Below are 57671 nucleotides of genomic sequence, written 5' to 3'. Positions count from 1 at the left end.
AATCGTTCTTTTACATGTTCTTCATGAAAGCCATTTTTTTCATTTTCAATAACCTCGTATGTTTTTCCCTGTACTTCGATCATGACATCACCCCATTACACCATAAGTTTATCATAGTTCGACAGGATCCAACCAATATTTTTGACAAAATTGCTGTATGAATTTGGTGGCGTGCAGCAAACTAAGGCGGGAAGAAATCTTGATGTATGAGGAGGACAGTCATGAACAGGAAATTACTTTTTTTAAGCTCATTGCTGATAGTCATCATACTTGCAGGATGCGGCGGTGCAGACAATGCAGCAGATGACGAGCGCCAGCAGCCTGAGGAGCGCAATCAAATCGTTGATGAACTGAATCCCGAACAGGAAATCACACCATCCAACCCTTCCGGAGATGATAAACTGGGTTTTGTGCATTATACAAGAGAACAAATTAATAGTGAAAATGAAGAAGAGCATACCGTGAATATTGACAGAACCAGCCTGGCTAATATGATCACACGCATTATTTTACGCAATGACGGCTTTGATGAAGCAGCAACACTTGTTACAGATGACAAAGCACTCATCGCTTACGGTAAAACAGATGATTTGGAAGCGGATAAAGGTGCGGACATTGCCAAAAAGACTGCCGTTTCCATTTTGCCGGGATACTTTGACGTATATGTATCGGAAAATGAAGCACTGATACAGGACATCCAAAGTTTACACAACTCCAGCATACAGGATGATAACTACGATAATACGATCAACCAGATCATTGACAGAATGCAGCAGTCACCACAGGGAACGGAAGATAGCCAAATGCAGGATTAATAACTGTATTTTGTTAGTCCCATTCGTCAGGAGGTGTGACCCAATTGTTGAAAAAAATGACCGTCCTGTTGTCAGTATTCTTGATGCTCGGTATATACACATACCCTGTACATGCAGAAGACGATGAACAAGATTTACACGAAAAACGAATGGCCTTATACCAAAAAACGGAAACTTTAACCCAAATTCCGTGGTACTACATTGCAGCAATTGACCAGTATGAGCGAAATAGTTCTGAAGAAAACAAGGATGATCAACTTGTATCCATATCCATTCCTGATGAAATATGGTATGGTCTTGGAAATAGTTCAATGATCAAAGATGAAAGCATGATCCAGTTTTTTCAGGGAAAAGGAAAAGATGGTAACGGCGATCATAAAGCGGATCATGAAAATCCGGAAGATGTGCTTTACACAATGGCCAATATTTTGCTGGAATACGGCTCTTCCCGGGATGAAGTAAAAATTGCACTTTGGAATTTTTATAACCGTGATTTGACCGTCCAGACGATCATGAATACAGCAAAGGTTTTCAAAAAATTTAACCGGATAAAATTGACGGACCGGGATTTCCCCGTCGACACTAATTATAATTACAGCTACAACAACAATTGGGGAGACCGCCGTGGATTTGGAGGGTTGAGGATACATGAGGGATCAGACATCTTTGCGGATTACGGCACACCAGTAAAATCTACAACATATGGCGTCATTGAAATGAAGGGGTGGAACTTATACGGCGGCTGGCGGCTCGGCATACGTGATATCAACAATATTTATCATTATTACGCACATATGAGCGGCTATAATGATGATATTAAAATCGGCCAAGTCGTCAAGCCCGGTGATATCATCGGCAATGTTGGGTCAACTGGCTACGGCCCGCCAGGTACATCAGGTAAATTCCCGCCACATTTGCACTATGGCATGTATCAGGATAACGGATACAGTGAATGGTCATTCGATCCATACCCCTATCTACGCAGATGGGAACAGATGAAAAAAGACTAAGCTACTACTCAGATTTCAGGGAGTTTTTCCCTTCGATCGCTGCCCATTTATCTGCGAACCGATGATGACTTTTGGCTGATTAAAGAGCCTCTACCACAAAGGTAAAGGCTCTTTCAATTTAACGTCAGCCAAATCTTGCTGTGTATCCCTCACATTATGGATGGCATGTATGAAGTTAATCTCTGTTTGCACTTTTTTTCACAGCGTTCGTAATGCTTGCTGTTAATCCTCCCCAAATAATCAGCATGGAGATGATCATGAACGTAATAGCTCCTGCAGTCATTTATTTCGCCTCCCAGGAATTTTGTGATTCATTCTCATTGGCGTTCTTAGACGCTTTCCATTTTATGAGAGCCATGATAATACCAACTAATAATGCACCACCGGCAACGAACCATCCACCATACAGGATAAACGAATCCGGATATCCCTCATAGTTACCGGTTTCTGTATCAAATTGCTGAAACAGATTTTGTCTGAGTAAAATGATCATGTTATAGCCAAGTACAATCGGTGTGATCACCATCAGACTGACATTCCACCAGGGTCCGATTTTTATGTCCGAAATCTCATTGGCATGTGTTTTAAGGTCATTCAGTTTACGCAGGAACCAGGCGATCACCACGACCTCAACTAATCCGAGGGCTGCTACACCAAACTGATTGATGAAATAGTCCGCTGCATCAAGGAAATTCAATCCGCCCCTTGTTGCAAAAATTAATGAAACGATTGCCGCAAATCCACCACCGAATATAACAGCTTTTTGACGGGAAATATTAAATTTATCAGACAATCCCGCTACATACGTTTCGATGATAGAAATGAGCGATGACAACCCGGCTAAAACGAGTGATGCAAAAAACAGAAATCCAAACAATTCATTGAGTGCCGGGAATTGATTGATGATCTGCGGGAATACCACAAATGCAAGCCCTACACCACCGGCAACTACATCGTCAACTGCAACACCCTGATTCACTGCCATGAAACCAAGTACCGAGAAAACTCCGATACCACATAATAATTCAAAACTGGAATTACCAAAACCGACGATAAATGCGTTATTGGTAATGTCCGATTTCTTCGGCAGGTAGCTCGAATAGGTAATCATGATGGCAAATGCGATAGACAGACTGAAGAATATTTGTCCATAAGCGGCAACCCAGACATCAGGATTGGCGAGCGCTCCAAAATCAGGCGTAAAAAATGTATTCAGTCCTTCGAACGCTCCAGGAAGCGTAATTGCCCGGATAACAATAATAAGAAAGACAACAACCAGTGTCGGGATAAAAATCCGGTTTGCAACTTCGATTCCTTTTTTAACCCCTTTGAACAGAATACCTAAAACAACGAGCCAAACAATTATTAATGGTATAAGTACGCCAGGCACGAAGCCGTTAAACTGACCCGGATCAGCTACTTCAAGATAGTTCCCAAACAGAAAGCCTTCCGTATCTGATCCCCAGTTCAGATTGAATGAGAAAATCGAATAGGATATTGCCCAGGCAATAATGACAGAGTAATAGGTCGAAATGACGAAAGCAACCAGTACGCCCCACCAGCCTACCCATTCTGATTTCTTGTTCATCCGGCTGAATGATAATGGCGATGACCCGCGATATTTATGCCCCATGGTGAATTCCATGATCAAAATCGGGATCCCTGCTGTCAGCAGCGCAATCAGGTACGGTACCATAAATGCTCCACCGCCATTTTCAAACGCTGTCGCAGGGAAACGCCAAATATTACCCAGCCCGATTGCAGAACCTACTGCAGCTAAAATAAAACCTGCTCTTGTCCCCCATTGAGACCGTGTTTCCAATACCAAAACCTCCCCATAGTCTTTCGAATTGTTTGTTTTTTTCTGATATTTACGTATGTTATTATACCGGTACTTTATTCCTATGTCAAAGATATATTAAAATTTTTCTGTATTTAATTTAATCCCGCATATAACTAGCAGTAAGACCCCTAGTTGTATTCAGCAGCGAAATGCATGCAGCTATAGAGAGCTACTGCCAGGCAAACTGGCTTCTCGTCGACTTCGTAAACGTAATACACTTTCTCTTCGTGTGGTGGATATGACGCCTTGTCCTGTCGCAACGACTGTATTGGTATGTCCTTGCGCCATATATGTTCGAATAGGTACATCTGACAATCAGTAGGCAAGAATGCCCCGCACTGATTGAAAATTCACGTTACATTTACTACAACTTCCACCTTGATGACTGGTGGACGCATTTTATTCATCCTCCTCATCCGTAATATCATCTTTCGGCACCGCGATTGATGGTCCTTCACCACCTCCTTCACCGTAAAAGTCAGGAACATCTCCCATCAGTGCACCGCCGTCTATATAAATTTCTGTCGCGACAGTTGTCACATCCGTCATAAATGGGATGACAATCTGAACATCAGCTTCAACATGTACATATAAAGACACCCATGAACCGTTTAAACCGAGCGGCTCATTTTCTCGCACAATATTGGTCCGTACATTGCCGACAATTTCAAAATTAACCGGAATTCTCGGGCCGAGGTTGGCCAGAATTGAATTGCCGGTTGCCTGGCCTATCGGGATCTCGATAACAGTCGGATCTTTCTGGGGAAGGTTTTCGGTCGTATCTTCAAACTCTTCCGGTTCAAACAATGAATTTTCATAATCAGGCGGCTCACCTGTATTCATATACCGGAAATACTCCTCCACCCGGTCAGTTGCCACACGATTAATTTCACTGACAACAGCAGAGTTCCAATTATATGTTGCAACATTCCCTTCATCATCATATGTAATATTCAATAAATCATCATAATTGTAATTTTCCGCAAACCTCACAGCCGTATTGATACCGCGTGTAGCAAATTCATCTGTTCTTCTTTCGGCTATATCCATTAATGTTGGTGTAATGCCTTTGTCAATAATCTGGATACTGACAAAAACCATCAACACAAAAATAATCAATGTGATGGCAACAATACTTTGTAATGGAGGCGGTGTTTTGGATATTTTTCTTTTGTTAAATACCATGCGTTTCCTCAACGTAAAAACCCCCTTAAAACAACCTATGCTTGTTCTAAGGGGGTTAGAATGGAATATTTGATTCTGCTCCTTCTCTGTTGATATGAAGTCGCGGTTATGATGCTTCTGTCCCGATTAAAATCGTCTGGCATCTACTCAGGCGATTCGAAGCAAGGCATCCTTCCCGATCATGCCCGGTTCCCAGCCGTATTCTCTTGAAGCATCAGTGATCTTTTCGAGTGGCGCGTGCAGCAGCTGATCAATTGTCTTGACACCTGTGGCACGGCCGGCAATCACCTTTCTGTCTGCCAGAACATCATTTAACACATCGACATCCAGTGCACCACACATGATATAGCCGACTTCATTGGAAATCATCAGTAAATTTGTTTTAGGCAATTCCACCGTTACAGCAGTAAAATGCATTCCTTCCACTTCCAATGGATTCACCGTAATCATTATTCAATGCCTCCCTCACCAAGTACACGATATGTTATGCACCCAGAGAGAGAAATGTCACAAGTTCAATAATCCTCCCATTTATGCCGTAATGTATACGCCAGCAAATCGCGCAAGAATTCTGGAACAAAATAGTGCTTGACTTCAGATTTGGCGATTTCCGGAAGCAAGCGACCAAATGTAAATGTATCAGCGGTGGCCACTTTATATGTCCGATTCGGATCAAGCGGCTCGCCATGATATTGAATGGCCCTGACATATTCACTTCCATCTTCCCGGAAACATGTCTCAACTTCCATACCGGCGCAAATCATCTTGCCGAGTACTTCTCCACGGAACCCAAAGCCCTTCAATTTTAATTCCGTCAGTTCCTTGGAGACAGAAGCCCGAACCACTTCTGTCAGCTCGTTGCCATCAAGCCTCACCACACAAGGGTTAATAGGATGTGGACAAATACGATGAATTTCCCGGTAAGTAACCTGTCCTGCCGGAATTTGATCCAATAATATACCGGCGTTCAGCATGGCAACATCTGCTTCCGTCCATTCCCGCAATGTATCCGTAAGTTTTTGCATGATGTCGGTATGCTGGAACCATTTAACATGAATCGGTTTCTTCAGCTGAATAACAGACTGCCCAAGCAAGGCTTCTGCTTTTTTCGTCAAATCATGCAATGTCTGCTCCGTGTTTAAGTCCTTTGCCAATTCTGTCATATCGTAAACGGCAGCCTTCTTGTCAACGAGCTTCCTGCGCATATGATCCCACGTTAACACCACTTCACCGGCATACGCACAATGCTTGCCGGCAGCTGTGATGATCGTATTATTGACATTTTCGCCTGTCCGCAGCAAATGGTGTGTATGTCCGCCGATAATGACATCGATATCATCAAAGCGGCGGGCAATTTCCTGATCTTCACTGAGACCCAAATGTGACATTAAAATAATGATATCGGCCGCTTCCTTTAAATGGCTGATATGTTTTTCCAACGTATGAATCGGAGCGGATATATGCCAATTCAACAATTCGTAAAATGCATTAAACGGAGCGGTCAATCCGATCACACCAACCTTCACACCGTTATTCGACTGGATATGAACAGTTGTTTGAAGCCAAGCCGGTTCTGCATCCGTCAGACTATGCAGGTTGGCACAAACGACTTGGAAATCGGCTTCATCATAGAGGTGGTGAAGATCATCGTGGTCCATGGTAATTCCTTCATTATTGCCGATTGTGACCAGATCATAGCCGACATCGTTCATTAACTGGACATTGGCCTTGCCCATAAAGCCTTCAGCAATCGGATGGACCCGGTCAACATGGTCGCCAATGTCAATCAGCCAGCAAGCTTGATTCTCAGCCAGCCGTTTCTCTTTCGCTCCCTTTAAAAATCCAGCAACCTGTGGCCAGTTGTCAAAATTGCTATGTAAATCATTTGTATAGTAAAAGTAAAGCTTTTCCTGCATTGATATGCTCCTTACATCATTCCCTCTATAATCAGTCTGATTCCGATAATGATCAATAGCAGCCGCAGTATCCACTCAAGTGTATTACTTTTAACCACTTGATTGACTTTAGCTCCCAGTGTTCCACCAATCCATGCACCAATGATGAAAAGTAATATATACTCCCAGGTGATATGGCCTAAAACAATATGTGTCCCGGCACTGATAATACTGATAAATAAAATAACAAACATGGAGGTGGCTGCGGCCGTGTGAATCGATAAGCCAAAAAGAAAAATCATGGCTGGTACGATAATCGCGCCACCGCCAATACCAAACAAACCGGATATACCTCCGACAATCAATGAAACGATAAATACCGACACCACCGGATTGCTTTGCCTGGTAAATTTATGATCAGCCGGGCCCTTTCGATTAATCAGAAAAAGAAATGCCAGCACAATCATTAAAAAGCCAAAATACAGTGAAAAATGATCGGCATTCACAAATTGATTCAGCCATGCTCCCAATATGCTTCCGGGAATGCTGCCCGTTAAAAAAAGTAATCCGATTTTCACGTGAATCCGACCGGTTTTATAATAGGAAATAGTAGATGAGAAAGCCGTGAATACCATCGTAATCAATGATATCCCGACAATCACTTGTGGGGTGGCCCAGGCAAACGCATCTGTATAATGATGCAAAAATAGCATGCTCGGAATTAAAACAACACCACCGCCCAAACCGACAAGACTGCCGGTAAATGCAGCAACAAATGCTACAATGATACAAACCAGATAAATCAATATAATCCCTTCCATCATTGAATGTCCAATTTTATACTAGCACGAGTTGGATTAACATTGTATATTTTAATCTCCTTTCACTATTACTATCGTACCCAGATTTACAAAAGTGGCACGAAAAAACTTAATTTTTTTAATGCCACTTTTATTCAACAACAAACAATTGTAATAGTGAAGGTATACATGAAAAGAGCCCGCCAAGAAGCGAGCTCTTTGACTTTCAGTTTTTTCACTCAGCCGATGGAACCTTCCATTTCCATTTTAATCAGACGGTTCATTTCGACTGCGTATTCCATTGGCAGTTCTTTTGTAAATGGCTCGATGAAGCCCATGACGATCATTTCCGTTGCCTCTTCTTCACCAAGACCTCTGCTCATCAGATAGAAGAGCTGCTCTTCAGACACTTTGGAAACCTTGGCTTCATGCTCCAATGAAATGTTGTCATTGTTTATTTCATTGTACGGAATCGTATCGGATGTCGATTCACTATCCATGATTAACGTGTCACACTCTATGTTCGAACGGGCGTTGGTTGCTTTGCGTCCGAAGTGAACGATTCCACGGTAGGTCACTTTTCCGCCCTGTTTGGAAATCGATTTGGAAACGATACTGGAGGACGTGTTTGGTGCCAGATGGTGCATTTTGGCACCTGCATCCTGATGCTGTCCACGGCCCGCAATTGCGATCGATAATGTGTTGCCGCGAGCACCTTCACCTCTTAGCAGGACAGAAGGATATTTCATCGTCAGTTTGGAACCGATGTTGCCGTCAATCCATTCCATCGTAGCATTTGCGCCTGCTGTTGCACGTTTCGTAACCAGATTATAAACGTTATTGGCCCAGTTTTGGATCGTTGTATAACGGCAATAGGCATCTTTGTGGACAAAGATTTCAACGACCGCACTGTGCAATGAATTCGTTGTGTACACTGGTGCAGTACAGCCTTCCACATAATGTACGGAAGAACCTTCATCCGCAATGATCAGGGTACGTTCAAACTGTCCCATGTTTTCCGAGTTAATCCGGAAGTAGGCTTGAAGCGGTGTTTTGGCTTCGACACCTTTTGGAACATAGATGAATGAACCACCGGACCAAACTGCTGAGTTCAGAGCAGCAAATTTATTATCAGATGGCGGAATGACTTTACCGAAGTATTTTTTGAACAGTTCTTCGTTTTCTTTAAGGGCTGTGTCTGTATCTTTGAAAATGATACCCAGTTCTTCCAAGTCTTCTTTTAAGTTGTGGTAAACAACTTCAGATTCATATTGTGCCGAAACACCTGCCAAGTATTTCTGCTCAGCTTCCGGAATACCCAATTTATCAAACGTCTGTTTGATTTCATCAGGTACTTCATCCCATGTTCTGCCCTGATGCTCTGACGGTTTGACATAGTAGACAATTTCGTCAAAGTCAAGTTCGGACAGGTCTCCGCCCCATTGCGGCATTGGCTTTTTATAAAATTGTTCCAATGCTTTCAGGCGATAATCGAGCATCCATTGGGGTTCTTCTTTCATTCGTGAGATTTCTTCAACAACTTCACGTGTCAACCCTTTTCCGGAACGAAATACCGAAACGTCTTTATCATGAAAGCCATATTTGTACTCTCCCATATCTGGCATTTGTTTTGCCATGAAAATACCTCCTTAAAAGTGTTATACCATTGGCTGCTTACTCTTCTTTAACACCTTTTTCCATTGCCTTCCAAGCCAGGGTTGCACATTTGATCCGCGCCGGGAATTGGGAAACTCCCTGCAATGCTTCGACATCTCCCATATCCATGTCCGCTGTATCCACATCTTCCCCAAGCATCATTTCCGAAAAAGCTTTAGACATGTTTAATGCGTCATCAAGATTTTTTCCTTTGATGGCCTGGGTCATCATTGATGCTGACGACATGCTAATGGAGCATCCCTCACCGGTAAATTTGGCATCCTGAACAACGCCATCTTCCACCTGCAACTGAAGCTGGATCCGGTCACCGCATGTCGGATTATTCATATCAATCGTCAGCGCGTCCCCTTCAACAGAACCCTTGTTTCTCGGATTTTTATAATGATCCATGATCACCTGTCTGTACAGCGTATCAAGGTTGCTAAAAGACATCGCCAAAATACTCCTTCGTTTTCAAAAGTCCAGCAACTAACCGGTCAACGTCTTCTTCTGTGTTATACAAATAAAAGCTTGCCCGTGCTGTTGCACTTACTTCCAGCCATTTCATCAAAGGCTGTGCACAATGGTGACCAGCGCGGACGGCAATACCTTCTGCGTCGAGAACTGTAGCCGCGTCATGGGGGTGGACATCATCCAGGTTAAATGTAACCAAAGCCGCACGTTTTTCCGGTCCATAAACGCTTATACCATCTATTGTACGTAATTTTTCCATGGTATAATCAGCTAATTTCTGTTCATGTGCTGTAATATTGTCCAATCCAATTTCATTCAAAAAATCAATAGCTGCAGCCAGACCGACAGCACCAGCGATAATTGGCGTTCCACCTTCAAATTTCCACGGGAGTTCTTTCCATGTTGAATCATAAAGGTTCACCAAGTCAATCATCTCACCGCCGAATTCGACAGGTTCCATTTCTTCGAGAAGTTCCTGTTTGCCATACAATACCCCGATACCAGTCGGCGCACACATTTTATGACCAGAAAACGCATAAAAATCACAATTCAGGTCGTTGACGTCAACTTTCATATGTGGTGCACCCTGCGCGCCATCAACGACCATTACAGCGTCGTTTTCATGAGCTATATCCGTTATTTCCTTAATCGGGTTGACTGTCCCAAGCACGTTCGATACGTGCGTCATGGCGACCATTTTAGTATTTTTGGTTACCGTTTCACGGACATCATCCAATGAAACCGTGCCATCATGCTGTAATGGTATATATTTCAATGCTGCCCCGGTCGCTTTTGCCGCCTGCTGCCAGGGGATCAGATTACTGTGATGTTCCATAGGGGTAATCACAATTTCGTCCCCTTCTTTCAGCTTGGCACGTGCATAGCTGTAAGCAACCGTATTAATCGATGTTGTCGTACCACGGGTGAAAATTACCTCGGCCGTACTGTTAGCGTTTATGAATTTGCGCACTTTTTCACGGGCACCTTCATATTGATCAGTTGCCCTTGAACCTAATGTGTGGACACCGCGATGCACATTGGAGTTATTCTCCCTATAATAGGCATCAACAGCATCAATCACCTGCTGTGGCTTCTGGGATGTTGCGGATGAATCCAGGTATACCAGGGGGTGCCCATTCACTTTTTGATGTAAAATCGGAAACTGCTCCCGTATGGCTTTTACATCCATCAGTATACCTTCCTTTCAATAACCTGCCTTAGCTGCGCTTTAACGGATTCAATCGGCAGCTGGTTCACCACCGGAGCCAGGAAGCCATGAATAACAAGACGTTCAGCCTCATTTTGGGAAATGCCCCGGCTCATCAAATAATACAATTGAAGCGGATCAACACGGCCGACTGAAGCTGCGTGACCTGCTGTAACATCATCTTCATCAATCAGCAGAATCGGGTTGGCATCCCCGCGTGCTTTTTCACTTAACATCAGTACGCGTGATTCTTGTTCAGCATTCGATTTAGATGCGCCATGCTCAATTTTACCGATTCCGTTAAAAATGGACGTAGCCTTATCTTTCATGACACCGTGCTGTAAAATATGCCCTTCTGATTCTTTGCCGAAATGGACAATATTCGCTGTAAAGTTTTGTGACTGCTGACCACGGCCGACAGAAACCGTTTTGGCATTGGATACTGAATTTTCACCAACCAGATGTGTCACATTTTCGGAAACCGTGTTGCCGTCATTCATTTGTCCCAATGCCCATTCAATTCGTGCATCACGGTAGGCAACGCCACGACGGTTCATATACGTCGTTGTTCCCTCAGCAAAATTATCAACCGCCCCAAAGGAAATTTGAGCATTATTATGGGCAATCACTTCCGTCACGATATTGGCTACCGTTTCCTGCTCATGATTTTGAGAAAAGTAGTTTTCCACGTAAGTCAATGAACTGTTATCGTCCGCTACGACCAACACATGATTGAACATGGCTGTTTTCGGATCTTCCTGCCAGAAAATAACCTGGAGCGGTTCTTCCAGCTGAACATTTTTAGGAACGTATACGAAAACACCACCATTCATGAGTGCGGCGTGAAGTGCCGTGAGTCGGTGTTCATCAACAGATACGGCATCTTTCATATAGTAACGCTTTACCAAATCTTCATGTTCGCTGAGTGCAGTAAAGATGTCGGTGAAAATAACACCTTTTTCTTCAAGCTCTTTATTCAATGATGCATATGCAACCGTATGATTGCGTTGAATCAAAAGGTTTTCCTGCGTATGTTCCTCATCAAGAAAATCCTGTATGTCTTCAGGCAACTTATCCATTGAAGCAATCTTTTCGCCTTTCGCTGCATCATGTTTGAACGTACTGAAATTCCACTTGGTAATGTTCGTCTTGTCAGGTTTTGGCATTTCCAGAGAATTGGCTCGTTCTAAAGCTTGAAGGCGTAAATCTCGCATCCAATCCGGTTCATTTTTATTTTGAGAAAACTGACTCGTATATTCCTGATCGTATGGCAGTTTTGTTTCGACAGTCATATTACCCCTCCTAGCTTTTAGACTTCTTGCTCGAGTTCATCTTCAATTCCCAGCTCTTCTTTAATCCAGTCATAACCCTCAGCTTCGAGACGCTGTGCCAGTTCCGGCCCGCCGGATTTAACAACACGCCCTTGCATCATAACGTGCACTTTGTCAGGCGTGATATAGTTAAGCAAGCGCTGATAGTGTGTAATGATCAAGCAACCGAATTGCTCATCACGCAATTTGTTGATCCCTTTTGAAACGACTTTTAATGCGTCAATATCCAATCCGGAGTCGATTTCATCCAGAATGGCAATTTCCGGTTTTAAGAGCATTAACTGCAAAATTTCATTACGTTTTTTCTCTCCGCCTGAGAAACCTTCATTCAGATAACGCTGAGCCATGTTTTTGTCAATTTCCAGGTAATCCAGCACGTTATCCATTTCTTTAATGAATTTCATCAGTGAAATCTCATCGCCTTCTTCACGGCGTGCATTAATGGAAGAACGAAGGAAGTCAGATGTTGTAACACCACTGATTTCACTTGGATATTGCATGCCAAGGAAGAGCCCGGCGCGCGCACGCTCATCTACTTCCATTTCCAGAACATCTTCCCCATCAAGGAGTACACTGCCTTCTGTGATTTCATAATGGGGGTGGCCCATGATCGCAGACGCAAGCGTTGATTTGCCAGTTCCGTTCGGTCCCATTACCGCATGGAATTCGCCACCTTTTATCGTAAGGTTAACACCCTTTAATATCTCGTTACCTTCAATTTCAACATGAAGATTCTTTATCTCTAGTGTTGATCCTGCCATATCGATACCTCCAATTACTGTTATTATGTTATTGTTGGAAATGGATATGTAATCATCCATTCTCAATCTATTCTCATTATTATCTTAAATCATTTCGAATGTATTATCAACTCTCAAAGGCTATTCGATATAGATTATTGAAGTCATGTTAGCAATCTTTTTCGTTGAATTGATCCATCGTGAAAAAACGTCTTTTTCAGTAGCTCCGAGGTACGAGCGAGGATGTTCACGGGACATCCAAGGAAAGCGACAAGCGGAATATCCCGAGTAAGCTGCAACCTGCGAGGAGCGTACGCTTCACCGAATCAACCTGCAACGCGACGAGCACCAAGCAAAGCATCCACCGAATAAGCTGCAACGCGACGAGCACGTCTTTTCGGGCTATGGATTAAACAACAATCATACAAAAAAAGTCTTTTCCTTCATTATAATATATCAGGTAAAGTGCGTTAAATATGATCCGTAAACAAAAAAATGCCCGGTTTTCTCTAACCGGACACTGTACAACGTTATATATTTTTGGTTTTCACCTTGCACCATTCATCGTTTTCTTTCAGCAATGCAGCTATTTTTTTCAATTGTTCCGTAACGCTTTCTTTGGAAGTTCCACCGGGGGCCTCACGTGCATTCACCACTGCTTCGGGACTTAATGCCTCAAATATATCCGATTCGACTAATTTTGAAAAAGACTGATATTCTGCCAGCGTTAAATCCAGCAAATATTTATCATGATCAATACAATAAAGCACAATATTTCCGACTGCCTCATGTGATTCCCTGAATGTCATTCCTTTGTCAGTCAGATAATCCGCCAAATCGGTAGCATTGGAATAATCCTGGCTGACCGCCTGATACATCGAGTTTTTTTTGACATGCATTGTTTCGATCATTGGTGCGAATAAGGCGAGAGCTCCTCGTAATGTTTCGGCAGTATCGAACATACCTTCTTTATCTTCCTGCATATCCTTGTTATAGGCAAGCGGCAAACCTTTTAGCGTTGTCAGCATTCCTGTCAGGTGACCATAAATCCTTCCTGTCTTTCCTCGTACTAGTTCTGCCACATCCGGGTTTTTCTTCTGCGGCATCATGCTGCTCCCTGTACAAAAAGCGTCATCCAGTTCAATAAAGTCAAACTCGGCACTGGACCACTGCACCAGTTCCTCACACAGCCTAGATAAATGCATAGCAATCATAGAGGCATTCGATAAAAACTCTAGAACAAAGTCACGATCACTGACAGCATCCAGGCTGTTTTCACAAAGGCCATCAAAGGAAAGCTCCCGAGCAACGTATTCACGATCGATCGGGAAAGTTGTTCCCGCCAGTGCCCCGGCTCCAAGCGGCATTTGATTGACGCGTTTCCAGCTATCGGCGAGCCGATCCACATCACGCTGGAACATAAACGCATAGGCCAGCATATGATGGGACAACAATACAGGCTGTGCCCGCTGCAAATGGGTATAGCCCGGCAGTATCGTGTCCATATTGGTTTCAGCCTGTTTATAAAGCGCTCTCTGGACTTCTGTCAATAATTGAGTCAGTTCTGCAATGGTCTCCCGCAAGTACAGCCGCATATCCAGTGCCACCTGATCATTGCGACTTCTTCCTGTATGCAGTTTCCCGCCAACCGGGCCGATTTCGTCCGTCAGCAGCTTTTCGACATTCATATGAATATCTTCATGTTCTTCACGCAAGACCGTTTCACCATTTTCAATTTTAGAAGCAACAGATTGCAAGCCGTCAGCAATCATATTTGCGTCATCTTCCGGTATGATGCCGCATTTTTTGAGCATTTTGACATGTGCCAGACTTCCCTGGATATCATATTTCGCCAGTTTCTCATCAAAATGAATCGATGCCGTATACTCATCCACTAATTGGTTCGTCGGTTTTGTAAATCTCCCGCCCCATAGCTTCATTAGCTGGATACTTCCTTTTCTGCAATGTCTTTTTTTATCTCTGGCTGCATTTTTTCATGAGATTCGTTGACGGATGAATGCACTTTCGTCGGCAGACCCCAGAGCTTTATGAAACCCTGGGCTGCTTCATGATCAAATGCATCATCGTTGTTATAAGTTGCCAGGTTCAAGTCGTAAAGGGAATGCTGCGACTTACGGCCAACCGTGTGCGTATGACCTTTGAACAATTTCATTTTGACGTTTCCGGATACATACTGCTGGGTTTCGTTCATGAAAGCCTTAAGTGCATCTGTTAACGGTGAATACCACAGACCATCATAAACCATTTGCGAAAATTTCTGTTCGACGGACGGCTTAAACCGAGAAGTTTCGCGAGTTAATGTCAGTGACTCCAGCTCCTGATGAGCCGCCAGCAGGACAGTTGCTGCTGGTGCTTCATAAATTTCCCTCGATTTAATACCGACAAGACGGTTTTCGACATGATCAATCCGTCCGACGCCATGCTTGCCCGCTATTTTGTTTAACGATAAAATCAGTTCATCCAGTGGCAGCTTTTTTCCATCCAGTGCAACCGGCTTACCCTGATGAAACGTGATTTCAATAACTTCCGGTTCATCAGGGGCATCGGTCGGATCCACTGTCAGATCATAGGCATCTTTCGGCGGTTCAGTCCAAGGGTCCTCTAAAATGCCGCATTCATTACTGCGTCCCCATAAATTTTCATCAATGCTGTACGGACTGTCCACATCAACCGGAATCGGGATATGATGCTCTTTTGCAAATGCAATTTCTTCTTCCCGTGACATCGACCATTCTCTTACGGGGGCCACAACATCGAGATTCGGGTTCAATCCGGAAAACGCAACATCAAACCGGACCTGATCATTGCCTTTTCCGGTACATCCATGGGCGACAGCTGATGCACCTTCCTTCTCTGCAATATCAACAAGCAGTTTGGCGATGAGTGGTCTCGACAGGGCAGAAATCAGCGGATACTTTCCTTCATATAATAAATGGGCCTGCAATGCCGGTAAGACATATTCATTGGCGAACAATGATTTGGCATCGACTACATATGACTTTATTGCACCGACGTCAAGCGCTTTTTTCTTAACAAATTCCAGGTCCTTGCCTTCACCGACATCAATTGCTGCAGCAATCACATCATAACCATATTTATCCTGCAGCCATTTGACGGCAACAGATGTATCCAGCCCTCCTGAATATGCGAGTACAATTTTTTCTTTACTCATATTATCCTCTCCCTATAAATGATTTTATGTTCAACGATGGAAAAACTCGACATGGAGCCTCGTTCTAGATCGAGTGCCGGAATTTTTTCTTATAAGGTCAACCATGATAATTACTTTTCTGACGCTGAGAAATCAGCTGGATTATTTTTGGCCCATCAGTACTGTCATCAGCGCTTTCTGGGCATGCAACCTGTTTTCTGCTTGCTGAAACACAACCGATTGACTTCCATCCATGACATCAGCAGTCACTTCTTCACCCCTGTGAGCCGGCAAACAGTGCATGAAAATGGCATCGGGATTCGCTAATGATAAAAGTTCAGCGTTTACCTGAAAACCGGAGAACGCTTGTATTCTTGCGGATTGTTCCGCTTCCTGCCCCATACTCGCCCAGACATCAGTATAAATCACATCAGCCTTCCGGACAGCAGCATGAGGATCTGGCGTCATTTCCACGCTGCTTCCTGAATGGCTTGCGATTTGTTGAGCCTCTTTGACTATGGAACTGTTAGGCTGGTAATGACCTGGTGCAGCAATGCTGATATGCATGCCGGTCATGGCCGCTCCAATCAGCAGTGAATGTGCCATATTGTTGCCATCACCGACATAAGCAACTTTCACACCTTGCAATCCGCCTTTTATTTCCTGGATTGTCAGCAGATCAGCGAGCACCTGACAAGGATGGTACATATCTGTCAGCCCATTAATAACCGGAATCATAGCATTTTCAGCGAATTCTTCCAGCACATTCTGCGAAAACGAACGGATCATGACCGCATCAACATATCCTGACAAGACTTTTGCTGTATCCGCTGTCGTCTCGCCTCTCCCTAATTGCATATGATCTGCATTTAGGAAAATACCCGTACCCCCCAGCTGAAAAATACCTGCTTCAAAGGAAACGCGTGTTCTCGTTGATGCCTTTTCAAACAGCATACCAAGCGTTTTTCCTTTGAGAGGCTGTTCTTGTTTCCCCGATTTGTAATGCTTTTTCATCTGTTGAGCCAGCTGCAGCAAATAAAACAGTTCGGTTTCAGTAAAATCGCCAAGTTTTAAAAAGTCTTTCCCTTTCAGATGGTGACCGGTAAGATACGTTTCAGTTTTCATCACATCACATGCTCCTTTCTTCGATTCAATCCCCGCTTCGTATGCAAATATTCATTTATTGGAACAGGTGCTTCCTTTGCCTGTAGGGACGCCTCCAAATAGGCCAAGAGTGTTTCGGCCGATGTGAGACACGTCATATTCATCGCGAGCGCATCCATCCTCAGCCGTGTGTGATCATCCGCCAGAAACGATTTTTGAGTATCACAAACGAGTTCAAAGCCATTTTCCGAGCAAGCTGTACGAGCTTCCGAAATACCCATTTCACAATCAACATCAACACCTGCTTTGCCAAGTGCAGCAGCTGTTTCCGAATCTGCTGTAATCGGGACGGGCAAGTCTGAAAGCAAGGACAGCAGTTTGTGTGGCAGCCCGGCAACTGATGGCCCAAATGATAGATAAACTGACTTTTGAGTTGTCATATCCAATAGACTGCCTTCAGTCCAGCCGCACGCTTTTGCCAATGCCTGACTGACAGTCGTTCCCAATCCGATAGTTTCCCCGGTTGATTGCATCTCCGGCCCCAAATACGGATCGGCTCCCGGAAGTTTTGCAGATGAAAAGATGGGCATTTTGACAGCATAATACGGAATGTCATCATGCAGACCAAGTTTCCATGACTGTCCTTTCAACGACGCCCCCATTTGCACCCGAACAGCCAGGTCAATCAGCGGAACACCGGTGACCTTGCTGGCAATCGGAACTGTCCGTGATGCACGCGGATTAACCTCCAGTACATATAATTCCTCTCTGTCTTCACTGAGGACAAACTGGATATTGACCATGCCTTTCAGATTCAATGCCGATGAGATTGATGTTGTGTATGTTTCAATCAGCTGCTTTTGCCAGCCGGCGATATCCGGGGCCGGAAAAACCGCGATACTGTCACCCGAATGGACGCCCGCCTTTTCAATATGCTGAAACACACCGGGAATCAGTATGTCTTTGCCGTCACAGACAGCATCAACCTCAAACTCATGGCCTGGAATAAAGCGGTCGATCAGCAGCGGGAAAACAGCTGATACAGGCGCTTCTGATTTCAGTCCGTTTAAATAGGTTGTCAGTTCTGATTCATCATGCAGAACGACCATCCCGCTTCCGCCTATAACATAGGAAGGGCGCACCAAAACCGGATAACCTATTTCAGCAGCTGTACTGACGGCTTCATATAGATCTGTCACCATTTTGCCGGGAATATGTGGAATCTCCAGCTTTTGCAGCAGCTGATAAAACGCATCACGATCTTCAGCAGCGTTGATTGCTGAAATTGAAGTGCCATACACATGAACATCAGACCGGCTTAATTCCTCTGCAAGATTGATCGCTGTCTGCCCGCCGAATTGCACCATTACACCGTCTGCTTTTTCATTTTGCATAACAGCTAATACATCCTCCGCTGTCAACGGTTCAAAGTAAAGGTGATCGGCTGTATTAAAATCTGTGCTGACGGTTTCCGGATTATTGTTGATGACAATGGCTTTGACACCCTGATACTGCAATGACATCGCCGCATGAACGGAACAGTAGTCAAACTCAACGCCTTGACCAATCCTGATTGGGCCTGCCCCCAGGACGACAATCTTTTGACCCTCAAGCGGCATTGTTTCATTTACTTCATTCCACGTACTGTAAAAATAGCCCGTTTCCACCGAAAATTCTGCCGCACATGTGTCAACCGTCTTATAGGAAGGAGCTATTCCCAAATCGCTATACTGTTCCCGTACCGCACGGACGTCCTTTTGTAGAATAGAGGCCAGTGTCTTGTCGGAAAAGCCCATTGTTTTCGCCTTTTTCCATTCGTCCTGGCTGATGACATCAAGTTTTTTTCCTGTCAATTGTTTCTCCACATCCGTCATGGCGGCTATTTCATTCAAGAAAAACCGGTTGATTCCTGTCAATTCATGTATGCCATCAAGTGAATAACCACGCCTGATAGCTTCTGCTGTCACAAATAGCCGCTCATCTGTTGCTTTAATAAGAGCCTTTTCAATGGCTTCATTCGTCCAATCCTTCAGCCAAGGAAGATGATCCATGCCCAAGTCCAGTGACTGAATCGCTTTATTCAATGCAGCCGGAAAATTACGTGCAAGTGCCATCACTTCGCCCGTAGCCTTCATTTGAGTTCCCAGTGTTCTGTCAACATTCCTGAATTTGTCTAATGGCCAACGCGGTACTTTGACAGCAATATAGTCAAGTGCCGGTTCAAAACTTGCATACGTATTGCCTGTTATCGGATTGACCAATTCATCCAAATAGTAGCCCACGGCTATTTTGGCGGCAATTCTGGCAATCGGATAACCAGTCGCTTTTGAGGCAAGTGCACTGGAACGGCTGACCCGTGGATTGACCTCGATAATGACATACTCATCACTCTCCGGATTCAGAGCAAATTGGATATTGCACCCGCCAACCACACCGAGCTCCCGTATCACGTTACAGGAAACAGTGCGGAGCATTTGATACTGCCGGTCATTCAATGTCTGTGAAGGCGCGACGACAATACTGTCCCCCGTATGGATGCCGGCCGGATCAATATTTTCCATATTACAAACGATGATACATGTATCATTGGCATCCCTAATGACTTCATATTCAATTTCTTTCCAGCCTTTGATGCTTTGTTCAACAAGCACTTGGGCAACCGGACTCACGTCAAGTCCATGCTTTATCGCGGATATCAGTTCCTGTTCATTTTCGGCTATCCCGCCACCGGCACCGCCTAATGTATATGCCGGCCTGACGATAACCGGAAATCCTGCCTTCTCGGAAAAAGCGACCGCCTCTTCCACCGAAGTTACAGATAAACTTTCCGGAACAGGTTGACCGATCGTTTTCATCATCGATTTGAAAATATCACGATCTTCTCCTTTTTGGATCGTATTCAGCGGGGTTCCCAGCAGTTCTACATCATACTGTTCCAACACACCCGCTTCGGACAATGACACTGCCAGATTCAAACCCGTTTGTCCGCCAAGTGTCGGCAATATCCCTTCAGGTCGTTCCTTTTGGATAATGGAGGTGAGCGATTCCAGTGTCAATGGCTCGAAATATACGCGATCGGCAGTTGTATGATCAGTCATGATGGTTGCCGGATTATTGTTGACGAGGATCACCTCAACCCCTTCTTCTTTTAATGCGAGGCAAGCCTGTGTTCCCGAATAATCAAATTCAGCCGCCTGCCCAATAATGATCGGACCTGACCCGATCACAAGAACTTTCCGGATGTACTGCAGTTTAGGCATACTGTGCCTCCCTTTTTAGTATCGTGCTGAAAAATTCTTCAAAAATGGTGTGCGCATCACTTGGTCCAGGGTGTGCCTCCGGATGGAATTGCACAGTCACAACCGGCTTTTGTCTGTGCTTAAGTCCTTCAATCGATGCATCATTTATATTGATATATGAAATGTCCCAGATTGTTTTATCAATCGTTTCATCATCAACCACATATCCGTGGTTTTGAGACGTTATCATGACCTTACCCTGTGCCGTATTTCTGACTGGGTGATTACTGCCACGGTGACCGTATGGGAGACGTTTTGTCGCAGCCCCGTATGCTGATGCTATCAGCTGATGACCGAGACAGATCCCTAAAACGGGATAGCATTCGGCTATCGTTTTTATATTCCCCGCCAAATGGGATAGACTTTCCGGGTCACCTGGTCCGTTACTGAGGATAACGGCATCAGGATGAAGCTCCTTTATAGTTCCCGAAGGCGTATCGTAAGGAACGACTGTCACATCACAGCCAAGTGATTTCAATGTTCTCGTAATCGACTGTTTATAACCGAAATCCCATAAGACAACATGACAGTTAGATGAACCGGCATAATTACTGTTTGCCTTGAGTGGCGTGATACGTTGAACTGAAACGTTATTCACAATGTCCCGGGCAACTGCCAATTTGGTTGGAAAATCTTGCTTATCTGATGTTATTTTGCCGTAAACTTCCCCATTTTTGCGTATAATGCGGGTCACTGCCCGTGTATCAATATCGTATAATACGGGAATTCCATGCTTTATAGCCATTTCTTCCAATGTATCGCGCAATTGATAATGATCTGGATGGTGACTGGGATGTGCGATAACCAACCCATTTAAAAATGGCTTGATACTTTCATTATCCACATGGTTAAAACCGTAATTGCCGATCAGCGGATAAGTCATGGTGATAATCTGGCCTGCATAAGAGGGGTCGGTCATGACTTCCTGATAACCTGTCATAGATGTATTAAAAACAAGTTCACCCTCCGTTGCCTGCTCTGATCCAAGCCACTTCCCCTCCAGGACATCACCCGTGCTCAGCAGAAGATAGCCTGTTTTTTCCTTCATATCATCACTCCAATCTAGTGTGCAGCATCTGTATTACATGTATAAAAATAAAATATTGTTGTATTATTATGCATTATATTTTATATTAATGCAATAACTTTAGTGAAAATTTTTTCGCTGACATTAAAAAATACGAACCAGATGATGGTCCGTATATTCATATGCATATCCTTTTTTGACGATCATTATCCGGTAAATACTAAACTGCTTTTACTCTATTTTCGAGCCGGCCGATGTTTTCAATCTCCAATGCTGTGATATCCCCATCCTTTAAATACTGAGGCGGCTTCATTCCCATGCCGACTCCCTCAGGTGTACCCGTCATGATGATGTCTCCCGGATTTAAGGTGATTAGCTCTGAAATGAATTCAATCAGAAAAGGGATAGTAAAAATGAGCTGTTCAGTCGTTGCGGATTGCCGTTCTTCTCCATTGACAGTTGAACGTATTGCTAAATGGCCTGGATCCCCCATTTCATCAGCGGTCACAACCCACGGGCCGATGGGTGTCGTGCGATCCAGGGTTTTTCCCTGCAGCCATTGCGGTGTCCGCTTTTGCAGATCACGAGCTGAAATGTCATTGCCAATGGTATAACCGGCAATATAATCAAGTGCTTTCTCCCGTTTTACATGTGATGCTTCTTTTCCGATGACTGCTGTAAGCTCAGCTTCATAATCCAGATTTTTAGCTTTCTCCGATTTTTCAATCAGAGCTTCAGGGCCAATCAGCGCATTCGCAAATTTGGCGAACAGCACCGGATATTCTGGAACATTGCTATGCATTTCTGCCGCATGCGCTGCATAATTTTTTCCGACACATATGATTTTGGACGGAGACGGGATTGGGGGACCAAGATAGACCTCCCCTCGCTGGAAGCTGATATCTTCCACATCATTCGCTTTTGCAAATGCCAGGACATCTTGTGCCTGTTCGATCACTCGATCGCCTGCTGCGAAAAATTGTGTTGGATCAGCAGGGAAAAGGGTTTCCGCAGCATTTGCGGAATCAATATTATCCGCGGCTTGTTGTAATTTTCGCCACGTTTCCTGCAAATCGACTATCTTTTCGCCAAGCATAAAGCCCATCCTTAATGGTCCAGGACTTCCTTTTATTTTGTAGCTCAATAATTTCATGTCAAGTACCTCCCTGTAAGATCACGATTCTTTTTTTACCAAATTAATTATCTAAGTATGTATTCTATTTCAGGGACAGATAATCCTTTTATTCGGATGAATTTAATGGTGTCACATCATCATAAAAAATCCGGTCCCCTTCCTCCAGAAGAGGTACCGGATTTTTATTTATCATGTTTTAATGTTACTATCAATTTTTGCTACCATCCGTTTGCACTGCTCGTATTCTTGCTGTCGCCTTTTTTCCACGGCTATGCGGTTATTCAGTTTCCGTTTGTACTCTACATAACCCATTTTGTGCGATTGCTGCATCGCCTTCTCCATCTCAAGCGTATAGTGCATTTTTATTCCACTATGAATAGTGAACCATCCTTTCGTTTATTACAATACCAAGGATATCATATCAACGATTATCGAAACAAAAAGCATATGACCTTTTCAAAGCGGAAGAAAGCATACATAAAATACTCTAATCGGTTCAGCAACATCTCATTAAAACATAGAACGAATTACTGTCATTTTCTTTAAAATGACTCATCGTCAGGTTCGTATGTTAATACAAACAGTGTTTTAGCATAAAAAAGAATGACCATAAGTTAACCCCCGGTTCCCCGGCAAAATAAATTAATTACTGAACAACTTTTTCAAGAACGTCTAAATTAGATTCCATTAAAGAAAAGTAATCCGCATCATTTTCAATATCTTCTTCGGTTAATACAGACAAATTATGAATTTGAAGTGTTTCAGCATTAATTTCTTTCTGAATTGTCTTGGCAACCTTGTTAGATACGTTTTACTCAAAAATAACGATTTCAGATTATACTCTTCTGCAACATCAACAATCTCAGTCAATTGTTTTGAGACGGTTCCTCACTCGGTGAAAGCCCACTTATAGGTCTTTGATTAATGTCATACCGTTTTTCCCAATACCCATAAGCTGCATGTGAAACAATAACTTCCTTATTTTCATTCTCTTTCAATGTTTCTTTAAACGTTTCATCCAGAGCAGCTAAATTCTCTTTAAGTTCCTCAAAGTTATCTTGATATAAATTCTCATGTTCAGGACGTAATTCAATTAAATGTTCTTTTATAATGTCAGCCACTTCAATTATCCTTAATGGATCTAACCAAATATGCGGATCCTTATCGCCATAATGGTGGTGATGGTCATGTTCATCTCCATGCTCGCCTGAATCATGCTCATCTGAATAGTGCTCATCCCCATACTCGCCTGAGTCATGCTCGTGATCATGTTCATCCCCATGTTCATGACGGTGCGAGTGACTGGCTTTGGCAAAAAGATCCTCATGCTTGCCAATTTCTAATAACTGAACATCTTCAGATGAAAGTGCATCAGCTGCACTTTCTGCAAAACCTTCATATTTGATCCTAAATAAATAAATGAATCTCCATCAGCAATTTCAGACATTTCTTTAGATGTAGGCTCATATGTATGGGCATCTACCCCAGGCGGATAAATTGTTTCTGCATCAACCGTTTCACCGCCGATGTGTTCTACCGTAAATTGAAATGGGTATATCGTTGTATACACAGTAATTATTGAATCTCCATCACTACCCTCGTTTTCTGATGTATCTCGATCAGACGATGAACAGCCGATGGTAAATAATACAACAAATAAGAATGCAAAACAGTACTTGAAAAATTTCATCTTTTTCCCTCCAAATTATAATGTGGTTAAGCATTTATAAATCGTAATCATTACGATTTATAAATAAGTTTATCGTAGCCATTACGATTTGTAAATAGTAATGGTTACGATTTATGATATTATTTTCATGTATCACTTCATTCAGACAAACACGCCTGGATAAACTATTGCGAATGATCTATTACTGGATTTTATTCATAACGATATCAGAATGCCTTGCTGTATCAAGAACAATATAAGTCCATAATGTCATGCACAAATGCAGATCGATGTATTGCGAATCGGGCCGATCATGATAACTGCCGAGCATTATAAACACGAGATATACACATACCACGAATGGCATAAAAAAATTGCTTCCAATTAAATGAGAGACAATTTTAATGCTTTATTTCTAGGAATAGAATCAATATTATTTTTATGCGGCACTTTAGCCATTTTTTGGGGACTGTATATACTGTTTGTCAGAATTGAAGCCTATTTTCGTTACATTGATAGCCGAATGTTCTAAATGCGCTAAAATTCGCTGAAAATAAATTACTCAGGTGCACCATCCACTGGAACAACGGCACCATCAAATTCTTCCAAAATGAAGTCCTGGATTTCTTCAGAGTGCAGTACATCTACCAGCTTATTCAATGCTTCGTTGTCCTCATCACCCTTGTTTACAGCCACCACATTTACGTATGGAGACTCCTCGCCTTCCAGAATGAGTGCATCCTCCATCGGATTTAAATCTGCTCCTATAGCGTAGTTTGTGTTGATGGCAACAAGTGTGTTTTCTTCTGTCTCGTACAATTCAGGCAAATAGGCTGCATCATAATCATAAGAGAATGTTAAATTTTTCGGGTTTTCCACGATATCTTCCGGAGTCGCGTCAACCTTATCAACATTCTCATCCAATTGAATCAGGCCTTCACGCTCAAGTAATGAAAGAACACGGCCATGATCAGCAACGGATCGGCTCATCAATACTTCCGTACCTTCTGGGACTTCATCAAGACTGTTGAAATCCTTGGAGTAGATACCCATCGGTTCGATATGAATGCCGCCAATATGTGTGAAGTCATAGCCAACTTCTTCAATTTGCTGTTCTAAATACGGGATATGCTGAAAATAGTTCGCGTCAATTTCACCACTCTCCAGTGCATCATTCGGCAGTACGTAATCCTCAAACTCCTCAACCGTTAATGTAATACCTTCTTCCTCAAGAAGCGGTTTAGCTTCTTCCAGAATGATCGCATGCGGGGTACTGGAAGCACCAACTTTGATTTCGTCGGTATCCCCTTCACCGGAAGTTCCGCATGCTGCCAATAAAAGAACCGATAATGCTGCTAAAAACATGAATAATTTCCTCATATGAATCCTCTCCTTATCGTTTATCCAATTTGTTCGAAATAAAATCGCCAATGAATTGGAATAAAAATACAATGAGTACAATAAATACGGTACAAATAAATACGACATCAAATTCACGGCGCTGGAACCCGAAGAAGTATGCATAATTTCCAAGTCCGCCAGCACCAATTACACCAGCCATGGCCGTATAACCGATTAATGCAATGGCAGTCACTGTCAGACCCGATATAAGTGCTGGCATCGATTCCGGAAGCAATACCCGTAAAATAATGGTCCGTGTTTTCGCGCCCATTGCCTTTGCTGCTTCTATGACACCTTTATCAACTTCCTTTAAGGCAATCTCAACGAGTCGTCCGTAAAATGGTGCCGATCCGATGATTAAAGCAGGCAATGCCGCATTCGGGCCACGGATCGTGCCAATCAGAAAATCCGTAAACGGGAACAATAGCAAAATCAAGATAATGAAAGGGATAGCCCGGAAAATGTTGACAATCGATGCTACGATAAAATTCAGTACCTTGTTTTGCCAGATCCCCCCTTTCATTGTCAGGTAGAGGAGCAAACCAAGCAAAATGCCAAAAATAAATGTGCCAATTAAAGCAAGAATCGTCATATAAAACGTTTCGTAAGTCGCCACCCACAAATCCTGCATCTCAATGTTCGGAAGCAGACTATTCCACATCACGGACCACCTCCACTTCTACCGAGGTTTCATCCGCTATATAGGTTACCGCCCGATTGATTTCATCTGCTTGCCCATCAATTTGAACAAATAGTGTGCCATATGCGCCATGCTGCATTTGAGAAATTTTTCCCTGTAAAATATTGATATCAATCTGAAATGTCTTCGCTATATGACTAATAAGTGCCTGGTTTGCCGTCTCGCCGACAAAGTGCAACCGCATAATTTTCCCATTGGCGTACGTGCTGATCAATTGCTCAACACCGTTATCTTCATCGTTTGTTCCCATTACCTGTTCCACAAACTTTTTGGTGACTTGCTGTTTGGGACGTAAAAACACATCCAGAACATCACCTTGCTCGACGATTTTTCCCTCTTCCATGACTGCAACCTGTCTGCAAATTTTACGGATGACGTGCATTTCATGGGTAATCAAAATAATCGTCAGACCTAACCGTTCATTAATATCAACAAGCAAATCGAGAATCGCATTCGTCGTTTCCGGATCAAGTGCTGATGTCGCCTCATCACACAGCAAAACTTTGGGCTTGTTTGCAAGTGCTCTGGCAATCCCGACCCGCTGCTTTTGACCGCCGCTTAACTGTGACGGATAGGCATTTTCACGTCCGGCTAACCCGACAAGCTTGATTAGTTCGAGCACGCGTTTATCCCGTTCACGTTTCGGTACACCTGCGATCTCTAATGGAAAGGCAATATTATCTTTCACTGTCCGAGACCACAGCAGATTAAAATGCTGAAAAATCATCCCGATTTCCTGGCGGGTGACTCGCAGCTGATTCGCAGTTAGAGAAGTTATCTCCTGATCATCGATAACAACGCTTCCGCCGGATGGTTCCTCCAGCCTGTTTAACAGTCTTACAAACGTGCTTTTTCCGGCACCGCTGTAACCTATCACGCCAAATATGTCACCTTCCTGAATATCAAGGGTTAAATCATCTACTGCTGTTATCTGGTTATTCGCTGTTGTAAATATTTTGCTTAAACCCTTAATTGATATCAACGTTATCCTCCTTCATTCACTTGCTATAATGCCCCATTTTTACGGATGTACAGCCATTGAATCTTTCTTTTGCAGAGACTGGGGTCCGGATATTGAGAATCAGCAAATATCCCTTAAAGTGAAACTTCATTCAGCAAGGGGTCATCCCGCTGCATGTTAATTGAACTTATCGGACACTTACAACGCCAGGACGTCGCGTTATGATCGAACTGGCAATTAATCCCATTTGTATATAATCAGCCAGCATAGTCAATATTCTTACCGCTCGTTACATGCGGGATAAACTAGAAAAACGCCTTTCTGCAAGAGAACAGAAAGACGTATATATACTGTCTTTACGTTCTCTTATCTGCCAAAGCATCCGCTCTGCAGGAATTGGCACCTTTCAAACACATTTCGTTTGAGGTTGCCGCGGTTTCACAGGGCCAGCCCCTCCACCGCTCTGGATAAGAGATGATTCGTATTCATTTTAAATCGATAATAAAGATAGTAACACGTTTCGTTTAGGTTGTCAACGTCCTAACTTTTGACAAACAGATCCGGTTTGTATTCCATTAAATAACTGTATATATTTGGAATTGACTTAAAGGCATACACTTTTTCCCTGATTTCGCCACCTTCCTTAATCAAAAGGCAAGGGACACTTTCTATTTTTGTTTCCTGTAAAAAGTCAGAGTTAAGTGATGCATTCATTTCATAGAAGATATCCTGCTGATGGACCGACTCAATTTTATCGAGCATTGTCCGCGCCAGAGCACAGGTACCGCATAATGGTGTATAAATATATAATAGATAACAATCTTCTTTCAACACTTCATCATTTATTTGCTGCAAAATATCACCCTAAATTAGAAAAATCGGATTAACCGCTATTCCTTTTCCGGCTAACTCAGCAGCCAATATATTCTCAGGCGTTGTTGCCACTTCACGAAATTCACTGCTCACATAAATATGCTCCGCATGCGGGAGTTCACGTGACAGCTGGTGACGCAGCTTGATGCCGGGACTGTCCTCGTCAACAAAAATATAGACATCCCGATTGTCCAGGTCATACCTGTCAAGAAGTTCATCAAACTTCTCCACCCCAAGTGTTCCATTTGTACAGACAATTTCAGCATCATCATCTGTGATCACTTTTTTAATTTGTTTTTTATCGGTTAATCCTTCTACAATGATAACTTTTTCTGCGTTATGTGTCATTTATATTGCACTCCTTAGAGAAACAGCCATGTAAAAGGTATAGACATTATTATATGATGTTTTCAATCAATCATCCATATAAAAAAAGCCGACTTTTCTCCTGAAGAGCCAGTCAGCTTTTTCCATTATTTGTTATTCATCTTGATTAATAGCTTCCTCGTATTGTTCTGCCGATAACAATTGATCAACATCTGATGGATTTGACGGCTCGACAACAACCATCCATGCTTTGTCATATGGTGACTCATTGACAAATTCCGGACTGTCTTCAAGCTCCTTGTTGATTTCAACCACTTTCCCGCTGACAGGAGCATATAATTCTGAAACGGTCTTTACGGATTCGACACTTCCAAACGGCTCATCCGCTTCGACTTGATCACCAACTTCTGGCAGCTCCACAAATACAATATCACCAAGTTCATCCTGTGCAAAATCAGTGATGCCAATCCGTACTTTTCCTTCTTCCTTCTTTACCCATTCATGCTCTTCTGTATAATACAAATCTTTCGGTAAGCTCATTTAAAGTCCCTCCATTCAATCATTGCAGATGTTATCTTAACTATACTAGGCCATTGTTCTTTTTGCTAGTATTTTATTTTTGAAGCCAAGTTTCAGTGAACGTTTCTTCCTTGAATCCCACGGTTACTTTTTTACCATCCGTTATAATCGGACGCTTGATCAGCATGCCATCAGAAGCCAGCATTTCTGCCATTTCTTCTGGGCTGGCATCCTTCATTTTATCTTTTATATTCTGCTCACGATACTTTTTTCCGCTTGTATTGAAAAACTTCTTTGCAGGCAAATCACTTTTGGAAATAAAGGAAAGCAGCTGTTCTTTTGTTGGCGGCTCGTCCACTATATGTATACTCGTATAATCGATTTCATGTTCATCCAGCCACTTCTTTGCTTTTTGGCAAGTTCCGCAATTCGGGTACCAGTAAAACGTTAACGCCATGTTCTTCTCTCCTTACTTTTAATAGTCTATATTCATTATAGCAAATATACTGATGAGGGGCGACCGAACTTTATGAGTTTTAGGGGGGATTTGTCGTGTGCTTCGAAGTTTCACAATCGGAAGTCGATGTAATTGTGAACATTTGAGTCAGAATGGGGAACTTCAGCCAATTCAGAAAAAATACTACCAATCTTTATAAAGCTGCCTTACAATGAAAACAGAGATTCAAATCATGGAGGTGGCCAGTATGCGCTATGATAAAAGCCGCAAACCAACTCATGACCTTTTAAAAGAGACCGGGCTCACGTATGATGACTATGCCGCTATCGATGACGGCAACCGGTATGAATTAGCCGGAGGGAAGCTGGAATTGATGAGTCCTGCGCCTTTAGTTAATCATCAAATGATCAGTTTTGAACTGCAGAAAAGATTGTCACAAAGTTGTGAAGGTGACTATATTATTTTATATGCACCGGTTGATCTGATTCTATCAACCGATGAAGTCCGACAGCCGGATATTGTCCTGATTCATCGGGAAAGGAAACATCTTATGCGCAAACGGGGAATTGAAGGGGCTCCTGATCTGGTTATCGAGATTCTTTCGCCGTCAACATTGAAGCGGGATAAGATCGACAAACTGGATATATATGCACGTTACAAAATCCCTGAATATTGGATTGTAGAACCGAACACTGGCATGCTAGAGCAATATATCCTAATCGGCCATCAGTATGACATTAGCAACGTCTTCTACGACGATGAACCGATCTCCTCTCCGAATATGACGTGTGTATCGTTTGCGATGAAAGATATTATGGACAATGTCCCAGAATTGAAAGATTAGCTCAGGTGGACGAACCGAATATATGGTTTAAGTTCGGGGTATTTATCATGAACATCGAACATTCCCTTGTAACTTCGGGATGTTCCGGATCGCCGTCGATAAAATGGCAAAAATCCCCCGGACCTACCTTTAAACAAGCCCGGGGATGCTTTCTGCCTGTCTTAATCAGACAACATATTTTTCTTCCTCAATGATTTTCGCGGCGATCTCGCGTTTTTTAGCAATTACATTTGTCGGTGTATGGCGAGTCAGCTTACGCAATGATGACAGCATCATTCTTAGTTTATCGCCTTCCTCAACGGCGATGAGCGATTCTTTTGCATCTGCTTCAATGCGGTTGAAGGCTTCCTGCACATATACTTGTGTGTAAAGAAGTTTTTGCTTGTGTTTATTCTCCCCGTCTTGGTTGATCGCTTTTGCCGTACGCAGAATAGCTGATTCCATATTGTAAACTTCATTCACCATATCCGCCAGATTCACCGAAATTTCCTGCTCGTTTTCCAGTTTTTGCTGATATTTTTGAGCAGCCAGACCTGCACCAAGCAATATCATTTTCTTGGCATTTTTAAGCAGATATTTTTCCTGCTCCAACTTACCCTCTCCGACTTCTTCCGGCATCATCATCATGAGTTCTTCCTGCAGGTTTTGTGCCTGCTGCAGAAGCGGCAATTCACCTTTCATGGCTTTTTTCAACAGCGTGCCCGGCACAAGCAAACGGTTGATTTCATTTGTACCTTCAAAAATGCGATTGATGCGTGAATCACGGTACATTCTGGCCACTTCATATTCCTCCATGAAACCATAGCCGCCGTGAAGCTGAACTGCTTCATCAACAACATAATCCAAGCACTCTGTTGCAGAGTATTTATTCATGGAACATTCAATCTGATACTCGGCAATCGCTTTTGCCACTTCCTTGCCATTCTTCAATTGTTCATCTGTCAATGAGCCCATCCGCTGTTCAAAGAGACCAACTGTACGGTAAACAGCACTTTCGTTTGCATATGTTCTGGCCCCCATCGTTGCCAGTTTCTCCTGTGTCAGTGAAAAACTGGAGATGGGTGTATTGAATTGCTTACGTTCGTTAACATATTTCGTTGCGACTTCAATACCGCGTTTAGAGCCGCCGACACCCCCAATGGCTAATTTATAACGCCCAACATTCAGTATATTGAAGGCGATTTTATGCCCTTTTCCTTTCTCGCCCAATAGATTTTCCACGGGTACTTCTGCATCTTCCAAAATCAATGTGCGGGTTGAAGAACTTTTAATTCCCACTTTCTTTTCTTCCGGACCAGTCGATACGCCCGGGAAGTCACGCTCGACAATAAATGCCGTGAAGTGCTCTCCGTCAATTTTAGCGTATACAATGAACACATCCGCAAACGCTGAGTTGGTAATCCATTGTTTTTCACCATTTAAAATGTAATGGGTACCAGCTTCATTCAATTTAGCCGTTGTTTTGGCACTCAAAGCATCTGAACCTGAGCTTGGCTCTGTCAGCGCATAAGCAGCAAGCATTTCTCCCGTTGCCAGCTTCGGTAAATATTTCTCCTTCTGTTGGTCACTCCCGAAAAATACAATTGGCAAAGAGCCGATGCCGACATGTCCGCCATGTGTTATCGAAAAGCCACCAGCATGTGAGAAATTCTCAGTAATTAATGACGAGCTGATTTTATCAAGCCCAAGGCCGCCATATTCTTCCGGAACATCAGCACCAAGCAGTCCCAGCTCTCCTGCTTTTTTGAGCAGATCGACGGAATACTCAAATTCATGGTTTTCAAGATGATCAATTTTCGGTAAAACTTCGCCATCAACAAAATCTTCGGTAGTCTTGGCGATCATCTTATGCTCTTCTGTAAAATCTTCGGGAGTTACCACATCGTCGGCTGTGAGATCTTCTGTTAAAAATCCGCCACCTTTAAACAGTTTTTCTTTTGTTTCACTCATGTGAATCGTTCCTTTCTATTTTGGAATTGTTAAATTTATCCGGATGATTTGCACTTTTCAGCTTCGCAAATCTGCCACATGTTAGGCTGAACTTAAGTAATTTCATTGTGCACTTTATCATGTTGTTGTGAACTTTAGCGATCCTCTATCGAACTTTAACGTTTTTCACTTTTTGAGGCTTATCAGCGATCCAAAGTACACTTATATTTACATCAGTTCAAACACACCTGCTGCACCCATACCACCGCCGATACACATCGTGACGACACCATACTGCACATTGCGGCGCTTCATTTCATGAATGAGGCTCAGCGTCAGTTTCGTTCCAGTCATGCCAAGCGGATGGCCTAGGGCAATTGCACCGCCGTTAACATTGACAATTTCCGGATCCAGATCAAGCGCCTGAATGACGCGGACAGACTGTGACGCGAATGCTTCGTTCAGTTCAATCAGGCCAACATCAGACAGTTTCAATCCAGCGATTTTCAATGCCTTTGGAACTGCTTCAACCGGGCCTACTCCCATAATTTCCGGTTCCACACCTGCCACAGCAAATGAACGGAATTTGGCGAGCGGCTTCAGTCCTTCTGAATCCGCTTTTTCACGGTCCATGACCAGAACAGAGCCGGCACCATCACTCATTTGTGACGCGTTACCTGCTGTCACCAATCCGGCGGCGGAAAATGCCGGCTTCAATTTACCAAGAATGTCTTTGGTTGTTTCCGGCCGTACACCTTCATCGATCTCAAACATGGACGTTTTCTCTTCAACTTTATTTTTTTCCCCGATCACCCGCTCTGTCACTTTGACCGGGACAATTTCATCTTTGAACTTCCCTTCTTCAAGTGCTTCTGCGGCACGCTGATGACTGCGAACAGCAAATTCATCCTGATCATCACGTGAAATGTCAAACCTGTTGGCGACTTCTTCAGCCGTATGCCCCATTTGCATATAATAGCCTGATGCATGCTGGACAAGTTTCGAATTTGGCTTGATCACATGGCCGCCCATTGGGATCAGACTCATGGACTCTGCTCCACCGGCGATGATCGTATCACTTGCCCCAATCATGATACGTTCTGCCGCATACGCGATGCTTTGCAGTCCTGATGAACAGTAGCGGTTGATTGTGATACCGGGTACATCTTTGTTAAGTCCTGCAAGCCCGGCAATGTTTCGCGCCATGTTCATGCCCTGCTCTGCTTCCGGCATCGCACAGCCAATAATGACGTCATCGATATTACCGTCATAATCATCTGCCCGTTTCAACGTTTCCTTTATTGTCAATGCTGCCAGATCATCCGGCCTTGTATTGGCCAGTGACCCTTTGTTCGCCTTTCCCACAGGGGTTCTTGCACCCGCAACAATTACTGCTTCCTTCACGTTTTCTCCCCCTCTTCTCATTAGTTACGCAATGGTTTTCCTTTTAAGAGCATGTGCTGCATCCGCTGTTGTGTTAATGGTTCACCAATCAAACTCAGGAATGCCTCACGTTCCAGATCAAGCATCACTTGTTCATCAATTAGCGCTCCTTCTTTAATCCGGCCTCCTGATAAAACATATGCCAGCTTTTCAGCGATTTTCAAATCATGTTCTGAAGCATAACCGCCGAACTGTAATGATTTTGCTCCAAGCAGCATGGCAGCATATCCTGCATCCCCGACAACAGGGATTTTTTCGCGTTTTGGTGCCTGATAGCCCTCTTTAACAAGTGCCAGCACTTTTTGCTTGGCATCATGCAGCAGGTGATCCGGATTTACGCTGATGGCATCACCACTGTCCAAAAATCCATTGTCAAAAGCTTCTTCCGCTGATGTTGATACTTTGGCCATAGCCACTTTTTCAAACACATCATTGGCAACTTTCGTCAGATCAAAATCAACACCACTAGGCAGATTGCGCAGTTCTTTCAAATAAAATTCTTTCGTTCCGCCGCCGCCTGGAATCAGGCCGACACCAAATTCAACCAATCCCATATATGTTTCCGCTGATGCCTGGATGGATGCTGCCGGCAGGGATACTTCAGCACCGCCCCCGACGGTCATATTAAATGGTGCGGTGACAACCGGCTTTCCGGCATATTTAATGTTCATCGCCATATTTTGAAACTGGCGGATAACCATATCCAGTTCAAAGAAATCCTCATCCTGTGCTGCCATCAGCATCATGCCGAGATGAGCACCAACACAGAAATTTTTCCCTTGGTTCCCGATAACCAGCCCTTCATAGTTTTCATCCACTTCCTCAAGTGCATCATTCACCATTTTGATAATATCTAGGCCGATCGCATTTCCCTGTGAATGGAATTCCAGTCCGGCAACACCGTCACCCAAATCGATTAAACTGGCCCCAGTATTCTTTTTAATAACCCCTTTTTCATCCTTTAAGCGCTTCAGATTGATTTCTTTCGGGTTGAATTGCTGCTGCTTATATGTGCCATTGTCGTAGTAATATACATTTCCGTTTTTAGTTTGATAGAATGATTCCTTTCCGGATGAAAGCATGTTGAGAACCCAGTCAGGTACTTCAGCCCCTTCTGCCTGCATGCGCTCGACAGATTTTCGGAGGCCAATTGCATCCCACGTTTCAAACGGTCCGATTTCCCAGCCGAATCCCCATTTCATCGCCTCATCAATTGATACAATATCGTCAGCAATTTCACCGGTAAGCTCTGCTGAATAAATGAGTACCGGTTTTAGGACGGACCACACGAGATCACCGGCCTTGTCACCTTTAACTTTTACAAGCGCTTTCAATTTACGTCTGGAGCCCTTTTCCTGCTTAGCCATTTCAGTTGCATCCGTTTTCAGTTTTTTGCGGTCTTCATACACCAATGTTTCCGGATTTAATTCATAGATCATGCTTCCGTCTTTTCCTTTTTTCTTTAAGAAAAATCCCTGGCCGCTCTTTGCCCCGAGCCAGCCTTTTTCCTGCATTTTCAGCATGAATTCAGGTACCTTAAATACATCTTTTTCTGCGCCTTCGACCTGATCATGTACATTGTTGGCGACATGAATGAACGTATCCAATCCAACCACATCCAATGTACGGAATGTGGCACTTTTCGGCCGTCCAATCATCGGTCCGGTGACGGAATCTACTTCACCGATACTGTATCCACCTTTCAGCATTTGCTGTACTGTTACGAGCAAGCCGTACGTGCCAATCCGATTGGCAATAAAATTCGGCGTATCTTTTGCCTCGACGACACCTTTGCCCAGTACGTCTTCACCAAACGTTTTCACGAATGCCAGCACTTCCGGGTCGGTATCTTTTGTCGGGATGACTTCCAGCAGCTTCAGGTAGCGCGGCGGATTGAAAAAGTGTGTGCCGAGAAAATGTTTGCGGAAATCTTCTGAACGTCCCTCAGCCATGTCCTCCACAGAAATCCCGGATGTATTGGAACTGATGATAGTTCCTTTTTTCCGATGGTTATCAACGTTAGCAAAAACTTTTTGCTTAATGTCCAGGTTCTCAACGACAACTTCAATGATCCAGTCGACGTCTGCTAATCTTTCAATATCATCTTCCATGTTGCCTGCTTCAATTAAATCAAGGCTTTGTTTGGATGTAATCGGTGATGGTTTCTGCTTTAATAGAGCTTTTTTGCTATCAGCAGCCATCCGGTTTCGTACAGCGCGATCTGCCAGTGTCAGACCTTTCGCTTTTTCCTTTTTAGTTAGTTCACGCGGTACGATATCAAGCATGATGGTCGGAATTCCCACGTTTGCCAAGTGTGCAGCAATTCCAGATCCCATCACACCGGAGCCCAGTACGGCAGCACGCTTGATCGTTCGTTTCATATTTTCTCCCCCTATCCTTGCTTTGAATGAATGATCATTCATTTTTACTTACAAAAATAAAAGATAGTCGCCTATCCATCTATTTATTAGTATAAATTATATTCTGATAGTTCGCAATAAAAATAGGTGGTATTTTTAAATGAAATAAACGGCAGGGCTTTCAAGACTGCCCAAACTGCGTTAAAATAGTAAAGGTTTGCTTTGGGAAAGCTCAGCCTCGTCTCATAGCGAGTTCCGGAGTTTTCCATACAACATCTGTCATCATTTATACTTCCTGACTTATAAAGAAAGGATTTGCACGCTATGAACAAAAAATTTTTAACAGAATATGCTCAGATCATAATCGGTGCTTCACTTGTCGCATTATCCTATAACCTGCTTCTCTTGCCGTCCAAACTTGCTGCAGGTGGAATATCCGGGATCAGTACGATTCTTTTTGAACTATATAAACTGAGCCCTGCGCTGACACAGTTTTTGATTAACCTTCCCATCTTTATCGTAGGCTGGATTGTGCTGGGAAAAGATTTCAGTTGGAAAACACTGCTCGGTACGTTTTGGGTTCCGTTCATGATCTATCTGACGGCGGACTTTCCTTATACTGTATCAAACCCTCTATTGGGCGCCATCTATGGCGGTATCGTTCTTGGTATTGGTCTTGGTACAGTTTACAAGGGGCAAGGGTCTACAGGCGGAACTGCAGCTATCGCCCAAGTTGTTAAAAAATTCACCGGTTTGTCTAGTGGTTATTCCCAGCTGATCGTTGACGGAATTGTTGTCATTTCATCAGTCATTGTATTCAATCTCGAACTTACACTATTTGCCCTGATGTGCATTTATATTACAAGCAAAACGATTGATATCGTACAGTTGCGCACGTCAGCTGCTAAACTGGTGATGATCATTACCGAAAATGAAATAAAAGTTCAAGATATGATCAATGACCAAATTGACCGCGGCTTGACAAAGGTCCGGACCATCGGCGGTTATTCCAATCTGAATAAAACCATGATTCTTTGTGTTGCTGATCAGCAGGAAGCTATAAAATTGAAAAAAATGCTGCAAGATGAAGAGCCGACGTCATTTGTTGTCTTTATCAATGCCTCAGAAGTTTTGGGACGGGGATTCTCTCTGGATAAATACTACGGGCAGAAATTTTAAAAAGTTATGCATAAGAGGAAATCGGCTGTCACGCCGATTTCTTTATTAAAAGGGACCCATCAGTCATATCTTGCTTACTTTGATATTTGAAAGTTGCCGAATAAATGCTTTCCGACTTACTCATATCCCGGCCATCTTCATCGACCTCTATTTTTCACCATTAGACTTCACAGCGACAGATTGGGGGTCAAAGGCCTGACAAGACATTTACAGTCGCTGTTCAGCAGTGGAACGCGTCAAAACGTATCTAAAGGAATTTTTTCGGCTCAACAATGTCGCAATCATACAAGCAAACGCACCAAAGTTCATCTTGATATCGTTACCTTGATGTATAATGCTTCAAAATTACGTAAAATCAATCTAAATCGTAACTATTCCTATTTACAAATCGTAATCATTACGATATTATAAAACTATCTTATTGGAAAGGACTTGAAGCATGAAAAATTACAAGCCACTGATTCTATTATTGATATCATTGTTTATCGTAGCAGGTTGTGCCACGACCAAATCTGAAACGAACAATGGGGCTGATTTAACCATATATACATCGATATATCCCATTCAATATGCAGTTGAAAGAATTGGCGGCGATTCCGTTGACGCTGAATCTGTTTATCCGCCTGGTGTTGATGCACACACTTATGAACCGTCATCCAAAGAAATGGCCTCCATTGCCGAGGGAGATGCATTTATTTATCTTGGTGCCGGAATGGAAGGATTTGCAGAAACCGCTGCTCAAGCATTGGATTCTCAAGATGCTGCGTTAGTTGAAATAGGAGCAAATGAAGAGCTATTTCATATGGATACAAACGACCATGATACACACGATCATGGAGATGGGGATCATCACGACGAAGAGTATACCCATGAGCAGGAAGAAAATGAGACGCATCATCACCATGACCACAATCCGCACATTTGGCTTGACCCGGAACGGATGATGGACATGGCCAGCATCATTAAAGATAAGTTAATTGAATTGAATCCGGAAAGCTCAGAACAATACACAAAAAATTTCAATGTTTTAAAAGACGATTTACTGGCACTGGACCAGCAATTTCAGGAAACGCTGGAATCCAAAGAAAATAAGAAAATACTCGTCTCCCATGCTGCATACGGATATTGGGAAGAACGATACGGTATTGAACAGATTGCCATCAGCGGATTATCGTCAAGCGATGAACCATCTCAAAAAGAACTGACCAATATCATTGATCAAGCAGAAGAGCACAATCTGGACTATGTTCTCTTTGAACAAAACAGCTCTGATCGTATATCAGAAATCATTCAGGATCAAGTCGGGGCTCAAAGCTTGCAAATTCATAATCTTTCCGTTTTAACAGAAGGTGATATCGAGAACGGAGAGGATTACCTGTCATTAATGAAGCACAACCTCGACATACTTGATCAGGCAACTGAGTAGGAGGCATACAGCAATGAAAGATCCGGTTGTTTCAATGAAAAATATCCACTATGCATATGAAAAGAAAGCCATCCTCCATGATATTCATTTCGAAATCCCACAAGGTGTATTTATGGGGATGCTCGGACCAAACGGCGGAGGTAAAACAACATTAATCAAACTTATTCTGGGCCTGTCGAAACCTGACAATGGATCCATTCACTTGTTCGGACAGCCCATCGATAAATTCCGAGATTGGAGCAAAATCGGGTTCGTTTCGCAAAAAGCCAACACATTCAACAAAGGGTTCCCAGCTACCGTCTTTGAAGTCGTATCAATGGGGCTGACCGGCAAAATTGGTTATCTGAAATTATTTACGAGGAAACATAAAAGCAAAGTGCTTCAATCCATCGACCAAGTCGGCATGACAGATTACGCGTATGAAAATGTCGGCAATTTGTCAGGCGGTCAGCAGCAGCGCGTCTTTATCGCACGCGCGCTGGTCAATGATCCAGAGCTGCTGATTCTCGATGAACCGACGGTTGGTGTTGACCAGGAAAATGTGCAGCGATTCTATGATTTGCTGCATCAATTGAATGATGAGCACCATATCACACTTTTACTTGTCACACATGATACTGGCACGATTACAGAGCACGCAACTGACATCGTATGCTTGAACAAGACATTGCATTTTCACGGAGAGCCTGATGAATACCAAACATTAACAAATAAAGATCTATCGAAGTTTTACGGTCATCCTGTAAATATCGTGACACATGACCATTAACGTTGGAGGAAAACATTATGCTAGCAGATTTTTTGGAATATGACTTTTTACGACATACATTTTTAACTGGACTTTTAATCGGAATCATCGCACCACTGCTTGGGACTTTCATCGTAGTCCGGCGTCTTTCCCTAATAGCCGATGCATTATCACATGTCACACTTGCCGGGATTGCATTCGGGCTGTTTATGGACAAGAAATTCGCTCTCGGTATTGCACCGCTGTACAGTGGAATGGGTTTTTCAGTGCTCGGGTCCATTTTTATTGAACAGCTGCGGGGCGTCTATAAAGCCTATCAGGAGCTGGCCATCCCGATTATTTTATCAGGTGGTGTCGGACTCAGTGTTATTTTCATTGCATTGGCAGACGGCTTCAACACGGAATTGTTCAATTATTTGTTTGGTTCTGTGTCCGCAGTCAGCCAGATGGATTTTTATTCAATTTTGGGGATTTCCATCATTATCATACTTCTTATCGGATTGTTTTATAAGGAACTGGTTACCTTATCATTTGATGAAGAACATGCTGTTGTTTCAGGGATTCATTCGAAACAGATTCATTTACTGTTTATCGTTCTGACCGCCCTTGTTATTGCGGCATCGATCCGGGTTGTTGGTGTTTTGCTTGTGTCTTCACTTATGACGTTGCCGGTAGCCGCAAGCATGCGGATTGCTCGCGGTTTTAAACAAATGATTGCATTTTCAATTGTTTTTGGCGAACTAGCTGTTATCATAGGGTTAATAACAGGCTATTATTTCAGCATTCCACCAGGAGGTACTATTGTCGTCGTATCTATAATCATCCTGCTGCTGTCGATAGGAATGAAACGTTTTTCATACACATCCCGGAAAAGGAGGCTAACTCATGGAACTGAATGAAGCTGTTCAAGAAATTAAGAGGCAAGGCTATAAAACAACTACTAAACGAAAAGATATGCTACGATTCTTTGCTGAAGCTGACGGGTACCGGACAGCAAAGGACCTGATTAACCACCTGGAACCGGCATATGATGGGATCAGTTTTGATACGGTTTACCGCAATTTGCACTTATTTGATAAAGTTGGTGTGCTGGAAACAACTGAACTGAATGGCGAAAAACACTTCCGGATCAGCTGTACACACCATCATCACCATCACTTTATTTGCAAGGACTGCGGCAAAACCAAGGAAATCGAGGTTTGCCCAATGGATGAAGTACGGCAGGCTCTGGGTAACTATGCAATCGAGGATCACAAATTTGAAATTTACGGATTATGCCCGGTATGTCAGAAAGCGTAGAAAATAGGCATTTCCCAGTTTATTTCAAAAAGACTGTTATCTAAAAGACTGTTGTTTTTGACACAAAAGCTATAAAAAGGACGTAAATGGCTTTCCGCGGGCAACGCTTCAGCCTCATCGCGAGCCAGCGGAAAGCGACGAGCTAAACATCCAGCGAGTAAGCTTCGAGTTGCGAGGAGTGCTGCAAATTGCAACACGACGAGCACCCAGTGTTTTTGCGGAACAACTGTCGAACCATCATCTAATGCGTCGCAGTGTATATCAACTCTGAGGCTTGAAGAGCCACACAAGTTACAAAAAGAGCCTTTTAACAAAGGTGTTAATCTTTTTTTGATATAAACTAGACACGCCGATCGACTATTTGACCGCACATCAAGTAATAAACTTCAGACCAACAGCTGCAGCAATAATCATACTGAGAAACAATATACGACGCCAGTCAGCTGATTCATCGTAAAAAACCATACCCGCCATTGCACTGCCCGCCGTACCGATTCCTGTCCATATCGCATAAGCAGTACCCATTGGCAAATTTTCCATTGCCAGCGTCAAAAATAGAAAGCTCAACAAAAATCCGCCAATCAGCCATGTAAAGGAGAAAAGACTTTTTTCCTGATTTACTTTATGAATACCCATCACACCAAGAACTTCTCCAAAACCTGCTATGATTAAGTACATCCAGCTCACGAACGCTCACCTTCCTGCTCATCCGTTACCATTTTCAGTCCGATGACACCGCCCAATAATATTAAAATAAGGATGATTTTAAGCAAACGGAATGGTTCACCAAATACAACAATTTCCAATATGACGGTCCCTGTCGTCCCCATGCCGGCAAATACAGCATATGCTGTGCCTGCCGGAAGTTTTTGGGAAGCAAGAATCAGTAAATGCATACTGAGATAAATGGCCGCTGACGTCAAAGTCCATGTCACAAGACTATTGGCGTGTTTCAGACCAACAACCCAGCCTATTTCAAACAATCCGGCCAAAAATAAAATATTCCAGCTTTTGTTCATTTCATCACCTCAAGCGTTATACCTGAATTGTTATTATCCGAACGAAAAGCCCGGGAAGATATCCTCGTTCAGATATCCTCCCGGGCTTTTGTCCCGCCGTGCACACATTCCGTGCGTTTTCTCTCGGACCAGTCCAGCATCTGCTACGGAACCCTAGAAAACCTAATACTGACAGCATTATATCCTAACAGACATCTAACAGTCAATTTTTAAAGCACACTGTTTCCAATCCAATCATTCGATTCCTATTCAATTCTGCTTTTTAATCTGAACTTTACGGATCATTTTTCCTTTAATTTCTATCACTTTAAATGTTAAATGATTCCGTTCAATAGCATCCCCTTCTTGTGGGAATTCATTAAATTCCTGCAGTAAATAGCCGGCAAGGACATCCTCCTCTTCCGGAATATCGGTATCAAACAGCAAATTCAGCCGGTGCAATGTTATTTTCCCATTGCAGATGATTTCATTTTCCGCAAGCTTTTCAACGATTGATGCGGTTTCAGAATCCATTTCATCTTCAATTTCCAAACCGATCATGGTCTCAATGACGTCTTCATGTGTCAGAATACCTTCTGTGCCGCCGTATTCATCCAGAACAATGGCCATATGCTTATGCTCTTTCGTCATTTTCCGGAATACCCATTCAATCGACTGAAATTCAAATACGATCAGCGGATCTGAATAACTGAATGCCTGCAATGATTTTTCCGGCTCCATCGACCAAGAGATTAAGTACTTCGAGTGAAAAACCGCAACAATATCATCCATATTCTCTCCATATACAGGGTATCTGGTAAACGGATTTTGAATGACCACGTCTCTGACTTCCTCAAACGAAGCCGTGCTTGGAAGGGCGATGATTTCGACTCTTGGTGTTGTCAATACATCTTTTACATTTAAGTTATAAAAATCCAGAGCACCTTTGATCCGGTGCGATTCCGCATCGTTAAATGTTCCTTCCGAGTCAGCAATATCAACCATGGTACGCAATTCTTCTTTTGATATTGATGCATCATTTATATGCCCGCCTGCCAATGTATTCGTAATATAATCCGTCAGCCAATTCAGTACCATCGTAATCGGCTTGAATACCATCATGAAAAACCGTATGACTGGAGAGATAACAAATGCAATCCGATTAGGGAAAGCGGCTGATACCGATTTAGGTATAACTTCGCAAAATATGATAATCGTAACGGTTAACATAGCTGAAGCAAGACCAACGTGAAATCCATATTGAATCGCAAATGTCGTTACTAGCGTTGGGAGCAAGATATTTGCAATATTATTACCAATCAAAATCGTCGTGATAAACTGATTTGGTTTAGAAACCAGATCCAATAGTTTTTCTGCCTTTTTATCATTGTTGCCGGATTGCGTCTGCAGCTTCATCTTATTGGTGGCTGTCAATGCCGTCTCACTTCCCGAAAAGAAAAGTGATACCAGTAATAAAAATATGATGGCAATGATCACAAGTAATAGCCCCCTTTTCATGAGACAATTTCATGGATAATTTCCTTAAGCCTTGCATATTTTTTATTAGGACAAGTTATATGGTGCGTGATATGCTTGCTGCAAAAAATAGCATCGATCATAATCGGGAGTATGCTGATTGCTATTGGGATAAACTATTTTATTATTCCAAATCACCTTGTCGATGGCGGCATTATCGGTTTAGGTCTGATTTCCAAGTATACATTAGGTCTGCAGCCAGGCTTAACAATTATTGTGTTAAATTTACCTTTATACATTTATGCTTGGTTTCACTTCCGTTCTTATTTTTATAATGGTATACACGGGGTATTGGCTTCATCATTCTTTATTGATTATTTTCACCCATTGATGGCTTTACATACGCCTCCCATTCTGATCAGTGCCATAACGGGCGGTTTTGTGCTTGGAAGCGGAATCGGCATCATGCTGCTGACAAAGGTAAGCGCTGGTGGAGGTGACCTGTTAGCACTCATGCTGACTAAAGTTATACAGCTTAATGTGGGGATTATTATTTTAATTATTGACGGTTTCGTTATTCTGCTCGGCTGGTTGACTATTCAGGAAACAACAGTCCTTTATTCTGGTGTGATGGTTGGAATGGTTGGTTTGACGACATTTACCATTACGAAATCCTTTTCGACGTAAAAACAGCTGGAAGGGTCACTTCCAGCTGTTTTTCTCAATCATCTTTTTTCGGTACTGACTCTTTCTTCACCATTCGAATAAAAGCAACCACAATGAGCAGCAAAATGATCGTAAACGGCAGTGCGGATGTAAGTGATGCGGTCTGCAATGCATTCAATCCGCCTGCAAACAAGAGTACCACCGCAATAGCTGTAATGAGAATACCCCAGATGATTTTAACCATTAATGCCGGGTTCAGGCTGCCCTTGGATGTCATACTTCCCAGAATATAGGTTGCTGAGTCCGCTGAGGTTACTAGGAACGTAAAAATCAGCAAAATCGCCAAAATAGACAGGATGTTTGTTATTGGCAATTCGCCAAATGTTTCAAACAACGCAACCGTCATATCAGCGTTCACCGCTTCAGCAATCTGCTTTCCATTAAATAAATCACTGTAGATCGCTGTTCCGCCAAATGCAGCGATCCACAAACAGGCAATCAGTGGCGGTACAACCAAAACACCAAAAACAAATTCACGAATCGTCCTGCCTTTTGATACGCGGGCAACGAAAGCACCAACAAATGGCGACCAAGCCGTAGCCCACGCCCAGTAGAATACGGTCCATTCACGCACCCAAGTTTCCTCGGAATACGGCGTCAAACGGAAACTATATTGTACAAAATTCGTAATATAGTCACCCAGCCCTAATACAAATGTGTCTAAAATAAACACAGTAGGTCCTGCCACAAAAACAAACACGAGTAAAAGAAGACATAAGCCCAAATTTAAATTACTCAGCCATTTAATTCCTTTGTTAAGGCCAGTACTGGATGAAAGCAGGTAAGTAACCAGCATAACAGCTGCAATCATCATTTGAATCCAGATGGAATTCGGCACATCAAAAACACTCTTTAATCCGCCATTCATCTGGGAAATTCCCAGCCCCAAGGATGTTGCAACTCCCATGACAGTTGCAATGACAGCGAGTGTATCAATGGTACCGCCTAAAGCCCTATTGCCTCCAACGACCGGCTCAATTGCTGTTGAAATCAGTCCTTTCTTATCTTTCTTAAACTGCAGAAAGGCAATAATCAAACCGACAACTGCGAATACAGACCATTGACTCACACCCCAATGGAAAAAGGCATAACCCATTGCCACACGGGCGGACTCTTCCGTTTGCGCTTCCAAATCAGTAAATGGTGTCGTGAAAAAATGGCTCATCGGCTCTGCCACACCCCAGAATACCAGGCCCGCTCCAAAACCTGCGGAAAACAGCATACCAATCCATGTGAAGAAGGGGTATTCAGGGCGTGATCCTTTTGGGCCAAGACGAATTTTACCATATTTCGTAATTGAAAGAACCACTAAGAATATTACAAAAATAAATACTGCCAGCATATAGAACCAGCCAAAGTTAATGGTTGTAAAACTGAATAATGCATTTGCCGTTTCACGGAATGTCTCGGTAAAAATTGCCCCGGTTAATACCAAACAGGTAACAATAATAGCTGATACAAAAAATACCGGATTTTGATGTGTATGTTTTTTCATAACAATTCCTTTCTTTTTCACAGGTGCGTTGGAAAAAACAAATGGATGATGGATCATTTCAAGTAACTGTATCGGAAACACCTATATGATTACGATGATGATTATAAAGATCTATTCTTTCTAAACCACATATAAAAATGATCCCACTTTATTGATAAAAAATGCTACGGTAGACATTATACATTTTCTGCCAGATATTTTCTATCTATAATCGATGATTGTTTGCATATTCGACCTATTTTACTACTTTTAGTAAAATCCGATCATCTTATACATCACAATGTTGGCTATTTTAACCATAAAAGGATGGTTTTCACCACGTCTATGATAGTGAAAGCCATCCTATTTTATGCTATTTGATATTACAAGACCTACCTGAGAAGATAGGTCTTAAAACTTTAATATTTTTTCCTATTGAATACGGCGTACATGTCCACTAAAGTTACTGCTCCAATATTTACTGTTCATGTCAGCAACGGCCACCCCTGTACTGCTTTGAGCACCAAGAAACTCTCCATTTCCGAGGTAAATTCCGACATGTCCGTTTGTTTTGTAGGTATTAAAGAATACTAGATCGCCTGGCTGAGCATTGCTGTAGGAAACTTTTGTTCCTACACTCTGTAGCGCTGCTGTACTGGACGGAATGGATATACCGGCTTGTCCAAATGCCCACGATACGAATCCAGAGCAGTCAAATCCACCAGGGCTTTTTCCGGCTGTTACATACGGTGTTCCTGTCTGTGTGAATCCTGCTTCAATCGCAGAGCTGAAGCTTCCACCAGACTTACTCAGTTGTTTTAACTCTCCGCCATCGCCTGATGATGAGGAAGCTGATCCAACCGCATCTGAATTGTCGGAAGACTGGCTGATTTCCCGTTCAATGGCTGCGAGACTGCTATCCTCGTCTTCCAGTTCCGCTTTCATATCTTTTAATTCCTGTTCTTTCTCTTTCAGTTTCTGTTTGTCTGATTCAACTTCTTCCTTCTGAGCCGTTATTGTTTCCTCCATACCTTCCAGTTCTGTTTTCATATCTTTGAGGTCGGATAATTTTTCCTTCTTGGCATCTTTCTTTTCCTGGAGTTCGGCTTTATCTTCTTCTTGCTGCTTCAACAGTTTTTCATCAGATTCAGCAATTTTGGAAACAGCAGATACACGACTGATCATATCACCAAAACTCTTGGAACCGAAAATTACTTCCATGTAATTGATGTCCCCGCCCTGTTTTTGCAGGGACACAAGGCGCTCTTTTAAAATCGCTTTACGCTCTTCTATCTTTTCTTCCAGTGCCGTTACTTCCTCTTCAATTTCGGCAGCCTTTTCTTCCGTTTCCGTTATTTGTTCTTCGGTTTCTTCCATTTTCTGTTCATTTTTATCAAGGGCTTTGGTGAATGATTCAATCTTCTCATTCAATTCTTCCTTTTCCTCCATGACATCAGCAATTTCAGCTTCTGCATCTGACAGATCTGATTGAACTTCCGAACGCTCATCCTGCACATCCTGTAATCTTTCGGCATGCACCGAGCCGCTCAAAAACACACTGCCAACCAACACCGCTCCGGCAGTGACTGCTGTTCCGATTGTTTTTTTCACTTTTTGTTCCCCCCATTGTCACAACCGCAAAACTGTTTAATTATGTAACATTCCAATTCATTTGCGGTAGTCTATTTTATCTATTATGTATTTAATAATTTTAGTCAATTCGAATTATATCATGGGAATATGACACTCATGTAATAGAGAGATTACAATTATATTTCAAAACAAAAAATTCACCCATTCATGTTACAGGCGGATTTTTTAATTGATGGTCGATTGGTTAAAATTGTTCTGTTTCTGACCATCCTTGTAAGGCTCCGGTTGATGACGTTCCCCTTAAAATAACTTGTGCAACGTCATCAAAATAGCCCGTACCAACTTCCCGCTGGTAATGTTTTTTAAAAAAATTTGCAAACATAACATATTATTGGAAAAATAGAAGTCTGAGGGATATCGTAGAACTACATTCAGTGGGAGGTTTTATTCTCACTGAATGTTCGTTGAGCAGAATCAGTATTTAATAGGAACAGAAGTTATTTCCCACCTAGTTTTTCCATTTGCACCTGTGAAATGGAGGGACATGCTGCCTGTTAGGGCACAAACATTTTGTGAGGATGATATTAATGAAATATTTCAGGCTGGCGGGTAGTCGTGTCATAAAAACCGGTGTCGCCATTTTCATTACAGCATGGATTTGTGTTCTATTGGAGTGGCCACCTGTTTTTGCTGTTATTACAGCAATTGTTACCATTGAACCAACAGTATCAGATTCGATCAAAAAAGGAATCATACGTTTTCCGGCTTCAGCTATCGGTTCTGCATATGCGGTGCTTTTCATATCGTTATTTGGTAACTCACCACTCACATACACGTTAGCAGCTGTATTTACCATTGCAACATGTTTCCGATTAAAGCTGCATGCGGGACTGCTTGTTGCCACGCTGACATCTGTTGCAATGATCGAAGTCATACACAGCAACATCCTTACGGCATTTTTTATTCGTCTTGGAACAACAACTACCGGACTGGTTGTTTCTACCGCAGTCAATATGTTGATGCTTCCGCCCGACTATACAAAGGAGATTGCCAAAAAACTGGAAACGATAGCATACAAGACAGGTATCGCCATTGAAAAGGTCTTTCATGATATACTTGATGATCAGCACCAGGTCACTGTCGTTGAACAGGAATTAGCGGAACAGCTGGATAGAATCATTCATCAGACAGAACAGCTGATCCGGTTTCAAAAGGAAGAATCCAAATACCATCCACTTGCAGGCAGTGAACGAACACAATTTCAGCAAGAACAGGATCAGCTCGTCCGTTTACGATTAATCCATTATCATATCGGCAATTTGGTTTATACATCATTTAACAAGGTCGAATGGTCTGCAGATAAACGGACAACGATTTTGAATGCTGTAACAGAAATGGCACAATCACTTAAACACCCAGATGCATACGAACAGCCAAAACACCGGGAATACTACAAACAACTAACTGCAATATTTTGGGGAAATAATAAGTCAATAACTGTTAAGAATGAACAGCATCCGGCCAATTTACCAGCAAATCTGATTATTTTGTATGAACTTCTTTCCATTTATAATCTTGTTGAAAGGTATTACCAAAAGCCAACATGACTATGATTTTATTCGTATTATTTCAATTGGCGGAGGGAATCGAGTGCCTTTCACAGCCAGCTCCATCGCTATAGCTGTATCATCCTTTCCTCATCCCCGTAATTCATCCCCTCGCCACTAACCAAGCGTTTCCACTTTTATTCTTATACCAAATCATGTTTAAATGCATAAATAACAGCCTGTGTTCGATCCTGCACCTCAAGCTTCCCTAAAATATTACTGATATGGACTTTAACCGTTTTTAAAGCGATGAATAATTCATTTGCTATTTCCTGATTTGATTTCCCTTGAGCAACAAGCAGCAATATCTCCATTTCCCGCTCGGTTAACTGATCGTGCAGACTGTCAGCCGGTTTTTTACGCATCCGGTTCATAATCTTTCCTGTTACTTCAGGCTCCAAAATGGATTGGCCTTCATGTGTCGCCCGAATTGCCTTTGCTATTTCGTTTGCTTTTGACGTCTTCAGCATATAGCTTACTGCACCTGCTTCAAGTGCCGGATAAACCTTTTCATCATCAAGAAAACTGGTCACAACAATTATTTTAGCTTCAGGCCATTGTTCAATGATCTGCTTTGTTGCTTCAATGCCATCCATTTCTTTCATGACCAGGTCCATCAAAATAATATCAGGCCTGAGCTCCAAAGCAAGCCGAACAGCTTCTCCACCATCGTCAGCCTCCGCAGCCACATTAATATCGGCCTGGGCAGATAAATAAGCTGATACGCCAATCCTGACCATTTCATGATCATCGGCAAATAATACGTTAATCAAGATTCTCACCCTCTTTTTTCAAGGCAGGAACTTTAACTTCCATTCGTGTTCCTTCGTTTGGAATGCTGACTACTTTAAATGTTCCTCCAATTTCAAAAGCACGCTCACGCATATTTTGAAGCCCATAAGAGCTTGTTCGTACATTCTCAGTATCAAATCCGATTCCGTCATCAGCAATGCGCAAAATAATCGTTTCATCCCGTCTGATCAGTATCACATGAAGGGATGATGCTTTGGCATGGCGGAATGTATTTGAAACAGACTCCTGCAATATGCGGAACAGCTGATCCTCCACACCCTTGTCAATCGTGAATTCCTCCAGCTTTGATTCAATTTCCATTGGCACTTTTTGTGTAAGTTCTGCCAGAAGCTCCTTGGTACCTTCCTGCAGTGACTTTCCTTTTAGAGCAACTGGTCTTAAATGGAGCAGCAATGCCCGCATTTCAAGCTGTGACTGGTGAATCATCTTTTCGACCATCCGTAACTGCTTATTCATGGATGCATCTTCAGGAGGGTTGGATTCGTTGAACGCCGACATCATCATGGACGCAGCAAACAGCTGCTGACTGACGGAATCATGCAGTTCCCTTGCCAATCGGTTTCTTTCCTGGACAACGATCTCCTGCAGACTCTTTTCCCGGTCTTTTGCTCTTTCTGTAGCCAACCGTTGAGCATTTTCAGTTTGCACACGTATTTTTTCCTGTATTTGCGCCATGCGCTGCTGAATCTTTTCCAGTTCTTTGTACGGTTCATCAGCAGCAGAGATTTTCTGGCCTTTTGCAATTTCATCCAAATTTCTTGAAACACTCTGGAGCCGCTGCCGCCAATACCATCCGGTGGTCATGCCGATGATTGCACCTGCAACCACCGGTATACTGAATACAAGTATAAAAAACGGAACATCGTATATTGTTTTTTCCAGAATGAGTGACCAGTCATCAAGCGGGAATGTTGCAAATGTTACACCAATCATCACAAATGTTATTAATAGGCTGAATAATATCGCAGTGAAAACATGACGTAAAATGGGATTCATATCCGCTTCACCTCGATATCTCCAGAAAGCAATGATGTAACAATTTTCACCCTGGGAAATGTTGTATCATAATGCGCTGTTTGATATAAAACCGACTGATTCATTAGTTTCCAATGATGTTTTCCTAATATATATACACGCCCAAAGATTGAACTGTGTTGTACACTTACTTCCACTTCATATGGCACATAAATGATGATGTTTCCAACCATATGACGAACCGAAATAACTGCTGTATCATTTGGCAGGACGGTATTGCTCAGATCAATGATACGATCGCCAAATGCTCCATGAATATTGATATCCCGCCATTGATAAGATGTATCGGATGTATGCTGGTCGCCAAATACTTTATGATCAAACAGCGGTTTTAGCTGGATAATCTCATCCATATTCACGACTTCATCGGGGAGTTCAGGCTGTATACGTTCGGCTTCCTGTTTTGACTTTGAATAATTGATCAGAAATAAAACAATAGCTGCCAAAATTAAAAAACGAACTGCCAGCATATTCAATATGGCAAAAATAAGCCCGACAATACCAAGCCAGAATAAGACTTTGCCCCATAATTGCGTGAATTTTTTCCATCCAATATAGACAAAAAATCCTAAAAATATTGCCGATACAATCATTCCGCCATGGAAAAAAGCAACTTCTATGACAAAGAGAATCACTCCAACAATCAAAATCCAGTTAAAAGTATCTGTCGACAGACGCTGAAGCATGAAGTGACCTCCTTTCATTTCTTATCCCGCATGTAACTGGCAATAAACTCCCATCTCAAATATTCGGATTTACGAAGAGATTAGATGGGGGATCAACTGCCAGGCCGATCATAACGCGACGTCCTGTCACATTACCGGCACTACACGTCCTGTGCGTCGTAAAGGTCCGATTCTGCTTAACTAACATTCAGCGGAAAATACGTCCGTTAAATGAAGTTTTCACTTTATGCAGAATAGACGCAGAACAACTGCGCCTGTTCATTATAGCATGTTTCTTCACATGTCTGTATAACTGAAAAACTTCAATTAATTTTCCTTCTCTTGCATTTCTTTTTCAAGCTTGGCAATTTTACTGTCGAATGTGCTGCGATAATAGGCACTGTTTACTTTGTATTCCAGCCCTTCAATGTACTGCTCCATTTCTTCAAAGCGGGAGAAAGGCCTATCCGACGTGTCCTCTATAATTTTATTCATTTGGTGATTTGCATGTGCTATGTTCTCACGTCCCATCAACTCCATCCGGCGCAAATGCATATCTTTCAACTTGTGCTTCATATCTTCATATTTCTGTTCCAATGTTTCCAATTGCTGGACGGCCTCTTCACGGGAAGTTTTCATTCGATCAGCCCGCACTTGATATTCTTCGTGCTCTTTTATTGCAAATGCATGCATCTCTTCTTCACCGGCTTTTTCAGCGATATTTGCCTGTTTCAAACGTTTATCGGCAAAATCCTGTGCCTTATGGTATTCTCGTGTAAACTCATCCTTTAGTTTATATTGACGCTCCACCAGTTTTCGTACTTTTTCTTTTTCCTGTTCACTCTGGCGCAAATATTGATTCAGTGCTGCAATCGGGTTTTTCTGTTCCTTTTGATCCAGCATATTGTGAAGATCTGCTGAAACTGAATCTTTCATACGTGTCAATATGTTTGTCATCATAAATCACTCCTTTGATATTATCGATTCATTTCCGCCCATTGACGTTCAAAGTTTTTGAATGGATCATTTTCTTCCACTGCATGTTCAACAGATACGCCAGCATCATTTTTCCAGCTTGTGTAAATTAAATAGAGTGCATATGCAGCCGCAGCTCCGATTATCGCATAGATATTGGATAGCCCAATGGCAAGTGCAAATATCCCGGCTATGATCCAACCTATTTTACCCGCTGTAGAATCACTTTTAACAAACTGCTTAAAGATCACGTACAACAGCCATATGCTGATACCTAACAATATCATCGGTCCAAGGTTTGCCAGCAAAATAAAAAATGCAAGCAATCCTCCGACAAACAACATAAATTTCTTCATGCAACTCACCTCCTTTCTTACATTGATCATATCGAATAAATCGCTTCCTTGTAATGATCCCGAGCCATATTTTGAACTAGGTCTTAAGGCGTATAACACAAAAAAAGAGTGACCGCTGATAAACGGAACACCCTTAAAATGCAGCTATAAAATTGTCAACTTCAACAATTGCGCAATCAATCAACTCATTACTAAGATTTTCAATATTTATCACTTCAACATTTTCTTTGCTATCATTTCATACGATTGTTTCCGAGCTTCGTAACTGTTGGTAATCGTTACAATCATCCATTCGTCCACATCGTATAATGTCTGAAGCTGTTCAAGCTGCTGTTTTACCTCGTGCGGATTCCCGATAATTGACTTGTCCCGCATATTTCGCAGCTTTTCTTTTTCTTCGTCTGAGTAAGTATAATGTTTTGCCTCCGAAACCGTTGGAACCTTGCCGTCGCCTTCCCCCTTATCACGCTGAATGGACCATAATTTATTGCTCAGGGCAAGGTCCCTTGCTTCATCCGTTGTTTCCCCACATATGACCGAAACCGTCACGATTTTCTTCGGTACTTTGTCAGGATGGTGTTCTGCAAGTTTTTTCGTATAATGCTGCATAATCCTTGGGCCGTCCTGATCGCTCATGAAATGGCCGAACGTATACGGCAACCCTTTTTCAGCAGCGGCTATCGCACTTTTTTCGCTTGTTCCCAGCATCCACGGCTGAGGTGCACGATCCGGTACAGGTGTTGGCAGAATTCTGGCATACATATCGTCTTCGGAAAAATCATGGTGTAAAAACCGCAGCAATTCATCAAGCTTTTCAGGGATTTGCCGGACATTTTCCAAAAAATTCCCGGAAAGTGCCATCGACGCTTCTGCAGACCCTCCAGGTGCCCGTCCAATCCCTAAATCAATCCGCCCCGGGTATAATGTTTCCAAAAGATTATAGGTTTCCGCCACCCTGTATGGTTTATAATGCGGCAGCAGGACAGCGCCGGCACCGATTCGGATACGTTCTGTCCGCGAACCTATCATGCCAAGCATTACATCAGGATTGGGACAGGCAAGCCCCGAAACATCATGATGCTCGGCAATCCAATAGCGTGTATAGCCAAGCTCATCAGCTAACCGGGCAAGTTCAACCGATGCATTTAATGCTTCCTGTGCAGTTCTTCCCGTTGAAATGGGTGACTGGTCCAGTATGCTGAGTTTCAATTTGTATGCCTTCTTTCATGAAAATTGATCCTATCTACTGATGATTTCCGAGTTCATCCACCATCTTCTCTGCAGCTCTGCGATAGTCATTACTCATATTTGTAAACGTTGCAATCAGCAGTAATTGTTCCAGATATTCCGCATCTTTATCTTCCAATGTTTCTACTTCCTGATTAACTTCATAATAATGATCCCGAATATCTTCTTTTAATTTTTCGGCATTGTTCCCAATCAGCTGAAGATACCGTTGATAAAGAGCCTTCAGTTCGAGTCCATCATTCGTCACTTTTTCATTTAACCTGTCCAGCGTCGTCTTGACATCATTGATGGATAAAGCGCCCTTCATCTGGTAAATCATACTTATTAGGATCAGGTGTTCTCTGGTGTATTTTTTATTTTCAACCGGAAAAAATAATTTTCCTTTGGCGTAGTTATTGATCATGGTTTTGGTCAACACTTTATCATCTTCATTGCGCTTTGTATCGGCAAACTTACGTTCAAACAATTGAATGACTTGGTCCATGTATAAGTTTAAATCCGGTATCTCTTCCAGCGAGAGATGGCTATTTAAATGCAGATTTTCAGCTAATTCTTCCATACGTTTCATATCAAAAACTCCAATTGTTCTTCTTTGTACTTATTATACTCCAAGAATTGGCTAAAGTAAATCATTGACTACATTACAAAATACGTATATTATGATTATATAGTTTTTAAAACTACTTACAATAATAAAGGTGTTGAATGTATGGGTGTTTCTATTCGTGAACCGATTAACGGACTGACACATTTGTTTGGAGCAGTTTTGGCGTTAGTGGGGCTGATTGCTTTAATCATTAAGGCTTCGGTGACAGCAGATTCAATACTGGCCATCATAGCAGTGACCATATTCGGCGTAAGCATGATATTATTATATAGCGCCTCGGCAACCTATCATATGGTTATTGCCAAAGATCATGTTATTGCATTTTTACGACGGATTGATCACTCGATGATTTTTGTGTTGATTGCAGGAACATATACGCCACTATGCCTGATCAGCTTAAGCGGCTCTACAGGATGGATATTGTTTACAGCCATTAACAGTATCGCATTGATGGGCGTTGTTTTTAAGCTGGTCTGGTTCCATGCCCCCAGATGGTTATCGACAGCCCTATACGTTGCAATGGGCTGGCTTGCTATTTTCTTTAGCCCTTCTCTTGCACCAATAATCGGCAGCAATGGCATGGCTATGCTTATTCTTGGCGGAATATTTTACACGATTGGAGCATTTATTTACTGGCTGAAGCCAACGTTTCTGACGTTCAAACATATGGGATTTCATGAGATTTTTCATATATTCATTTTGATCGGCAGTCTGTTTCATTTTATCTGTGTATATGGGTATGTGCTTTGAAAAGAAGCGTGCAGATTCCCTTAAGAACCTGCACGCTTCTTTTTTATTTCGATACCATTTCTGAAAGAACATAATAATACAGCAATTTTTCTGTATTTTCCAGTGATGTCTCATGTGTCCGTTCATAGGCGTGGGACGAGTCAATCCCTGGCCCGATCAGCCCATGGACAATATCATTTCCCGCTCGAATGGCTGCTGAAGCATCCGAACCATAATAAGGGTAAATGTCCAATTGATAGCCGATTTCATTTGTTTTCGCCAATTCAGTAAGGTTTTGACGCAATCCGTAATGGTATGGGCCGCTAGCATCTTTGACACAGATGGAGACCGTATATTCATCGGTTGATTGCCCGTCTCCCATGGCACCCATATCAACCGCCAAATATTCAACCGTTTCCGATGTGATGTTGGAATTGCCGCCATAGCCAATTTCCTCATTGTTGGAAATCAGAAAGTGAGTGGTATATGGAAGGTGTTTGTTTTCTTCTTTAAGCCTTTTAATCAACTGCAGCAGGATGGCGACACTGGCTTTATCATCCAAATGACGGGATTTAATGAAACCATTGCCGGTCAATTGGACACGTGGATCAAACGAAACAAAATCACCCACTTCAATACCCAGTTCTCGGATGTCTTCTGCGGTTTCAGCTTGGGCATCAATCCGAACTTCCATATTTTCCTGGTTTCGTTTCGCATCCCCGGCGTTTTTATACACGTGAACAGATGTCTGATGCATCAGGATAGTACCAGTATAAGTTTGTCCATCAGACGTGTGAACTTCGCAATATTCCCCTTCAATTGCGTTATACTTGAAGCCGCCGATTAAATCCAAACGGAGTCGTCCATTGCTTTTAATTTCCTTGACCATCGCACCAAGTGTGTCTACATGTGCCGTTAGCATACGGTGTTCCGTATCATGCTCTCCGGGAATCGTCGCAATCAGGCCGCCTTTATTATTTCGTTTTGTTTCGACCTGCCACTGGTTTAGTTTCTGTTCAACAAATTGAATAACCTTTTCCGTGTAGCCGGATGGACTTGGAATCGAAACGATATCTTTAATCAGTTCTTTGGTTTCGGTAACATTTGGGTATGTATTCATCATAATGACTCCTCTCTCTTTTATTTATTGAATACGGCTACCATACGATCAATTCACTCATATAAAAGATGATAGATAGTTTGGCAGCTTTTCATAAATCGCCATTGCCAGATTCTCATTATACATATGCACGGTCATGTTTCGGTCATCTGCCATCTATAAACCAAGTATGGATTCTTCCTCAGATAAAACACAAACCTCCCGAGACGAGTGAATAACGCCTTTTGACGAGCCTATATCCAATCCTTCGATATCAAATGAAAATTGCTTGCCGGTTTTCCAGCATGCTTCAAAACTGAACTTAAACCGTTGAATGGCGGCATCCCGTTCAATGGTAGAAGGATCATTAACAACCAGCTCATGAAAAGCTGTTAACGTTCGGTTTACGTTTTCCATTCGTTCTCGCAGCCTTTCCATAAAATCCCATCATCCTCTACTTTTTTCACCAAAGCAGGACTAGCCCTGTCTAAATTCACCAGGTCCACATGGTATGGTAATGTGGACGCTTTAATTTCTTCACGAGGCTCAACCGTTTCGGCAATAGGTATTTCTCTGCTGGACTGCAATGCAATATCAATATCAGAAGTTCGTTTCTCTGCGTATCCCGCCTATGACCCAAACAGGTATACATTTACAGGGACACCCTGAAGCGATTGAAGAAGTATATTTTTCAGTGCATTTAACGTCTTCTCCCTTGCCGAATTTCCGAGCCCACAGCCAATCACTCCTTTTCATTTCACATATCATTATAGCACAAAAATTATTGATATCAGAAAATGAACCAGCCTTAAAACTTTTTATTCCAGAAATTCCGCTAAATGGGCATCAATTAGCTGAACTTCCTCCGCACTCAAACCGAACGCCGCTACTGCATATCTGTCGATTTTTTCGTTTAATTGCTGTTCTTTTTGGATTAATCTGCCCGTAGGATGCAAAGTTTCCCCTTTCTGACGCTGGACGTGCAGCATTTGATCCACCGCTTCTGATATCTGCTGCATTTCCTTTTCTGACACATCAGGTACAGGAAACATTTTCAGATCCTTCACCTTAAATTGCGGAAACGTTTTGCGCTGGAACTTATCAAATTTATGAATAAACCAGAATGTTATAATCTTGGAATTGATCACACCCAGCAAAAACAAGGGATCTTTTTGGAAATCGACAATATTATTGGAATTACGGTCATTCAGCATTTTTCTTTCGGTGTATACCGCGTTGATTGCATATTTTAACTTGGATGGAATTTGTCGGACTAATATTCTAGGTGCCGTAAAAATTTTCTCATGTCGTCTTGCGGCCAGATTCGGGCCATATTTGAGCCAGCTTCCGCCCCACGCAATCGAATAACGGCAGACATCCCGCCCCTCCAGATACATCCAATATGTGTCATCAACCTGACAATCACTGTGATAAACCCTGTT

The 57671-nt window shown here is 42.6% G+C and carries 59 protein-coding genes, 1 pseudogene and 2 riboswitches (2 of these 62 only partly in view); of the genes and pseudogenes, 12 read left to right on the top strand and 48 right to left on the bottom strand.

From position 1 onward, the window contains the following. Positions 1 to 83: the 5' end (the start) of a YutD family protein gene (locus BM195_RS05365; protein ID WP_090234711.1), read on the bottom strand. The gene continues 193 nt to the left of window position 1, outside the view; only the first 83 of its 276 coding nucleotides appear in the window; its start codon is at positions 81 to 83; its stop codon lies off the left edge, out of view. A gap of 138 nt (positions 84 to 221) precedes the next feature. Here BM195_RS05365 and BM195_RS05360 point away from each other — a divergent pair, with 138 nt between their 5' ends. Both BM195_RS05360 and BM195_RS05355 read left to right on the top strand, forming a co-directional pair. Further along, positions 222 to 815 (top strand): YhcN/YlaJ family sporulation lipoprotein, encoded by a 594-nt coding sequence (locus tag BM195_RS05360; protein ID WP_090234709.1) that lies wholly within the window; start codon positions 222 to 224, stop codon positions 813 to 815. Positions 816 to 871: 56 nt separating this feature from the next. Then, a complete protein-coding gene (locus BM195_RS05355; RefSeq protein ID WP_090234986.1) occupies positions 872 to 1825 on the top strand; it encodes a M23 family metallopeptidase in 954 nt (317 codons plus the stop codon). A gap of 175 nt (positions 1826 to 2000) precedes the next feature. On the opposite strand, the gene BM195_RS18050 is transcribed toward BM195_RS05355, so the two are convergent. The 27 genes from BM195_RS18050 to BM195_RS05235 form a co-directional block, all read right to left on the bottom strand. Next, complete coding sequence (locus tag BM195_RS18050) at positions 2001 to 2108, bottom strand: MetS family NSS transporter small subunit (protein WP_139223973.1); 108 nt, start codon at positions 2106 to 2108, stop codon at positions 2001 to 2003. Continuing rightward, positions 2109 to 3647, bottom strand: a complete 1539-nt coding sequence (locus BM195_RS05350; protein ID WP_090234706.1) for a sodium-dependent transporter — start codon at positions 3645 to 3647, stop codon at positions 2109 to 2111. A gap of 420 nt (positions 3648 to 4067) precedes the next feature. Then, the gene (yunB, locus tag BM195_RS05345) at positions 4068 to 4865 is read right to left on the bottom strand and encodes a sporulation protein YunB (protein ID WP_244535671.1); all 798 of its coding nucleotides are present in this window, start codon (positions 4863 to 4865) and stop codon (positions 4068 to 4070) included. Positions 4866 to 5000: 135 nt separating this feature from the next. Next, entirely contained in the window at positions 5001 to 5303 is a 303-nt protein-coding gene (locus tag BM195_RS05340) for a YunC family protein (protein ID WP_090234702.1), read from the bottom strand. Between the two features lie 65 nt (positions 5304 to 5368). After that, on the bottom strand, positions 5369 to 6769 hold the full coding sequence (locus BM195_RS05335) for a bifunctional metallophosphatase/5'-nucleotidase (protein WP_090234698.1): 1401 nt from the start codon (positions 6767 to 6769) through the stop codon (positions 5369 to 5371). Positions 6770 to 6780: 11 nt separating this feature from the next. Beyond that, a complete protein-coding gene (locus BM195_RS05330; RefSeq protein ID WP_244535670.1) occupies positions 6781 to 7554 on the bottom strand; it encodes a sulfite exporter TauE/SafE family protein in 774 nt (257 codons plus the stop codon). A 233-nt stretch (positions 7555 to 7787) separates the two neighbouring features. Next, a complete protein-coding gene (gene sufB, locus BM195_RS05325) occupies positions 7788 to 9185 on the bottom strand; it encodes a Fe-S cluster assembly protein SufB (RefSeq protein ID WP_090234692.1) in 1398 nt (465 codons plus the stop codon). Between the two features lie 37 nt (positions 9186 to 9222). Beyond that, a complete protein-coding gene (gene sufU / locus BM195_RS05320) occupies positions 9223 to 9657 on the bottom strand; it encodes a Fe-S cluster assembly sulfur transfer protein SufU (RefSeq protein ID WP_090234689.1) in 435 nt (144 codons plus the stop codon). After that, positions 9647 to 10867, bottom strand: a complete 1221-nt coding sequence (locus tag BM195_RS05315) for a cysteine desulfurase (protein ID WP_090234685.1) — start codon at positions 10865 to 10867, stop codon at positions 9647 to 9649. The genes sufU and BM195_RS05315 overlap by 11 nt, the downstream gene beginning before the upstream one ends. Further along, positions 10867 to 12177 (bottom strand): Fe-S cluster assembly protein SufD, encoded by a 1311-nt coding sequence (gene sufD, locus BM195_RS05310; protein ID WP_090234678.1) that lies wholly within the window; start codon positions 12175 to 12177, stop codon positions 10867 to 10869. The genes BM195_RS05315 and sufD overlap by 1 nt, the downstream gene beginning before the upstream one ends. 17 nt (positions 12178 to 12194) lie before the next feature. Then, positions 12195 to 12977 (bottom strand): Fe-S cluster assembly ATPase SufC, encoded by a 783-nt coding sequence (gene sufC, locus BM195_RS05305; RefSeq protein WP_090234676.1) that lies wholly within the window; start codon positions 12975 to 12977, stop codon positions 12195 to 12197. A gap of 509 nt (positions 12978 to 13486) precedes the next feature. Next, complete coding sequence (gene argH, locus BM195_RS05300; RefSeq protein ID WP_090234673.1) at positions 13487 to 14896, bottom strand: argininosuccinate lyase; 1410 nt, start codon at positions 14894 to 14896, stop codon at positions 13487 to 13489. Beyond that, positions 14896 to 16149, bottom strand: coding sequence for an argininosuccinate synthase (locus BM195_RS05295; protein WP_090234669.1), 1254 nt, complete (start codon positions 16147 to 16149; stop codon positions 14896 to 14898). The genes argH and BM195_RS05295 overlap by 1 nt, the downstream gene beginning before the upstream one ends. A 141-nt stretch (positions 16150 to 16290) precedes the next feature. After that, positions 16291 to 17253, bottom strand: coding sequence for an ornithine carbamoyltransferase (argF, locus tag BM195_RS05290; RefSeq protein WP_090234665.1), 963 nt, complete (start codon positions 17251 to 17253; stop codon positions 16291 to 16293). Further along, positions 17253 to 20492 carry a carbamoyl-phosphate synthase (glutamine-hydrolyzing) large subunit gene (gene carB, locus BM195_RS05285; RefSeq protein WP_090234662.1) on the bottom strand — a complete coding sequence of 1080 codons (3240 nt, stop codon included), beginning with the start codon at positions 20490 to 20492 and terminating at the stop codon, positions 17253 to 17255. Before carB ends, argF begins: the two co-directional genes overlap by 1 nt. Next, complete coding sequence (locus BM195_RS05280; RefSeq protein WP_090234658.1) at positions 20485 to 21579, bottom strand: carbamoyl phosphate synthase small subunit; 1095 nt, start codon at positions 21577 to 21579, stop codon at positions 20485 to 20487. Before BM195_RS05280 ends, carB begins: the two co-directional genes overlap by 8 nt. Positions 21580 to 21778: 199 nt before the next feature. After that, positions 21779 to 22711: a fumarylacetoacetate hydrolase family protein gene (locus tag BM195_RS05275; RefSeq protein WP_090234656.1), complete on the bottom strand. Its 933-nt coding sequence runs from the start codon at positions 22709 to 22711 to the stop codon at positions 21779 to 21781. A 171-nt stretch (positions 22712 to 22882) separates the two neighbouring features. Next, positions 22883 to 23053: a YuzK family famiily protein gene (locus BM195_RS18245; protein WP_170848160.1), complete on the bottom strand. Its 171-nt coding sequence runs from the start codon at positions 23051 to 23053 to the stop codon at positions 22883 to 22885. A gap of 506 nt (positions 23054 to 23559) precedes the next feature. Further along, the gene (locus BM195_RS05270) at positions 23560 to 24099 is read right to left on the bottom strand and encodes a metal ABC transporter solute-binding protein, Zn/Mn family (protein ID WP_280141239.1); all 540 of its coding nucleotides are present in this window, start codon (positions 24097 to 24099) and stop codon (positions 23560 to 23562) included. Then, positions 24033 to 24383, bottom strand: coding sequence for a metal ABC transporter solute-binding protein, Zn/Mn family (locus BM195_RS18795; RefSeq protein WP_280141236.1), 351 nt, complete (start codon positions 24381 to 24383; stop codon positions 24033 to 24035). The genes BM195_RS05270 and BM195_RS18795 overlap by 67 nt, the downstream gene beginning before the upstream one ends. A gap of 537 nt (positions 24384 to 24920) precedes the next feature. Then, on the bottom strand, positions 24921 to 25742 hold the full coding sequence (locus BM195_RS05265; RefSeq protein WP_090234654.1) for a MetQ/NlpA family ABC transporter substrate-binding protein: 822 nt from the start codon (positions 25740 to 25742) through the stop codon (positions 24921 to 24923). 13 nt (positions 25743 to 25755) lie between these two features. Beyond that, positions 25756 to 26424, bottom strand: coding sequence for a methionine ABC transporter permease (locus BM195_RS05260; protein WP_090234651.1), 669 nt, complete (start codon positions 26422 to 26424; stop codon positions 25756 to 25758). Next, positions 26414 to 27445, bottom strand: a complete 1032-nt coding sequence (locus tag BM195_RS05255; RefSeq protein ID WP_090234649.1) for a methionine ABC transporter ATP-binding protein — start codon at positions 27443 to 27445, stop codon at positions 26414 to 26416. Before BM195_RS05255 ends, BM195_RS05260 begins: the two co-directional genes overlap by 11 nt. Positions 27446 to 27787: 342 nt before the next feature. Next, positions 27788 to 27898, bottom strand: a riboswitch (SAM riboswitch). A 66-nt stretch (positions 27899 to 27964) separates the two neighbouring features. Next, entirely contained in the window at positions 27965 to 28279 is a 315-nt protein-coding gene (locus BM195_RS05250; protein WP_090234645.1) for a thioredoxin family protein, read from the bottom strand. Positions 28280 to 28288: 9 nt separating this feature from the next. Next, positions 28289 to 28645, bottom strand: a complete 357-nt coding sequence (locus BM195_RS05245) for a toprim domain-containing protein (protein ID WP_090234642.1) — start codon at positions 28643 to 28645, stop codon at positions 28289 to 28291. 132 nt (positions 28646 to 28777) lie between these two features. Continuing rightward, on the bottom strand, positions 28778 to 29164 hold the full coding sequence (gcvH, locus tag BM195_RS05240) for a glycine cleavage system protein GcvH (protein WP_090234639.1): 387 nt from the start codon (positions 29162 to 29164) through the stop codon (positions 28778 to 28780). Positions 29165 to 29237: 73 nt separating this feature from the next. Further along, positions 29238 to 29600, bottom strand: coding sequence for an arsenate reductase family protein (locus tag BM195_RS05235; RefSeq protein WP_090234634.1), 363 nt, complete (start codon positions 29598 to 29600; stop codon positions 29238 to 29240). A gap of 247 nt (positions 29601 to 29847) precedes the next feature. On the opposite strand from BM195_RS05235, the gene BM195_RS05230 reads away from it, so the two are divergent. After that, on the top strand, positions 29848 to 30444 hold the full coding sequence (locus BM195_RS05230) for a Uma2 family endonuclease (protein WP_090234632.1): 597 nt from the start codon (positions 29848 to 29850) through the stop codon (positions 30442 to 30444). A gap of 165 nt (positions 30445 to 30609) precedes the next feature. On the opposite strand, the gene BM195_RS05225 is transcribed toward BM195_RS05230, so the two are convergent. The 3 genes from BM195_RS05225 to BM195_RS05215 form a co-directional block, all read right to left on the bottom strand. Then, entirely contained in the window at positions 30610 to 32394 is a 1785-nt protein-coding gene (locus BM195_RS05225) for an acyl-CoA dehydrogenase family protein (RefSeq protein WP_090234630.1), read from the bottom strand. Positions 32395 to 32601: 207 nt separating this feature from the next. Beyond that, a complete protein-coding gene (locus tag BM195_RS05220) occupies positions 32602 to 33777 on the bottom strand; it encodes an acetyl-CoA C-acetyltransferase (RefSeq protein ID WP_090234628.1) in 1176 nt (391 codons plus the stop codon). Positions 33778 to 33797: 20 nt separating this feature from the next. Next, positions 33798 to 36197, bottom strand: a complete 2400-nt coding sequence (locus tag BM195_RS05215; protein ID WP_090234626.1) for a 3-hydroxyacyl-CoA dehydrogenase/enoyl-CoA hydratase family protein — start codon at positions 36195 to 36197, stop codon at positions 33798 to 33800. Positions 36198 to 36500: 303 nt separating this feature from the next. Here BM195_RS05215 and BM195_RS05210 point away from each other — a divergent pair, with 303 nt between their 5' ends. The 6 genes and pseudogenes from BM195_RS05210 (at position 36501) to BM195_RS05190 (ending at position 40828) form a co-directional block, all read left to right on the top strand. After that, positions 36501 to 37355, top strand: a complete 855-nt coding sequence (locus BM195_RS05210) for a YitT family protein (protein WP_090234622.1) — start codon at positions 36501 to 36503, stop codon at positions 37353 to 37355. Positions 37356 to 37575: 220 nt separating this feature from the next. After that, a pseudogene (locus tag BM195_RS18485) lies at positions 37576 to 37766 on the top strand (IS5/IS1182 family transposase); the annotation flags it as partial. A 28-nt stretch (positions 37767 to 37794) separates the two neighbouring features. Next, complete coding sequence (locus BM195_RS05205) at positions 37795 to 38781, top strand: metal ABC transporter solute-binding protein, Zn/Mn family (protein WP_090234618.1); 987 nt, start codon at positions 37795 to 37797, stop codon at positions 38779 to 38781. A 13-nt stretch (positions 38782 to 38794) separates the two neighbouring features. After that, positions 38795 to 39550, top strand: a complete 756-nt coding sequence (locus tag BM195_RS05200; protein WP_090234615.1) for a metal ABC transporter ATP-binding protein — start codon at positions 38795 to 38797, stop codon at positions 39548 to 39550. Positions 39551 to 39567: 17 nt separating this feature from the next. Then, positions 39568 to 40428: a metal ABC transporter permease gene (locus BM195_RS05195; RefSeq protein WP_090234613.1), complete on the top strand. Its 861-nt coding sequence runs from the start codon at positions 39568 to 39570 to the stop codon at positions 40426 to 40428. Continuing rightward, positions 40415 to 40828: a Fur family transcriptional regulator gene (locus tag BM195_RS05190; RefSeq protein WP_090234610.1), complete on the top strand. Its 414-nt coding sequence runs from the start codon at positions 40415 to 40417 to the stop codon at positions 40826 to 40828. Before BM195_RS05195 ends, BM195_RS05190 begins: the two co-directional genes overlap by 14 nt. Here the strand turns inward: BM195_RS05190 and BM195_RS18415 are convergent. From BM195_RS18415 to BM195_RS05175, 4 genes are all read right to left on the bottom strand, one after another. Beyond that, entirely contained in the window at positions 40816 to 41142 is a 327-nt protein-coding gene (locus BM195_RS18415) for a hypothetical protein (protein ID WP_211772911.1), read from the bottom strand. The genes BM195_RS05190 and BM195_RS18415 overlap by 13 nt on opposite strands. Positions 41143 to 41200: 58 nt before the next feature. Beyond that, positions 41201 to 41515 carry a DMT family transporter gene (locus BM195_RS05185; RefSeq protein WP_090234607.1) on the bottom strand — a complete coding sequence of 105 codons (315 nt, stop codon included), beginning with the start codon at positions 41513 to 41515 and terminating at the stop codon, positions 41201 to 41203. Next, on the bottom strand, positions 41512 to 41847 hold the full coding sequence (locus BM195_RS05180; protein ID WP_090234605.1) for a DMT family transporter: 336 nt from the start codon (positions 41845 to 41847) through the stop codon (positions 41512 to 41514). Before BM195_RS05180 ends, BM195_RS05185 begins: the two co-directional genes overlap by 4 nt. A gap of 75 nt (positions 41848 to 41922) precedes the next feature. Continuing rightward, positions 41923 to 42015: riboswitch (guanidine-I (ykkC/yxkD leader) on the bottom strand. An 81-nt stretch (positions 42016 to 42096) separates the two neighbouring features. Continuing rightward, complete coding sequence (locus tag BM195_RS05175; protein ID WP_090234604.1) at positions 42097 to 43323, bottom strand: hemolysin family protein; 1227 nt, start codon at positions 43321 to 43323, stop codon at positions 42097 to 42099. Positions 43324 to 43419: 96 nt separating this feature from the next. Between BM195_RS05175 and BM195_RS05170 the strand changes: the two genes are divergently transcribed. Further along, a complete protein-coding gene (locus BM195_RS05170; protein ID WP_090234601.1) occupies positions 43420 to 43989 on the top strand; it encodes a YitT family protein in 570 nt (189 codons plus the stop codon). A 34-nt stretch (positions 43990 to 44023) separates the two neighbouring features. On the opposite strand, the gene BM195_RS05165 is transcribed toward BM195_RS05170, so the two are convergent. Both BM195_RS05165 and BM195_RS05160 read right to left on the bottom strand, forming a co-directional pair. Beyond that, complete coding sequence (locus BM195_RS05165) at positions 44024 to 45523, bottom strand: BCCT family transporter (protein ID WP_090234980.1); 1500 nt, start codon at positions 45521 to 45523, stop codon at positions 44024 to 44026. 411 nt (positions 45524 to 45934) lie between these two features. After that, positions 45935 to 47113, bottom strand: a complete 1179-nt coding sequence (locus BM195_RS05160) for a C40 family peptidase (protein ID WP_090234598.1) — start codon at positions 47111 to 47113, stop codon at positions 45935 to 45937. A 569-nt stretch (positions 47114 to 47682) separates the two neighbouring features. On the opposite strand from BM195_RS05160, the gene BM195_RS05155 reads away from it, so the two are divergent. Then, entirely contained in the window at positions 47683 to 48702 is a 1020-nt protein-coding gene (locus BM195_RS05155; RefSeq protein ID WP_090234596.1) for an aromatic acid exporter family protein, read from the top strand. Positions 48703 to 48845: 143 nt separating this feature from the next. Here the strand turns inward: BM195_RS05155 and BM195_RS05150 are convergent, their stop codons facing one another. From BM195_RS05150 to BM195_RS05120, 7 genes are all read right to left on the bottom strand, one after another. Next, complete coding sequence (locus tag BM195_RS05150) at positions 48846 to 49475, bottom strand: response regulator (protein WP_090234593.1); 630 nt, start codon at positions 49473 to 49475, stop codon at positions 48846 to 48848. After that, complete coding sequence (locus BM195_RS05145; RefSeq protein ID WP_090234591.1) at positions 49468 to 50511, bottom strand: histidine kinase; 1044 nt, start codon at positions 50509 to 50511, stop codon at positions 49468 to 49470. Before BM195_RS05145 ends, BM195_RS05150 begins: the two co-directional genes overlap by 8 nt. Further along, complete coding sequence (gene liaF, locus BM195_RS05140) at positions 50508 to 51236, bottom strand: cell wall-active antibiotics response protein LiaF (RefSeq protein WP_090234587.1); 729 nt, start codon at positions 51234 to 51236, stop codon at positions 50508 to 50510. The genes BM195_RS05145 and liaF overlap by 4 nt, the downstream gene beginning before the upstream one ends. Positions 51237 to 51542: 306 nt before the next feature. Further along, positions 51543 to 52172: a PspA/IM30 family protein gene (locus BM195_RS05135; RefSeq protein WP_090234585.1), complete on the bottom strand. Its 630-nt coding sequence runs from the start codon at positions 52170 to 52172 to the stop codon at positions 51543 to 51545. A gap of 20 nt (positions 52173 to 52192) precedes the next feature. Then, positions 52193 to 52546 (bottom strand): lmo0954 family membrane protein, encoded by a 354-nt coding sequence (locus tag BM195_RS05130; protein WP_090234582.1) that lies wholly within the window; start codon positions 52544 to 52546, stop codon positions 52193 to 52195. A gap of 210 nt (positions 52547 to 52756) precedes the next feature. Next, positions 52757 to 53755: an LLM class flavin-dependent oxidoreductase gene (locus BM195_RS05125; RefSeq protein WP_090234579.1), complete on the bottom strand. Its 999-nt coding sequence runs from the start codon at positions 53753 to 53755 to the stop codon at positions 52757 to 52759. A gap of 34 nt (positions 53756 to 53789) precedes the next feature. After that, complete coding sequence (locus BM195_RS05120; RefSeq protein WP_090234576.1) at positions 53790 to 54362, bottom strand: DUF1836 domain-containing protein; 573 nt, start codon at positions 54360 to 54362, stop codon at positions 53790 to 53792. Between the two features lie 141 nt (positions 54363 to 54503). Here BM195_RS05120 and trhA point away from each other — a divergent pair, with 141 nt between their 5' ends. Beyond that, positions 54504 to 55151, top strand: a complete 648-nt coding sequence (trhA, locus tag BM195_RS05115) for a PAQR family membrane homeostasis protein TrhA (RefSeq protein WP_090234573.1) — start codon at positions 54504 to 54506, stop codon at positions 55149 to 55151. A 43-nt stretch (positions 55152 to 55194) separates the two neighbouring features. Here trhA and BM195_RS05110 read toward each other — a convergent pair whose 3' ends face one another. The 4 genes from BM195_RS05110 to BM195_RS05100 all read right to left on the bottom strand — a co-directional run. Then, entirely contained in the window at positions 55195 to 56250 is a 1056-nt protein-coding gene (locus BM195_RS05110) for a M42 family metallopeptidase (protein WP_090234569.1), read from the bottom strand. Between the two features lie 156 nt (positions 56251 to 56406). Continuing rightward, positions 56407 to 56667: a nucleotidyltransferase substrate binding protein gene (locus BM195_RS05105; protein ID WP_211772910.1), complete on the bottom strand. Its 261-nt coding sequence runs from the start codon at positions 56665 to 56667 to the stop codon at positions 56407 to 56409. After that, positions 56634 to 56816 carry a hypothetical protein gene (locus BM195_RS19065; protein ID WP_170848159.1) on the bottom strand — a complete coding sequence of 61 codons (183 nt, stop codon included), beginning with the start codon at positions 56814 to 56816 and terminating at the stop codon, positions 56634 to 56636. The genes BM195_RS05105 and BM195_RS19065 overlap by 34 nt, the downstream gene beginning before the upstream one ends. A 231-nt stretch (positions 56817 to 57047) precedes the next feature. After that, a protein-coding gene (locus tag BM195_RS05100; RefSeq protein WP_170848158.1) for an Eco57I restriction-modification methylase domain-containing protein crosses the window boundary here: on the bottom strand, positions 57048 to 57671 show its final stretch. The gene runs 1650 nt beyond the window's last position; only the last 624 of its 2274 coding nucleotides appear in the window; its start codon lies beyond the right edge, outside the window; its stop codon occupies positions 57048 to 57050.

The sequence above is a fragment of the Lentibacillus halodurans genome, assembly GCF_900112045.1.
Classification (GTDB): Bacteria; Bacillota; Bacilli; order Bacillales; family Amphibacillaceae; genus Lentibacillus; species Lentibacillus halodurans.
The sequence above is the reverse complement of the archived record's forward strand: the minus strand, read 5'-3'. Positions and strand labels throughout refer to the sequence as shown.

Bases quoted from the DNA above. Each gene is read 5' to 3' on its own strand.
- BM195_RS05360 (WP_090234709.1), top strand. From the start codon at position 222: ATGAACAGGAAATTACTTTTTTTAAGCTCATTGCTGATAGTCATCATA.
- BM195_RS05355 (WP_090234986.1), top strand. From the start codon at position 872: ATGACCGTCCTGTTGTCAGTATTCTTGATGCTCGGTATATACACATAC.
- BM195_RS18050 (WP_139223973.1), bottom strand. From the start codon at position 2,108: ATGACTGCAGGAGCTATTACGTTCATGATCATCTCCATGCTGATTATT.
- BM195_RS05340 (WP_090234702.1), bottom strand. From the start codon at position 5,303: ATGATTACGGTGAATCCATTGGAAGTGGAAGGAATGCATTTTACTGCT.
- BM195_RS05335 (WP_090234698.1), bottom strand. From the start codon at position 6,769: ATGCAGGAAAAGCTTTACTTTTACTATACAAATGATTTACATAGCAAT.
- sufB (WP_090234692.1), bottom strand. From the start codon at position 9,185: ATGGCAAAACAAATGCCAGATATGGGAGAGTACAAATATGGCTTTCAT.
- sufU (WP_090234689.1), bottom strand. From the start codon at position 9,657: ATGTCTTTTAGCAACCTTGATACGCTGTACAGACAGGTGATCATGGAT.
- BM195_RS05315 (WP_090234685.1), bottom strand. From the start codon at position 10,867: ATGGATGTAAAAGCCATACGGGAGCAGTTTCCGATTTTACATCAAAAA.
- sufD (WP_090234678.1), bottom strand. From the start codon at position 12,177: ATGACTGTCGAAACAAAACTGCCATACGATCAGGAATATACGAGTCAG.
- sufC (WP_090234676.1), bottom strand. From the start codon at position 12,977: ATGGCAGGATCAACACTAGAGATAAAGAATCTTCATGTTGAAATTGAA.
- argH (WP_090234673.1), bottom strand. From the start codon at position 14,896: ATGAAGCTATGGGGCGGGAGATTTACAAAACCGACGAACCAATTAGTG.
- BM195_RS05295 (WP_090234669.1), bottom strand. From the start codon at position 16,149: ATGAGTAAAGAAAAAATTGTACTCGCATATTCAGGAGGGCTGGATACA.
- argF (WP_090234665.1), bottom strand. From the start codon at position 17,253: ATGAAAACTGAAACGTATCTTACCGGTCACCATCTGAAAGGGAAAGAC.
- carB (WP_090234662.1), bottom strand. From the start codon at position 20,492: ATGCCTAAACTGCAGTACATCCGGAAAGTTCTTGTGATCGGGTCAGGT.
- BM195_RS05280 (WP_090234658.1), bottom strand. From the start codon at position 21,579: ATGAAGGAAAAAACAGGCTATCTTCTGCTGAGCACGGGTGATGTCCTG.
- BM195_RS05275 (WP_090234656.1), bottom strand. From the start codon at position 22,711: ATGAAATTATTGAGCTACAAAATAAAAGGAAGTCCTGGACCATTAAGG.
- BM195_RS18245 (WP_170848160.1), bottom strand. From the start codon at position 23,053: ATGCACTATACGCTTGAGATGGAGAAGGCGATGCAGCAATCGCACAAA.
- BM195_RS18795 (WP_280141236.1), bottom strand. From the start codon at position 24,383: ATGAAATTTTTCAAGTACTGTTTTGCATTCTTATTTGTTGTATTATTT.
- BM195_RS05265 (WP_090234654.1), bottom strand. From the start codon at position 25,742: ATGAGGAAATTATTCATGTTTTTAGCAGCATTATCGGTTCTTTTATTG.
- BM195_RS05260 (WP_090234651.1), bottom strand. From the start codon at position 26,424: ATGTGGAATAGTCTGCTTCCGAACATTGAGATGCAGGATTTGTGGGTG.
- BM195_RS05245 (WP_090234642.1), bottom strand. From the start codon at position 28,645: ATGACACATAACGCAGAAAAAGTTATCATTGTAGAAGGATTAACCGAT.
- gcvH (WP_090234639.1), bottom strand. From the start codon at position 29,164: ATGAGCTTACCGAAAGATTTGTATTATACAGAAGAGCATGAATGGGTA.
- BM195_RS05235 (WP_090234634.1), bottom strand. From the start codon at position 29,600: ATGGCGTTAACGTTTTACTGGTACCCGAATTGCGGAACTTGCCAAAAA.
- BM195_RS05230 (WP_090234632.1), top strand. From the start codon at position 29,848: ATGCGCTATGATAAAAGCCGCAAACCAACTCATGACCTTTTAAAAGAG.
- BM195_RS05225 (WP_090234630.1), bottom strand. From the start codon at position 32,394: ATGAGTGAAACAAAAGAAAAACTGTTTAAAGGTGGCGGATTTTTAACA.
- BM195_RS05215 (WP_090234626.1), bottom strand. From the start codon at position 36,197: ATGAAACGAACGATCAAGCGTGCTGCCGTACTGGGCTCCGGTGTGATG.
- BM195_RS05210 (WP_090234622.1), top strand. From the start codon at position 36,501: ATGAACAAAAAATTTTTAACAGAATATGCTCAGATCATAATCGGTGCT.
- BM195_RS05205 (WP_090234618.1), top strand. From the start codon at position 37,795: ATGAAAAATTACAAGCCACTGATTCTATTATTGATATCATTGTTTATC.
- BM195_RS05200 (WP_090234615.1), top strand. From the start codon at position 38,795: ATGAAAGATCCGGTTGTTTCAATGAAAAATATCCACTATGCATATGAA.
- BM195_RS05195 (WP_090234613.1), top strand. From the start codon at position 39,568: ATGCTAGCAGATTTTTTGGAATATGACTTTTTACGACATACATTTTTA.
- BM195_RS05190 (WP_090234610.1), top strand. From the start codon at position 40,415: ATGGAACTGAATGAAGCTGTTCAAGAAATTAAGAGGCAAGGCTATAAA.
- BM195_RS05180 (WP_090234605.1), bottom strand. From the start codon at position 41,847: ATGAACAAAAGCTGGAATATTTTATTTTTGGCCGGATTGTTTGAAATA.
- BM195_RS05165 (WP_090234980.1), bottom strand. From the start codon at position 45,523: ATGAAAAAACATACACATCAAAATCCGGTATTTTTTGTATCAGCTATT.
- BM195_RS05155 (WP_090234596.1), top strand. From the start codon at position 47,683: ATGAAATATTTCAGGCTGGCGGGTAGTCGTGTCATAAAAACCGGTGTC.
- BM195_RS05145 (WP_090234591.1), bottom strand. From the start codon at position 50,511: ATGAATCCCATTTTACGTCATGTTTTCACTGCGATATTATTCAGCCTA.
- liaF (WP_090234587.1), bottom strand. From the start codon at position 51,236: ATGCTTCAGCGTCTGTCGACAGATACTTTTAACTGGATTTTGATTGTT.
- BM195_RS05135 (WP_090234585.1), bottom strand. From the start codon at position 52,172: ATGACAAACATATTGACACGTATGAAAGATTCAGTTTCAGCAGATCTT.
- BM195_RS05130 (WP_090234582.1), bottom strand. From the start codon at position 52,546: ATGAAGAAATTTATGTTGTTTGTCGGAGGATTGCTTGCATTTTTTATT.
- BM195_RS05120 (WP_090234576.1), bottom strand. From the start codon at position 54,362: ATGAAACGTATGGAAGAATTAGCTGAAAATCTGCATTTAAATAGCCAT.
- trhA (WP_090234573.1), top strand. From the start codon at position 54,504: ATGGGTGTTTCTATTCGTGAACCGATTAACGGACTGACACATTTGTTT.
- BM195_RS05110 (WP_090234569.1), bottom strand. From the start codon at position 56,250: ATGAATACATACCCAAATGTTACCGAAACCAAAGAACTGATTAAAGAT.
- BM195_RS05105 (WP_211772910.1), bottom strand. From the start codon at position 56,667: ATGGAAAGGCTGCGAGAACGAATGGAAAACGTAAACCGAACGTTAACA.